Consider the following 57671-nt stretch of genomic DNA (forward strand, 5'->3'; position numbering starts at 1 on the left):
GTCGACGTCCGCGCGGTTGCGGACCGCGTGGACGCCGCGCAACGCATGCCCGGTACAGGACAGCCGCCGGGGCGATCCGCCCGTCGCCCAGACCAGTGATTCATAGCCGATCGCCGAACCGTCGCCGAGCGTCACGGTCTTTGCGATTGGATTGACGTGGGTTGCGCGACGGCCGGGCAGCAGCGTTATCGCGCGCTCGTCCCAGAACGCCGGTGGACGGATCAATAGGCGCTCGAACGGCTTGTCACCCGACAGATACTCCTTCGACAGCGGCGGCCGTTCGTAGGGATGGTCGGGTTCGTCGCCGAGCAGCGCGATGGTGCCCTCATACTTGCGTTGGCGCAGCGAGACCGCGGCCTGGGCCCCGGCATGGCCCGCGCCGACGATCAGAACGTCGTAGGAAGTCGTGTGCGTCATCCGTACCTCGTCGCCACGCCGCATGGCGTTGATATCTGCCGGGGCCGTCGATCCATGAGGACAGCCTGCTCCGCCGGCGATGATATCCGCGGCAGCGTCGCGCGTCACGTTCCCGTTCTCGGTGGGGCTAGGCAGACTGCCGGCGGGAACGGGAGGGTGAGGTTAATCGCCACCGACGCTAGCAAAACGCGAGGACACGAACCCCGTTTCCTCGACGGTTTCGAGCGTCCTCGAAGCGACCGCCTCGCCGATCAGCAACAGCGAGGGATCATGGTCGCTGATCGTCTCGACCAGAAACGCCAGTGCCGACAGCCGTCCGCGCAGAATGCGTTCGGTCGGAAGCGAGACGTTGACCGCGACCATCACCGGCGTGTCGGCCGCGCGGCCCGCCGCGATCAGGTTGCGCGCAACTTCGGCAGCGGCGGCGCGGCCCATGTAGACCGCGAGCGTTGCGTCGGGCGCGGCGAGCGCGGTCCAGTCGAGATCGAGCGCTTCGCCGGCGCGCGCGTGCGCGGTGACGAAGGTGAGCTTGCGCGCGAGGCCGCGCAGCGTCAGCGAGGCGCCGCCCGAGGCTGCGGCGGCGCTGGCGGCGGTAATGCCGGGGCATATCTTCACCGCGATGCCATTGGCGGCGAGATGATCCATCTCTTCGGTCGAGCGGCCGAAGATCGAGGGATCGCCGCCCTTCAGGCGGACGACGCGCTTGCCGGCGAGCGCTGCGCTGGCGATGATGACGTTGATCGAAACCTGATCCTTCGAATGACGACCCGATCGCTTGCCGACGCTTACCATCTCGGTTCCCGCCGGAACGAGCGCGAGGACGCCCGCGCCGACCAGCGCGTCGTAGAACACGATGTCGGCGGCGACGATCAGCCGTTCGGCCTTCCGCGTGAGGAGGTCGGGATCGCCGGGGCCGGCACCGACCAGCCAGACCGAACCGGGCGGGAAATCATGCGACATGGGCTGATCCTTGCGTGACGAGGAGTTTGGCGAGGGCAGGGCGGCACGATCCGCAATTGGTGCCGGCCTTCAGCGCCGCACCGATTGCGGGAACGTTGGCGAGCTGCTGGTCGGCGATCGCGGCGAGAATGGTCTTCAGCCCGACGTCGAAGCACGCGCAGACGATCGGGCCACGATCGACCTGAGCACCCGGCGCGCGGCCGGCGAGCAAGGTGGGCGCAGCGATGGCCTCGCTCAGTTGCGCGACGAGCCAGTCGCGGGGCGGGAGCATGCCGTCCCGGGTAACGAACAGGACGGCGGCGAGCCTGCCGCTCTCCAATATCGCGATCCGGCGCGAGCCCCGAGCCGCATCGACCGCTTCGATCCGCTGGCCCTTGGGCAGCAGCGCGTCGAGTGCGGCGGCGTCGCCGTTGCCCGCCATGTCCCACGCCGTTCCACCCGGTACCGCGACGCGCGTCGCCCACAGGCAATCGGGGCGCGTCGCCAGTTCGCCGCGGACCACGACGAAGCCGCGCCACTCGGTCGCGACGTGCTCGATCCGAACGGGCGTGGATTTGAAACCCGGCTGACCCGAGACAGGGTCGGCGAGCGGGCGAGGGAGAAGCCCGGCGCGGCCGCCGCTCGCGGTACGGTCGGTCCAGTGGATCGGCACGAACAGCTCGCCGATCCGCTGCGTCGCGACGACGGTCGCGCGGAAGACGCTGTCGCCCTGCGGCGTGATGACGCGCGCCAAGCCGCCATCAACGATCCCCAGCCGTACCGCGTCGTCGGGGTGAATCTCGACCAGCGGTTCCTCGCGGTGGCGCGCGAGCTTGGGCGACAGGCCGGTACGGGTCATCGTATGCCACTGGTCGCGGTAGCGCCCGGTGTTGAGCGTCATCGGCCATTGCGTAAGCGGGGCGGCAACCGGTTTTTGCACGACCCGGACGAGGCGCGCGCGTCCGTCCGGCGTCGAAAATCGGCCGTCCGCGAAGGGCGCGCCGCCCCAACGGAACGGCGTCATCGCATCATATTCCGCATTGCCCTTAGCGGCATGACCGGGAAGCGTGAACAGCCGCTTGCCATCGTTCTCATACGACGACAGCCGGCAATGCTCGCGCCAGATCTCGGCCGGACGGTCATAGGAGAACGCGGTCTTCCAGCCCATTCGCCGGCCGACTTCGGAGATGATCCACCAGTCGGGTTTCGCCTCGCCCGGCGCGGCCATAAACGCACGCTGGCGGCTGATCGTGCGATCGGAATTGGTGACGGTGCCGTCCTTCTCGCCCCATGCCGCGGCGGGCAGGCGGACGTGCGCGTGGACCGAGGTGTCGGTCGTCTCGATCACGTCGGAGACGACGACGAACGGGCAGGCGGCCAGCGCCTCGCGCACGCGCCCGGCGTCGGGCATCGACACCGCGGGGTTGGTCGCCATCACCCACAGCGCCTTGATCCGGCCGTTGCCGAGTTCGCGGAACAGGTCGACGGCCTTCAGCCCCGGCTTGGTCGCCATGTTGGGCGCGGCCCAGAACCGGCCGACGCGGGCGACGTTCTCGGGTGCGAAATCCATGTGCGCGGCGAGGCTGGACGCGAGTCCGCCGACCTCGCGACCACCCATCGCATTAGGCTGGCCGGTGATCGAGAAGGGGGCTGCACCCGGCTTGCCGATCCGCCCGGTGGCAAGGTGGAGATTGGTGATCGCGTTGACCTGATCGGTGCCCGACAGCGACTGGTTCACGCCCTGACTGAACATTGTCACGGTCTTCGGCGTCGCGGCGAACAGTTCGAAGAAGCGCCGGAGGTCCTGCGGCGGAACGTCGCAGATGCGCGCCACCGACCACAGGTCGCTGCCCTCGTCGAACTGGTCCCAGAACGCATCGGGCGTCGCGACGTGTGCGGCGAGATAGTCGTAATCGACCACGCCCGCGTCGCGACACCACGCGAGCAAGCCGTTCATCAGCGCGACGTCGGTGCCGGGCCGGATCGCGAGGTGGAGGTCGGCCTCGTCCGCGGTCTCGGTCCGGCGCGGGTCGATCACCACCAGCTTCGCGCCCGCGTCGCAGCGCGCGCGGATGCGTTGATAGACGATCGGGTGGCACCAGGCGGTGTTCGATCCGACCAGCACGATCAGGTCTGCAGCGTCGAGATCGTCGTAACTCGCGGGGACGATATCCTCGCCGAATGCGCGCATATGCCCCGCGACCGCGCTCGCCATGCATAGCCGCGAATTGGTGTCGATGTTCGCCGAGCCGATGAAGCCCTTCATCAGCTTGTTCGCGACGTAGTAATCCTCGGTGAGCAGTTGCCCTGAGACATAGAAGGCGACGCTGTTGGGGCCGTGCTGTGCGATCGTGTCGCGGAATCGTTTCGCGACGAGGTCGAGCGCCTTGTTCCAGGAGGCGCGACGCTGGCCGATCATCGGGGTGAGGAGGCGCCCTTCGAGTCCGGTCGTCTCGCCGAGATGCGTGCCCTTCGAGCAGAGCTTGCCGGTGTTGGCGGGGTGGTGCGGGTCGCCCTTGATCGTGACGGACCGCTCGCCGGTAGGAGTCGCGAGAATGCCGCAACCGACACCGCAATACGCGCACGTCGTGCGAACGGCCGCCATTAGCCCTCTCCCCCTTGGGGAGAGGGTTGGGTGAGGGGGAGTTGGGACGGGCAGCACGCGCCCCAACCCCTCACCCCGACCCTCTCCCCAAAGGGGAGAGGGAGCAGTGGCACGATCACGCCGCCGCTTTCATGGTCGAGGTGCGGCAGAGCAAAACCCGCCCACCGCTCACCTTCACCGGAATAACCGGCGTACACCCCTTGTCGTCGCCCAGCGCCTCGCCCGTATCCAGCGCGATCCGCCAGTTGTGCAGCGGGCACGCGACCGCGCCGCCATGCACGATCCCCTGCGACAGTCGCCCACCCTTGTGCGGGCACCGATCGGCGAGCGCGAAGACCTTGCCGTCGCCGGTGCGGAACACCGCGATGTCGTCGCCGCCGGTGACCTGCACGGTGCGGCTGCCGCGGACCGGGATCTCGTCGATCCAGCCGATATCGAGCCATTCGCCGATCATGCCATTTCCCTCGTTGCGTCCAGGGGAGTAAACCGCGCCATCGGCGCATGCTGCTCACGATGCTCGCCCGCCGCGCGCGCCGCCCACGGATCGTCCTGCGTGAACTGCTGCGAGAACAGGAACCGTGCCGCCAGCGCATCGCGGCCCTCCGGATCGTCGGCGATCCGTTCGCGAATGTATTCCACGCCGATCCGCTCGATCCACGGCGCGGTTCGTTCCAGATAGCGCGCTTCCTCGCGGTACAACTGGATGAACGCGGCGCAGTACTGCATCGCCTCCTCCTCGGTCGCGACCTTGCACAGGAAGTCGGTGGCGCGGACCTTGATCCCGCCATTGCCACCGACCGACAGCTCGTAGCCGCTGTCGACGCAGACCATGCCGAAATCCTTGATCGTCGCCTCGGCGCAGTTGCGCGGGCAGCCGCTGACCGCGATCTTGAACTTGTGCGGCATCCAACTGCCCCAGGTCATCCGCTCGACCTTGACGCCGAGCCCGGTCGAATCCTGCGTTCCGAACCGGCACCAGTCCGAGCCGACGCAGGTCTTCACGGTCCGCAGCGACTTGCCGTACGCATGCCCGCTGACCATCCCCGCGGCGTTCAGATCCGCCCAGACCGCTGGCAGATCCTCCTTCTTGATCCCGAAGATGTCGAGCCGCTGGCCGCCCGTCACCTTGACCATCGGCGCATCGTATTTCTCGACGACATCGGCGATCGCGCGCAGCTCGCGCGGGTTGGTGAGCCCGCCCCACATCCGCGGCACGACCGAATAGGTGCCGTCCTTCTGGATGTTGGCGTGCACGCGCTCGTTGACGTAGCGGCTCTGCTGGTCGTCCTTGTAGTCGCCCGGCAGCGCGCAGAGCAGATAGTAATTGAGCGCAGGCCGGCACGACGAACACCCGTCCGGCGTCGACCAGCTCATCTTCTGCATGACTTCGGGGATCGAGCGCATACCTTGCGCGACGATCTCGCGGCGGACGTCGTCGTGGCCGAAGCTGGTGCATTTGCACATCGTCTTGACCGAACGTTCGCCCGAATACTCGTCGCCCAGCGTGACCGCGAGCAGCGTCTCGACCAGCCCGGTGCACGATCCGCACGACGCCGACGCCTTGCAGGTCGCGCGGACCGCATCGAGCGTCGCGTTCCCGGCGCCGATGCACGCCACGACCTTGCCCTTGGTGACGCCGTTGCAGCCGCAGATCTCTGCATCGTCGGAGAGCGCCGCAACGGCCGCCTTAGGGTCCGCTTGCGCCCCTCCAGAGGCGAAGGACTGGCCGAAGATCAGCATGTCGCGGATCGGAGCGATGTCTTCCGCCCGCTTGAGCAGGTCGAAATACCAGCCGCCATCGGTCGTGTCGCCGTACAGCACCGCGCCGACGATCCGGTCGTCCTTGACCACGACGCGCTTGTAGATGCCGCGCGAGGCATCGCGCAGGACGATGTCCTCCGCGCCTGCACCGCCCGAGAAATCGCCTGCCGAGAACACGTCGAGCCCGGCGACCTTCAATTTGGTCGAGGTCACCGATCCGCGGTAGCCGCTGTGACTGTCGGTCAGCCCGTCGGCGAGCGCGCGACACATGTCCCACAGCGGCGCGACGAGGCCGTAGACGTTGCCGTCATGCTCGACGCATTCGCCTACCGCGAGGATCGATGGGTCGCTGGTGACCATGTGGTCGTCGACCTTGATCCCGCGGCCGATTTCGAGCCCGGCGTCGCGCGCGAGGGCGACGGAGGGGCGGATGCCGACTGCCATGACGACGAGGCTGGCGGGGATCAGCGTGCCGTCTTTCAGCAGCACGCCCTCGACGCGGGTATCGCCGACGATCTCGGCGGTGTTGGCTTCGGTGAGGATGACCTGACCGCGCGATTCCAGCGCCGACTTGAGCAACCACCCCGCCGCCTCGTCGAGCTGCCGCTCCATCAGCGTCGGCATCAGGTGGATCACCGTGACCTTCATGCCGCGTAACGTGAGGCCGTGTGCGGCCTCCAGCCCGAGCAGCCCGCCGCCGATGACGACCGCGGCGCCACCCTTTCCAGCAGCGGCGAGCATATGGTCGACGTCTGCCATGTCGCGGAACGAGATGACGCCGGGCAGATCCTTGCCGGGGACGGGGATGATGAACGGATCGGAGCCGGTCGCGATCAGCAGCCGGTCGTACGACACCGTCAGCCCAGAGCGCGCGGTGACGGTCTTCGCCGTCCGGTCGATCGCCTGGACCGGATCGCTGGTCACCAGTTCGATCGTGTTGGTGGCATACCAGGCGTGGTCGTTGATGACGATCTGCTCGAACGTCTTCTCGCCCGCCAGCACCGGCGACAGCATGATGCGGTTGTAGTTCACGTGCGGCTCGGCACCGAAGATCGTCACGCGGTACCGGGTCGGATCGCGCGCGATCAGTTCCTCGACCGCGCGGCAGCCGGCCATGCCGTTGCCGATCACGACCAAGTGTTCGCGGGTGTCGGGGGAGGGGGTTTGGTGGTCCATCAGATCGTCCAGTCGGGTTGGAGCCGGGGAAGGGAGGTCATGCGGGGAGCGCGCGGTTGACCGAGCGGTCGCTGGTGCGGCGTGCGTCGAGCGCCGCGTCGAGCAGCGCGCGCTCGTCCGATTTGTGCGTGGCCGAGAAGCGGACGGCGAGCGCGCAGACCGCGGTGCCTGCGACGACGTAGCCGAGCACGATGAGGCATTGCTGCGGGGTGGCCGACGCCTTGTTGAGGAACCCCGCCGCGACCGCGCCGATGTTGCCGCCCGCGCCGATCAGCCCGGCGACACCGCCCAGCGCCTTGCGGTCGATGAACGGCACCAGCGCATAGGTCGCGCCGCACGCCATGTGCGTGAACAGCCCGAACATCGTCATCGCCAGGATCGCGAGCGTGACGCTGCCGGCATGACCGAACAGCACCAGCCCGACGCCTTCGCCGAGCATCAGCGCGAACAACAGCAGCGCGCGGCCATCGAGGCCCTTCACGAGCGCGATCCGGTCGCTCGCGATCCCGCCGAGCGCACGGGCGAACAGCGCGAGACCGCCGAATATCCCGGCGGCGAGGCCCGCATTGGTCAGCGAAAGGCCGAATCGGTCGACGTAATAGCTGGCGGCGATGTTATGGATGAAAATCTCGACGCCGAAGCACGCGCCATAGGTCGCAGCGAGCATCCAGGTGCGGTAATTGGCGGCGGCGCGGCGGAAGATCGCCATGCCGGTCGCCTTGCCGCCGTCGAGGTCGATGCCCGCCGCGCGGAGGTCGACGATGTCGCCCTGCGGCGTATCCTGCGTGTAGCGCGCATAGACGAACGCCATCGCGACCATAGCCACGCCGGGTACGAACATCGCCGCGCGCCAGCCGAAGGCGTGCTCGACGCCTAGGCCGACCAGCGCCGCGACTACCAGCGGCATCAGGCTCTGCGCCGCGCCGCCGCCGGCATTGCCCCAGCCGCCGACGGTCGCGTTCGCGGTGCCGACGACGTTGGGCGCGAACATCACGCTCGTATGATATTGCGTGATGACGAACGATGCGCCGATCGCGCCGATCGCGAGGCGGAAGAACAGGAACGTCTCGTAGGTCTGCGCGAACGCCAGCCCGAACACCGGGATCGCACCGATCAGCAGCAGCCACGTATAGGTGCGCCGCGGACCGAACCGGTCGCAGAGCGGCCCGACCACCAGCCGCACCAGGATCGTCACCGCGACCGCGGCGATGTTGATATTGGCGATCTGATCCTTGCTGAGGCCGAACTCGGCCTTGATCAGCGGCATCAACGGCGCGGCGGCGAACCACGCGAAGAAGCACACGAAGAACGCGAGCCACGTGACATGGAACGCGCGCATCTGCGGCGTGGCGGCGCTGAACAGGTCGATCCTGGTGGCTTTCGGCGCGGCGGTGTCGATACCCGGTGATGCGAACAACATGGTCGGTCCCCCATCTGCGATGGACAAAGAAAAAGCCGCCCCGACGGCGACCTTGCGGACGCATCGGAGCGGCTTCGTTGCCTATGGACGATCGGTCGATCGTCCTACGCGGTCGGGTCCCGTCGTTGGAACCGGTCTCGCGATGATTTCGTGTCCGACTCCCTTGCCGGACGCTGCGAAGATGACCGAAGTGGCCGTATCGCGCAAGCGTCATTTCGCGGGTGCAGCAGATTTGGGAGGGGCGGCATCGCCACTACCCAAACGCAGATTGTTTCCCCGCGAAGGCGGGGACCCAGACTGGGCTCCCGCCTTCGCGGGAGAACAAGGAGGAGCGGACTGCGGTCGCCTTTATGGCAATCCAGCCAGATACCCCTCGATATCATCCGGATCGAACGCCCGCCGATCGAAGAACGCATCGCGCCCGAGGATCAGCCGCCCCTGCGTCGATCCCGCGCCGATGCTGTCCGCGCCGATCGCCCCCTCCAGCTTCGAACTCGCATTGGGCAGCGGCGCGCCCGAGCCCGCCAGCGCCGCACGATACACGTCAGGACGAAAAACCCCTTGCGCGACGTCCGCCTCCTCGGCCGAGAACGGCGTACCGTCCCAGCGCACCATCTGCGAATACAACCACGCCGCCTGACTGCGCCACGGGAAGTTTGCCGCCTCGCGGTACTGGAACATGAAGTCGGGCACGTGGATCGGCACCGCGTCCTTTACCAGCCGCACCCGGTCGCCGATCGCCCTGGACACCGCATCGACCGGGGCATCGAGATACTCTCGGCGAGACAGGATCGCCGCATTCTCCTCGAGCGTGTCCGGATCGACGAACTGCGCGGCGGCAGCGTGCAGTGCACGGATCAGCCGGTGGACGACGTCGCCACGCTCGGCCAGCGTCGCGGCGCGCATTGCCAGTACCTTCTCGACGCCACGCCGCCAGACCTGTGCGGTGACCAAAGCGATCCGCCCGACCCCGCGATCGACCGCGACTCCGTTCCAGGGTTCGCCGACGCAGATGCCGTCGACCTCGCCCGCGGCCAGCGCATCGGCCGCAAAGGTCGGGCTGGTCGTGACGATCTCGACATCGGTGTCGGGACGAATACCGACTGCCGCCAGCCAGTAGCGCAGCATGTAGTTATGGCTCGAATAGCGATGCACCACGCCGAACCGCAGCCGCCGGCCCGCTGCGACGCGCGCGATCGCCACCGTCTTCAATCGCGCGCCGAGCAAGACGGGATCGCCTAGCGCATCCCCGTCGAGCACCTCCGCGGCGAGCGGCAGCGACAGCGTGATCGCATTGCCGTTCAGCCCCAGCACGAACGGTACCGCCATCGGCACCGCCGGTCGTCCGCGCCCCAGCGCGGTCGCGATCGCCAGCGGCGCGACCATGTGCGCGGCATCGGTATGCCCGTACAGCAGCCGATCGCGCACCGTCGCCCACGTCATGTCGCGGACCAGTTCGATCTCCAGTCCCTCGGCCTCGGCGAACCCGCGTTCGCGCGCGAGGATCGGCAGCGCCGCATCGACGAGCGGGAGGAAACCGATGCGGACCCGGTCGAGCGCCATCACAAATCTCCCATGAGCGCATCGCTGGTGATGATCGCGTCGGCGATCTCGGCGATCCTGCGGTTGGATCGCATCGCCTGCGCGCGGAGCAGGCCGTACGCGGTCGGCTCGTCGATCCCGCGGCGTTTCATCAGGATCGCCTTGGCACGGTCGACGGTGGTGCGATCGGCGAGTGCGCTGCGAGCCTCGTGCAACTCCGCCTGTAATCGTGCGAACGCCTGGAACCGGCGGATCGCGAGGTCTATGACCGGCTTGATCCGCTGCTTGGCCAGCCCGTCGACGATATACGCCGACACGCCTGCATCGACCGCCGCGGCGGTGGACTCCGCATCGCTCTGATCGACGAACATCGCGATCGGCCGCGCCAGCGCGCGCGATACCGCGAAGAATTCCTCGAGCATGTCGCGGCTCGGGTTTTCGAGGTTGATCAGCACCACGTCCGGCGCGGCCTTCTCCAGCGCGGCGACCATCCCCAGCGTGCCGTCGATCACCACGATATCGTCGAGCCCCGCCTCGCGCAGGCCGTCCGAGATGATCGCCGCCCGCGTCGTGCTCGTGTCGATGATCGCGATCCGCATGCCGTCATCCTATGCGGCGCCGCACCAAATGGCGAGCGGCGGATGGGCGGGTCCAAATGCCACCATCACACGGTGGCCGGCACCGAGCTCGCGACGAATCTGACGGCGATGGCGCCTGTCCGATCGGCCACGATGTCGAGCGCTGCAAAAAGTCGAGTAGTTCTGGCGCATGTCGCGGCTACCGACTATACCGCTCGGTACTGAAGTGTTTTCCTAGCGGTCGAAACGTTACCGCAGGGTCCGCAGGAGAGTGGCGATGTCGATACTCATCAACGGGTTAGCAGTAGCGCCGCCTGACGACCCTCGTGTCTCGCTGCTCGATCTGCTGCGCGAGGGTCTGCATCTCTCCGGCACCAAGAAGGGCTGCAATCAGGGTGCGTGCGGCGCGTGCACCGTCCTCGTCGATGGCGAGCGGATCGTGTCCTGTCTCGCGCTCGCTGTTCAGTATGACGGGCGCGAGGTCACGACGATCGAGGGGCTGGCCGACGGCGATGCCCTGCATCCGTTGCAGCAGGCATTCATCGATCATGATGGGTTCCAGTGCGGCTACTGCACGCCGGGGCAGATCTGTTCGGCGATCGGCATGGCGGCGGAGGCCAAGCGCGGTGTGCCGAGCCATGTCAGCGCGGATCTCGCCGCCCACGTGACGCTGACCCGCGAGGAACTGCAGGAGCGGATGAGCGGCAATCTGTGCCGCTGCGGCGCGCATAACGGGATTATCGACGCGATCCGCGAAACCCTGACGTCCGAGCGCGGCCCGATGGAGATGGTGGTATGACCCCGTTTACGTATGCGCGGGCGGAAGACGCCGCCGATGCCTTGCGGCTAGGGCAGGCAAACGCGACGGCCTATCTCGGCGGCGGCACCAATCTGGTCGACCTGATCCGCGAGACGGTCGCGCGTCCGACCGGGCTGGTCGACGTGACCGGACTGTCCGGCGGTATCGAGGAAACCGATGGCGGCGGCCTGATGATCGGCGCAGCAGTCCGCAACACGGCGCTTGCCGAGCATATCAAGGTTCGGAGGCGCTACCCGGTGCTGTCGCGCGCGATCCTGGCGGGCGCGTCGGCGCAGATCCGCAACATGGCGACCGTCGGCGGCAATCTGCTCCAGCGGACGCGGTGCACCTATTTCTACGACACCGACGGTTCGCGGTGCAACAAGCGCATGCCGGGGTCTGGTTGCGACGCGATCGAAGGGTTCACGCGGGGGCACGCCATTCTCGGTGCATCCACGGACTGCGTGGCGACGCACCCGTCGGACATGTGCGTGGCGCTCGCCGCACTCGACGCGATCGTTCACCTGCACGGGCGGGGCGGCGCGCGAACATTACCGTTCGTAGAACTGCACCGGTTGCCGGGCGATCGGCCGGAGTTCGATACCGTACTGGAACCGGGTGAACTGATCACTGCGATCGAACTGCCGCCGATGAGTTTGGCGGCCAACTCGACCTATCGCAAGGTGCGCGACCGGGCGAGCTATGCCTTCGCGCTGGTGTCGATCGCGGCGGCGCTGGAGATCGAGGGCGGACGCATCACGGACGTGCGGATCGCGCTGGGTGGGGTCGCGCACAAGCCGTGGCGGGCGTCGAAGGCGGAGGCCGCGTTACGGGGCGGACCCGCGACCGAAGAGGCGTTCCATGCCGCCGCTGTCGCCGAGATGGCGGACGCGGTGCCGCTCCGCGACAACGGCTTCAAGATCGAACTGACCAAGCGCGCTCTCGTCGCCGTCCTTGGCGACCTTGCCGGAGCAGCAGCATGAGCATTGTCGATACGGTCAAGGAAACCGCGCAGGGTCTGGTGCAGGGCGCGATGAGCAAGCTGGTTCCAATGGCACCCGACAGCTGGATTCCGGGCGGCTTGCCCGATCCGCTGATCCGTCAGCAGCACGGACTGATCGGCACGTCGGTGTCGCGGCTCGATGGTCCGCTAAAGGTGCGCGGTGCGGCGCCGTTCGCGGCGGAGTTTTCGCTGGAAGGCATGGTCTATACCGCGCTCGCTTATGCGACGATCCCGCGCGGGCGGATCGCGGCGATCGACGTCGCGGCGGCCGAGGCGGCGCCGGGCGTCGTGCTGGTGATGACGCATCGCAACGCGCCGCGGATGAACAAGCCGGCGGTGTTCGGATCGTCGCCGACCGCCGCGGGCCCGGCGGACTTGCCGGTGATGCAGGACGACCGTGTTCACTGGAACGGCCAGCCGATCGCGCTGGTGCTCGCCGAGACGCAGGAGCAGGCCGATCACGCGGCATCGCTGATCGTCCCGACCTATACTACCGAACCGTCGACCACGTCGTTCGAGGCAGCAAAGGCGGCGGGCCCGCAGCCGGGGCTGTTCATGGGGCAGCCGTTGCTGAACGAGATCGGCGACGCGGACGCCATGCTGGCGGCGGCACCGCACAAGGTCGATCACGTCTATCGCACGCCGCCTCACAACCACAACGCGATCGAGCCGCATGCCGCGACGATCGCGTGGGTCGGCGACGACCTGATCGTCCACGACGCGAGCCAGCTCGTCACCGCTGCCGCACAGACGATTGCCGACGTGTTCGACCTGAAGGCGGGGCAGGTACGTCTTACCTCCCCGTTCGTGGGTGGAGGGTTCGGTGGCAAATGCCTGTGGGATCATCAGATTCTCGGCGCCGCCGCGGCCAAGCTGGCCGGGCGACCGGTTCGGATCACGCTGTCGCGTGAAGGCGTCTACCGCATCGTCGGTGGCCGGACGCTGACCGAACAGCGCGTCGCGATCGGGGCGGACGCCGATGGCCGCTTCAAGGCATTGATCCACACCGGGGTCGCCGCGATGACCCCGCACAACAACATGCCCGAGCCGTTCATCCTCGGCACGCGTGGCGGCTATGCAGCGGACAGCTTCAAGCTGTCGGTCGAGACCGTGACGATGAACATGCTCGCCAACACGTTCATGCGCGCGCCGGGCGAGTCCGTCGGCACCTTCGCGCTGGAATCCGCGATCGACGAACTGGCGATCGAACTCGACATCGACCCGATCGCGCTCCGCATCCGCAACGAGCCCGACAAGGATCCCACCTCGGGCCTTCCGTTCTCGTCGCGGCATATCGTCGAGGCGTGGCGCACCGGAGCGGAGCGGTTCGGCTGGAGCGAGCGGAGTGCTCAGCCGGGTACGCGTCGGGAAGGCGAGTGGCTGATCGGCATGGGCTGCGCGACGGGGACCTATCCCTATTACCGGATGCCGGGGGCAGCCGCGCGGATCACGCTGCGCCGGGACGGACATGCGTTGGTCGAGGTTGCCGCGCAGGAAATGGGGATGGGCACCGCGACGACCACCGCGATGGTGGCAGCCGATCGGTTGGGGCTGCCGCTAGACTATGTCTCGGTCGGCTATGGCGATTCGATCATTCCCGGCGCGATCCTGGCCGGTGGATCGCAACAGACCGCAGCGATCGGCGCAGCCGTGATCGCCGCGCATCATGCGCTGGTCGCCGAACTGCTGAAGCTGGCGGGCAATGACTCGCCGCTCGCAGGTCTGTCGCCAGATGAGGTCGGAAGCGAGGACGGCGGGCTGACCAAGCTCGACGATCCCTCGCGGCGCGAGAGCTATGTCTCGATCCTGGAGCGGGCGCAGCGCGACAGCGTCGTCGTGACCGAGGAGGCATCGCAACCGCTCGAATTGATGCACTGGTCGATGCATTCGCATAGTGCGCTGTTCTGCGAAGTGCGCGTCAACGCGGTTACCGGCGAAACGCGCGTCAGCCGTTTTCTGGGTGCGTTCGATTGCGGGCGGATCCTCAACCCGAAGACCGCGCGCAGCCAGTTCCGCGGCGGGATCATCATGGGGCTCGGCATGGCGTTGATGGAGGAGACGCAGTTCGACGAGCGCAACGGCCGTATCATGAACCCGAGTTTGGCGGAGTATCATATGCCCGTGCATCTCGACGTGCCCGAGATCGACGTGATCTGGACCGATATCGCCGACCCCCATACCCCGATGGGCGCGCACGGCGTGGGCGAGATCGGCATCACCGGAGTCGCGGCGGCGGTGGCGAATGCGATCTACAACGCCACGGGAAAACGCGTACGGGACTTGCCGATCACTTTGGACAAGGTGCTGATCTGACAGAACAGCGTCGCCGGTCGGTCCTTCCTGCGTCTGTCTACGGTTTGCTGGCTTGGCGGGGGAAAGTTGCGCGATGGCATTGCGGTACGTTTGGACGGTGTGCCTTGTCGGCCTGATGATCCTCGGAACGCCGGGAGCGACTGCCGCAAAGAATGCGCCAGCCAAACGCCTCGTCATAATTGATGACGACGTCGTTGGACTGAACGGTGCGCCCGTGCTGCTGCTCCAGGCGCCCGATGTCGAGGTGCTCGGGATCACGACGACTAGCGGCTCGGTATGGCGCGACACCGCCACGGCGTACGCATTGCGGACGGTCGAAATCCTCGGGCGTACCGACGTGCCGGTTGTGCCGGGCGCGACCTATCCGCTGCACAACACCCAGGAGTTGACCAAGCGGTGGGAGGGGCTGTACGGACGGCTCGAGTTCAAGGGGCCGTGGACCGAGCCCGTGTCCGGCGGTTCGCTCGGTACGCCGTCGCCTTCGGTCGTGCCCAGCCTGCCGATCGGCGATCCCGTCACCGGGCCTTCCCGCGAGATCGCCGCCGCGTTCCTCGTCCGAATGGTCCGCGCATACCCGCACCAGATCACGCTGTTCGCTACGGGTCCGATGACCAACATCGCGATCGCGCAGAGCCTCGATCCGAGTTTTGCCGCGAATGTGAAGGAACTGGTCTACATGGGCGGTAGTCTCAATCCGCAACAGACGCTCGACACGCCGGCGGCCGCGGCGTTCGCGCGTGAGTTCGTCAATACGCCGCGGCGTGAATTCAATATCCGTTGGGACCCCGAAGCGGCGCGGATCATGGCGCACGGGGCGTGGCCGAAGGTGACGATGGTGCCGGTCGATCCGTCGACCGGGACCCAGTGGACGCGCAGCTTTCTCGACAGCTTGAAGCCCGCTCGTACCACGCTCACAGAAACGCTCCAGACCGGGCTCGAACCGGGTTTTCCGATGTGGGACGAGATTGCGGCGATGGTCTGGCTGGAGCCGTCCATCGTCACGCGAGCGGAAACGCTCTACGTCGATTTCGACACGAACCAGACCGCTGGCTACGGCGATACGCTGTCATGGCATGACGCGTACCGCCCGCATCTGGGAGAACGCGCGCAGAGTGTCGTGCTTCGTGTCGACCGCGCGAAGCTGGAGGCAGGCATGCGTGCGCTCTACATGCGGCCTTTACCGCGCTGAACCTCGCCGCGCCGATGTTGCCGACTGGTACTGAGCCGACTGGGGCAAAGATGTCGCGGTGGTCGGCAAAAGTGCATCGGGCCTGATCCGCCCTATTGCCGCACGTTACAGTGGTGTTACCGATCGGTGACGGGTCCGGGGCACACGGATCGACGCAGGAGGATGCTCGAAACCCAAGGGGGACCATCCATGATTCGCTTGCCCGTTCGTACGTCTGCCATCGCCCGCCTGCTGGCCGCCAGCGCGCCGTTACTCGCTTTCGCCGTACCTGCCGCCGCACAGGACCAGGCCCCGACAGGCCAGGCCGTCGGTGCTCCGGACAGCGATCAGGGTCTTGGCGAGATCGTCGTGACAGCGACCCGCCGGCAGGAATCTTCGAAGGACGTCCCGCTCGCGGTCACCGCGATCAGCGGCGAGAAGCTCGACGTGCTCAACTCGAGCGGCCTGGATATCCGGTTCCTCGCCGGTCGCACGCCGAGCCTACAGGTGGAGTCGTCGTTCGGCCGTACCTTCCCGCGCTTCTACATCCGCGGGCTCGGCAACACCGATTTCGATCCCAACGCAGCGCAGCCCGTCTCGGTCGTCTATGACGACGTCGCGCTCGAAAATCCGATGCTGAAGTCTTTCCCGGTATTCGATCTGCAGAGCGTCGAGGTTCTTCGTGGTCCGCAGGGCACGCTGTTCGGGCGCAACACGCCGGCGGGGGTCGTGAAGATCAATTCCGCCAAGCCCAATCCCGACAAGGTGTCAGGCTACGCGACCGGATCCTGGGCGACCTACAACACCATCAACGGCGAGGCGGCGATCAATCTGCCGATCGGCAACGGCTTCGCGTTCCGCGCGTCTGGCTTGATCCAGTCGCGCGACGATTGGGTCACCAACGACTCCGCCACGGGTAACGCCGACCGCAAGCTCGAAGGCTATCGCGACGTCGCCGGCCGCTTCCAGCTCGGCTATACCAGCAGCGATTTCAACGCGTTGCTGAACGTCCACGTCCGCGACCTAACCGGGTCACCGCGCATCTTCCGCGCCGGGTTGTTCAAGCCGGGCACCAACGACTTCAACACCGGCTTCGACCCGAAGCATGCTGCGCTCGACGGCTATACCAGCCAGAGCCTGACGCAGTGGGGCACGAACCTGCGCCTCGACTATCATCTCGACGGCATCGGCACCTTCTACTCGGTCACAGGCTATGAACAGGCCAAGGTCGAGAGCACCGGCGATGTCGACGGCGGCAACAACTACACGTTCCTTGGCGGCACGATCGGCGCGATCGGCGTCGGACTGTTCCCGTCGAACACCGGCGGCCTCACCAAGCCGAAGGAGTTCAGCCAGGAACTGCGCTACGCGAGCGAGGACATGAACGGCATCCGCCTTCAGGGCGGGCTGTATTATTTCCATCAGACGTTGCGGTACAATCAGTACGACTATGCGTTCGGCGGCACCGGTTCGCGCGCGACCGACCTGACGCAAGATATCTTCCACGACAATCGCAACGAGAATTACGGCGCGTTCGCGTCGATCGAGGCGAAGCTGACCGAGTTGCTGACGTTGCGCGCCGGCGTCCGCTATTCGCACGACTACCGCAACGACCTCGTCACCGCGCCGATCCCCGGCACCGGGATCAGCGACACGCTGCCGGCCCGCGCGGTGGTTCGCGGTTCGAACGTCACCTGGGACGCCAGCGCAACCTACGAACTGACGCCGGCAATCAACGTCTATTCGCGGCTCGCGACCGGCTATCAGGGCCCGGCGATCCAGGATCGCGTGACTTTCGGCAGCGTCCAGAGCACAGCGCCCAAGCAGACCACCTTCTCGGGCGAAAGCGGGTTCAAGGGCACGCTGCTCGATCGGAAAGTGAACTTCTCGCTCGACGCTTATTGGTACAGCACCAAGGACCTGCAGATCACCGCGGTCGGCGGCAGCAGCAATTCGGCACGGCTGATCAGCGCGAACAAGGCGATCGGCTACGGCGTCGAGGGCGAATTCGAGGCGCGGCCATTGCCAGATCTCACGCTGACCGCGAGCGGCAGCTACAACTTCACCGAAATCCGCGATCGGAACATCGGCGTCGGGGTATGCGCGACCTGCACGGTACTCGATCCGATCGTCAACGGGTTCGCGGTGATCGACGGCAACGATCTTCCCCAGGCGCCGCGCTGGATCGCCAACTGGACGGCGCGCTACGGGATCCCGCTCGGTAACGGCGGGGAAGTCTATGCCTATACCGACTGGGTCTATCGCAGCCGCATCAACTTCTTCCTGTACGAGGCCGTCGAATTCACCGGCAAGTCGTCCCTCGAAGGCGGCCTGAAGGTCGGCTACAAGTCGCCGCAGGGGTATGAAGTCGGCGCCTTCGTCCGCAACATCACCAACCAGTATCGCAGCATCAGCGCGATCGACTTCAACAACCTGACCGGCATGATCAACGAACCGCGGATCATCGGCGGTCAGTTCAAGGTCGCATTCTGACCGGTCGCGGCGCCGTTCGTCGAGGCGGGCGGCGCCTCGAGGCGGTTACTTGCGGCAGGCGCCTGCGACGTGCGACGCGGACTGATCGATCGTGATCGCTAGCGGGCCCTTGGGGGCTTGTCCGGCCATTTTCAGTCGTCCGGTGAATCCGTTGGCGGTGTAGGTGCCGGCGCGCGTGATCTGCATCGGACCGCCCTTTTTCTGCGGGCAGGTCAGCGTCTGCGCGTAACGACCGCCGGCGATCTGCACGTGGTCGACCCGGCATTGCGCCTTCGGGTCGGGGACCAGCAGCGCCGCGACGCCGGTCTCGGCCGATACCGGCGTCACGCACTTGTGCTCGGTCTTGGAGCGACCCTTCATCATCTTCAACAGGAAGCCCGGTGCGCCGGGTATGACCAGATCGACCGCGGTGGAGACGATATCCCAACGGCCTGGAGCGATGCTCTGGGCCGGGGCTGCGGCCGGTGTGACGAGAAGAATAAGACCGAGATATTTGCGCATGTCGCCACAGTGACGCAGGTGCGGGCGGGGCGCAACCGGGTTCGCTGGTGCTTGCAGCCACGGAGGAAAGGGCCGGATCGTCGACACTTACGAGGTCCGCGCTGCGCACGTCATCGTCCGGTCCATCCCCCGGGGGCGGCGACGGATGGCGAGGCATCGGCAAGATCTTCGCGCTGAGACCCGCAATGATTTGCGTGAAACGTCCGCCGGCGCTTAGGATGGGCTATGGAAAACACCGCACCCTCGCTCGACCTGTTCACCCTTCTCGAAATCGCGCTGGAGGAGCGCAACGAGGCCGCCGAGGCGTTCGATATCTTCAAGCAGGATGCCGTGATGGCGCATGCGCCGGAAGCCGGACACGAACCGGCCGTCACGAGCGAGGACGCGGCAAAGGCGGCGGCCGAGGAAGTCGACGGCTTCAGCGCGGAAGTCAGTGGCTTGCTCCAGGCCGCTTCGGACGAGGACCTGTCCTCTGCCTACCGGCAATCGGGCGGCGAGGTCGGTAATCCGGTTGCCGAGGCGCTGCTCGGCGAACTCAAGCGTCGCAACCTGGGTATCTGACCTGGCCTGTCCCTGCGGTCACCGTCCGGGACGGTAACGGCGTTCGACATGGCCCTTCAATTCGTCGGGATAAAAATAGACCGGGCGCAGATCGCCGCGTGCGTACCGCGTCACCTGGTCGGCGAAATGGGGTGAGGCGATATCGCCGCTCTGGCCGCCGGCCATGACCGCGGATGCCCTTACGCGCGGGCCGAACTCGACGACCGCGACGAAGCTGTTGCCGCTGGTGCCATAATAACGCTTCGTTCCCGGCCAGGGCTTGGCGCCGAACGATGCCAGGCTGCCCCATTGAGCCGAGGTGAACGGCACCGGGATCGAGGGTCGCGCATCGTCGAAATGTGGTTTGATTGCATCATCGAGCCGCTGGAATCGGTTGATGTCCTGCCAAGGCGTCCGCCAATCGCCGAAATCGCGACCAAGCCGATCGACGGCGGCCGTCAACGCCGCGAGCTTTGCATCGGGACCGACCCGCGTGGCGATATAGTCCGGGACGTTCAGCCGCTCGGCTTGCGCAAAACTACCGACCTCGCGCCACAATTGATCGCCCCAGAATACCGCGAGGCTGGTCGCGGTAGAGTCGTAGCTCCAGCGGCAGTCCCATGACCTGAGCAGTGCGATCGGTGCCTCCAGCGCCTTGCGACGCGGATCATGGGCGGGCAGGGCGCTCCAGGCCATGACCAGACCGGGCAGCAGCCGGGCGAACGCCGGCAGATACGGATCGAATGCCGCCCCCCACAGCGTATCGCGCGTCCAGCCGGACTTGCCCGTCAGCAACAGATCGGCATGCACGCCGCGCGCATTGCCGCCGACCTGATCCATGTAGCGGGGATAGTCCGCCGGTTTGGGACTGTCGGGACCAGCGGCGCTCCACGGCCAGTCGTTGGTGTTGTGTGCCCAGCCCGTGCGCGGGTTGAGCACGCTCGGCAAGCTGGGCAGCGTATGCAGTCCGCGCCAGTCGGTCGCGGGGTCGCTGCCGTCGACCGGTCGGGTGTAATCGATGTGGTCGTCGCGCACCGGCATGAACTGCGGCATCAGGAAGGCGATCTCGCCTTTGCTGTCGGCAAACAGCGTGTCGTTCGAGGAATTGGCCTTGCGCTCGGCGACCGTCAGATAGCTTGCGAGATCGGTCGCCTTGGTCCGCAGGTAACTCTGTTCGAGCGCGGGGACGGGCTTCCACATCAACGCCGTGGCGATCCAGCGTCCCGCCTTGATGGCGACGATCGGACCGTGGTGCGTGCGATAGGTCGTGAAGCGGCGCTCGCCGGTGGTGCCGTCCGGCTTGCGGTATCGCACCGTCACGATCTTCGTCGTGACCGCGCGGCTGACCTTGCCGTAGCGATAGGTATAGCCGTCGCCGCGCCGCGCGATCCGTTCGGCGAACTCATCGACATTGTCGACCGTTGACGAGGTATGCATCCAGCCGGCCTTCGTGTTGAAGCCCTGATAGATGAAGAACTGCCCCCAGGTGCTCGCGCCATACGCGTTCAGCCCCTCGGCGCTGGTCATCTGCGCCTCGGACCGGAAATAGAAGCTGGTGTGCGGATTGATGAGCAGCAGCGCATGGCCGTTCGTGGTCAGCCGCGGCGCGATCGCGATACCGTTCGAGCCCGACGGTTCGCGCGGCATCGTCCCGAGTTCCTCGGGGGTCGGCGGGGTCGGGCGGCCGTAGAAGGTCTTCAGATCGCTCAGCGAGATACGCTCGATATCGCCACCGATGCTGCCTTCGGTGAAGCTCAGCGCCATCCAGGGCTCGAACCGGGTCAGCACCTTCGGCTTGGTTTGCGGATGCGTTGCGAGATAATAGTTCAGCCCGTCCGCCCAGGCCTGCATCAGCGTGCGCAACCACGCGGGGCTTGCCGCATAGTCCGCCTTGAGTTCGACCGGATCGGCGAACAGCCGTTGCCGGAGATCCGCCCAGATCGCGTCCTCGCCAGCCGCCTCGGCGGTACGGCCCAGCGCCGTCAGGTAATTCGCCTCGATCCGCGGAAAATCGTCCTCCGCCTGCGCATAGATCAGCCCGAACACCGCATCGGCATCCGATCGCCCCTCTATATGCGGGATCCCCCAATCGTCGCGCGTGATCGTGACGCGAGCGGCTTGCTTCTGCCACCGCGTCCGCTCGGTTGGCGGCGTACCACGCTGAGCCGCAAGCGGCGTACCCAACAGGGCCAACAGGATCAGCGGAGTGCGCGCGCGTCGAAGAACCGTGGTCATGGACGCAGCGTAAGGCGGCAAACGGCGAAAGACCATCTGTCGGTACGACACGGCAGATTCCGGCAACGACGCCCGCATCTCAGGCGTGCGACGTAGCCCGTGACCGTGCGCGCCTCTGCCAGATGAGGAGGAAAGGCTGGTCGGCCACCGAGACGCCGTTGGGAGTCCGGATATCGATCTTCCGCCGGTGGAACTGCCAATAGAGCATCACGCTGAGGATCGCGGCGTAGAAGCACCAGACCGACGCGAACGCATAGCCCTTGACCAGATGGACGATGGTCAGCCCGATCACGTTGACGACGCCGTAGGTCCGCACGACGCGGTGGCTCGACAGCAGCAGCGCGCCGCAGGTCGCCAGGATGTAGAAGATCGACACGACGAGGTTGCTGGTCATCGCGTTCCGATACGCGATCGAATGCTGTTCGATGAAAGCCTGTGTCGGAAACAACACGAGCCCGGCGATGTCCCACAGGCAGACCAGCGCGCCGGTGATCGTCAGGGCGACGATTGCAGTGCGACGCCAGCCGGGCGGCTCCATCAAGACCACAGCGGCCGGCATCAGCACCGGCAGGATGCCGAGCGCGTAGACCGTGAACAGCAGCACGGCATGATCGAGCGCGACCTTGCCCAGTTCGCCGTGCAACGCCAGCCACACCAATCCTTCGCTGAATTGATGGACGGCGAACAACAGGGGCACGGATGCGAAGAGCAGCGCGCGTGGTTCGCGGACGTGCCGCAACGTGGCTACGCCGATCGTGGCGAGCACCCCGGAGGCAGCGAAGCTTGCAGTCGCCGAAAAGCACATGCGCGGTCGTCCAGGCTGTTGGCGGTCCGCAGGGGGCGTGACGTGTTTCCCGCCACATAGCCAGCACCGCCTGTGCGTATCGCCGCCGCACACGCTGGCGCGACGGTGGCGATGACGCTTTCCAACGGCCGATCGAGCGCCTAAGCGACGGGAATCCCCGGGGGGCCGCTGATGCGCGGCTGAGAGGTGGGCTGCAGCCCATGACCCGCTGAACCTGATCCGGCTTATACCGGCGTAGGGAGGGTCTGCGGCTGGCCCGTCGTCCCTCCGATTGGAGTGGACGTGACGTTTTTCAGTGCTGGTTTCGTTGTGACTTCCGCCGGGCGCGAGCGCAGGCTTTTAGGCTTGGTCGCAGCGACCCTCGCCGCATCGTCGGCAGGCGCGCAGGTGGCTGACCCGGTCGAACCCGCCGAAATCCGCGTGGTCGGCAAGCAGGATCCGGCCGGCTTGCTCCCCGACCAAAAGGTGCCACGCGCGCAAAGTGCGATTTCTGCCGACTTCATCGTCAAGCAAGCGCCGACGCTCAACGCGTTCCAGCTGGTGACGTTACTGCCGGGCGCGAACGTCGCGTCGAGCGATCCCTATGGCCTGTCGACTAGCTCCAGCCTGACGCTGCGTGGTCTAGGCCAGGACGAGATCGGCGTGCTGATGGAGGGCGCACCGCAGAACGACATCGGCTATTATTACGCCTACCCGTCACAGTTCGCCGACCCCGAGAACCTCAAGCGCATCTCGCTCGCACAAGGCTCGGTCGATATCGACTCCCCCACGCTCGGCGGGGCAGGCGGGCTGTTGTCGCTCGCGCTCGACGATCCGAAGACACGTCCCGGCGTGCTGGTCGACCTGTCGCTCGGCAGCTACGCGGCGCGGCGTGCGTTCGTCCGGATCGATAGCGGGACGATCGGCAATACCGGGTTGAAGGCCTTCCTGTCCTATTCGAACACGCGCGCGGACAATTGGCGGGGGGCGGGCTACGACACGCGCCAGCACATCGACGCCAAGATCCTCAACGAATGGGGCGCCGGCAACCGCGCCAGCCTCGCACTGTCGTACAATGACGCGAACTCGTCGAGCTACCCGAGCCCGACGCTCGCCGAGTGGAACGCGCAGGGCCGCGATTTCAATTTCGACGATCGCTACACGGCGGGGAACACCAACTACTGGCGGCTGTACCGCGCGCCGTTCCGCAACCTCTACGCCTCCGCGCCGGTACACCTCGTGCTGAACGACCGGCTTGCGCTCGACACCACCACCTATCTCCAGTTCGGCTACGGCAACTCGCCCTACGGGACGCAGCTGACGACCGAGGGCAATTTCCTCGGCACCGAGAAACTGGCACAGCCGATCGCGCTGCCCGGCGCAGTCGACGGCGTCGCGACCGTGCTCGGCAATTATACCGGCGACCAGATGCGCGTCGGCAACGTCAGCAAGCTGACCCTCAAGACGGGCATGCACACGCTCACCGCCGGGCTGTGGTTCGACTACGGCACCGATCGCGTCACGCAATCCTACACGTCGATCGACGCCGATGGGCAGCCGTTCGACCGCTGGGGCTATCGCGCGAAAGCGATCCGCACCGCCGACGGCCGCCTGCTCGCCTACGAGAACCAGCGCACCGTCACCGTGACAAAGGGCTTCTTCCTCGCCGACAGCATCGCGCTGACGCCGCGGCTGACGATCGATGCCGGGTTCAAGGGCGTGAACGTCCTGCGCAACGGCCGCACCTATCTGCCAGGACCGCAGGACAAGGTGCGCAACGACAGCTTCGCCGCATTGCCCCGCGCCGCGATCCACTACCGGCTCGACGATCGCCAGCAGCTGTTCGCCAACATCACCACCAACTTCCGCACCCCCAACGAGTTCACGCTCTACAACAGCTATTTCGGTGGCGAAGTCGTCGTGCGTGGGACGAACGCACTCAAGAACGAATATTCGGTCTCGCAGGAGATCGGCTATCGCTTCATCGGCGAACAGCTTTCCGCCTCGGTGACCGGCTTCCACTACAAATTCCGCAACCGCCAGCTGGCGACCGTGATCGACCAGGGCGGCGCGCAGGTGAACGCCACGATCAACGCCGGCGGACAGACATCGTACGGCGTCGATGCGGAGATCGATTACCGCCCCGTCGCGGGCGTCAGCCTGTACCTCTCGGGCGAATATCTGCGCGCGCGGATCGACGACGACCTGCCGGTCGGCGCGGACTTCCTGCCGACCAGAAGCAAGCACGCGGTGTCCAGCCCGACCGTCCAGTTCGGCGCCGGCGGGATCTACGACGACGGCCGGTTCTTCGGCAGCGTCGCGTCGAAATATATCGGCCGCCAATATGCGAGCTTCATGAACGACGAGCGCATCAAGGGCTATGCTACGCTCGACCTGTCGGTCGGCATGCACCTCGCGGACTGGCTCGACGGCAAGCGCACCGACCTGCGCGTCAACGCGATCAACGTCACCGATCCGAATGTCCTCGCCGGCGTCCAGTCGGTCAGCACCAACGCACAGGACACGATCGGCCGCAACGGCACGGTCATCGCAGGCTCCCCCCCGGCCTATTATATCGGCAGCGGTGCGGCGGTCATGGCGACGATCTCGCGGGCGTTCTGAGGTGGCGTCGCAGCCTGCGCATCTCGTCCACGGCATGGGCACCGCGATGGAGGCGCCGACTTGGCCCGCGATCACCGCCGACGAGGCAAATGCAGTGGTCGCCCGCTTTCCGGCGGCGGGCCGGCTGACCGGGCTTCACTGGCACTCCCCGCGCCCCTTCTCCGCCGCGACCTTGGCGCACACGACGCAGGGCGCGTTCCTGTTGAAGCGTCACCATCGCAGCGTCCGCACGGTCGAGGGGCTGACGGAGGAACACGTGTTCATCGCGCACCTTGCTGGCGCAGGCGTGTCGGTACCCGAGGTGATGGCGACTGCGGAGGGCGTGACGGCGGTGGCGAGCGGCGCTTGGTCGTACGAACTGCACCGCGCGGCGCCCGGCGCGGACCTGTACCGCGACCGCCTGTCGTGGACGCCGTTCGCCTCGCTCGCGCATGCCCATGCCGCAGGGGTGACGCTCGCCACGCTGCACGAGGCGGCGCGCAGTTTCACCGCGCCGGCACGCCGATCGCAGCCGCTGGTTGCCAGCTTCACCATCCTCCCGGCCGCCGATCCGATCGCCGCGGCCGAGGCCTATGTCGCGTCCCGTCCCGCGCTGGTCGCGTTCCTCGAGTCCAAGCCTTGGCGACGCCAACTCGCGAGCCTGTTCGAAACCTTGGGGCAGGGGTTGACCCCTTTGCTTGCCGACCAAACGCCCCTGTGGACACACAACGACTGGCACCCTTCCAACCTGCTCTGGGCGAGCGACGGCAGTGTCCGAACCGTGTTCGACTTCGGGCTCGCCGACCGCACCAGTGCCGTCCACGACATCGCCACTGCGATCGAGCGCACGGCCGTCCGCTGGCTCGACCTGGGGCAGGGGACGGCCGACATCGCCGATCCGGCGGCGGCACTGGCGCTGCTCGCAGGCTATGCCACGGTCGCGCCGCTCGGCCCCGCGGATGTTGCGGCGGTCGTGCGCCTGCTGCAGCTGGTCCACCTCGAGTTCGCGCTGTCGGAGATCGACTATTTCACCGCGGTGGTCGAAGATCCGGCATCGGCCGAGCTGGCCTGGGGCGGCTATCTGATCGGCCACGCAGAGTGGTTCCAGTCCGCTCCAGGTCAGAATTTTCTTCGCGCACTTCAGGCGGGGGCATCTCCACAATGACCGCGTTCGAGATCGTCGCGGTCGCGGTGAGCGTCACTGGCATCTGGCTGACCGCAACCCGGCGCATGCTGTGCTGGCCAGTCAACCTCATTGCCTGCGCGCTGTATTTCAGGCTGTTCCTCGACGTCCGACTCTACGCCGACATGGTCCTGCAAGCGCTGTTCGGGCTCGCGATCCTCTATGGATGGGTCGCCTGGACCCGCGGCAAGGACGCCACCGGCGACGTCGTCGTGGTACCGCTTCGCCCCGCGCATGCTATCGCGAGTCTGGCCGCGGGCGCGGTGGGCGCGGTCGCGATCGGCTGGTTCATGAGCCGCTTCACCGACGCCGCGCTGCCCTGGATGGACGCCGCGCTCAGCAGCTTCAGCCTGGTCGCGCAATATTGGACCGCACGCCGTCACACCGCCAACTGGCTGCTCTGGATCGTCGTCGACGTCCTCTATGTCGGCATGTTCCTCGTCAAAGGCCTGACGCTGACCGCCGGTCTCTACGCGGCGATGATCGCGCTCGCGGTGATCGGCTACTGGCAGTGGCGCATGGCCGAGGCGACAGTCTGACGAGCGTACCCGTGGACGCGGGCGCTCCGCCTAACCTGTGCTAGGGAGCATCATCAGACTGCGGAAAATGGAGCACCACCATCGTCGGGCCAAGTGTGATCCTCGCCATCCTCGGCTATGGCATCCTGCTGTTCGGGATCGCGTGGGTGGTCGATCGGCGGGGCATGTCGCAGCGGCTGGGGCGGATCGCGTATCCGCTGTCGCTGGCGGTATATTGTAGCAGCTGGACGTTTTTCGGCGGGGTCGGCACCGCGGCGACGCGCGGCTGGGATTATCTCGCAATCTACCTCGGCCCAGCACTGGTGTTCTTGCTCGCGCCGAAGTTTCTCGCGCGGCTGGTGCGGCTGGCGCGCGAGGAGGGGTCTAGTTCGATCTCCGATTTCATCTCCGCGCGCTATGGGCGCAGTCGGGGGACTGCGGCGATCGTCGCGGGGACGGCGCTGCTCGCGTCGGTGCCGTACATCGCGCTCCAGCTGCGATCGGTGACGCTGAGCTTCGGGGCGATCGCGGGGGTCGGGAGTTCGGCGGAGGTCGGCACGTTCGTCGCGCTGCTGCTGGCGGTGTTCGCGATCCTGTTCGGCGCGCGGCGGTACGAGGTGGCGGGGCGCAATCCTGGGGTGGTCGCCGCGATCGCGGCGGAGTCGCTGATCAAGCTGCTGTGTTTCATCGTGCTCGGCGTGGTGACGGTGGCGTTGCTGGTCGATGTTCCGGCCGAGACGCTGGCGGCACCGCTCTCACGGCTCGAGTCGGGCTTCACCTGGGGAGCGCTGACCTCCGACTTCTGGGTGCGGACTGTGTTGTCGGCGCTGGCGATCCTGTGCCTACCGCGGCAATTCTATGTCGGGGTGATTGAGGCGCGGGGCCCCGATGCGGTGGCGCGGGCGCGCTGGCCGTTCATCGCGTACATGGTGGTGATCTCGCTGCTCGTCCTGCCGCTGGCGTTGGCAGGGATGACGCTGCTGCCGAGCGATGCCGAGCCCGATCTGTACGTGCTCGCGGTGCCGTTGCAGCAGGGGGAGAACCTCGTCGCGCTGATCGCGTTCATCGGCGGGTTCTCGGCAGCGACGGCGATGGTGGTGGTCGAGACGATCGCGCTGTCGACGATGGCGACCAACGATCTGCTCGCGCCGCTGCTGCTCCGGCGGCACGGCGAGGCGGGGGAGGGCGAGCTCGGTCGGCGGATGCTGCGCGTCCGGCGGGTCATCATCGCCGCGATCGTCGCGGTCGCGCTACTATATGGCCGGAGCCTCGGCGCAGACCTGCCGCTAGCCTCGATCGGATTGATCGCGTTCGCAGGCGTCGCGCAGTTCGCGCCTGCGCTGATCGCGACGGTCGGCTGGAACTTCGCCAATCATACCGCGGCGCGTGCCGGGCTGATCGGTGGGGTGATCGTCTGGATCTACTGCCTGTTGCTGCCGTCGATCGGCGAGAGCATCGGGCCGATGCTGGCGCAGTTCACGCGCGGCTGGCTCGATCCGGACGCGTTGCTCGGCTGGCGGATCGGCTCGCCGCTGGTGAATGGCACGGTGTGGAGCCTGGGCGTCAACGTCGCGCTGATGACGGGCTTGCACCTGCGCGAGCGGCATCGGGGAAACGCCGCGCTGGACCACGTCACGACGCTCGGCGAATTGCGGATGCTGGTCGCGCGGTTCGTCGGCGACGGCGAGGCGGAGGCGATTGGCGTGGCGTCGCCCGACCTGCGTGCGCCGATCGATGGTCCCGCCGCACGCACGGCCGAGCGGCTGATCGCGGGCGTCATCGGTGCTCCGTCGGCGCGGAAGATCGTCGCGTCGAGCATTGCCGGGTCGGCGATCGACGTCAGCGACGTGGTTCGCCTGCTCGACCAGCGCGGGCGCTCGCTGCGGTTTTCTCGCACGCTTCTGTCGGCGACGCTGGAGACGATCGATCCGGGTGTCAGCGTGATCGATGCAGACTTGCGGCTGGTCGCGTGGAATCCGCGCTACGTCGAGATGTTCGACTATCCCGAGGGGTATGTCGTGGTCGGGCGCTCGATCGCCGACCTGATCCGCTACAATGCCGAGCGCGAGGGGGTCGGCGATATCGCGGCGCATGTCGGCCGGCGGATGGGGCATCTCGCGCGGGGCACGCCGCACAGTTTCGAGCGGCAACGGCCATCGGGACGTTGGATCAAGATGGTCGGGCGGCCGATGCCGGGCGGCGGGTACGTGCAGAGCTTCACCGACATCACTGCGGAGAAGGAGGCGCAGGCCGATCTGGAGGCGCGAGTTGCGGCGCGGACGGAGGATCTGGCGCGGTCGAACCAAATGCTGGACGAGGCGCGCGCGGTGGCGGAGACCGCGACGCGCGACAAGACGCGGTTCCTCGCGGCGGCTAGCCATGACCTGTTGCAGCCGTTGCACGCGGCGCGGCTGTTCTGCGCTGCATTGGACGAAGGCAAGGCACCGCATCAGGGCGAACTGGTGCGCGCGATCGATGGTGCGATCGGGTCTGCGGACACGTTGCTGCGCGCGCTGCTCGACGTGTCGCGGCTCGATGCGGGAGGCGTCGTGCCGAAGGTCGAGCGGTTCGCGCTGGGCGCGCTGATCGAGGAGCTGGCGGTGCAGTTCCGGCCGTTGGCGGGCGAGCGCGGGCTGGTGCTGGCGGCGCATCCCGGCGTGTTCAGCGTGGCGACCGACCGATCCTTGCTGCGCTCGATCCTGCAGAATTTCCTGTCGAACGCGGTGCGCTATTCGGCGGATGGACGGATCTGGATCGGCGCGCGGCGGCGGGGTGGCGACGTGCTGATCGAGGTTCGCGACAATGGGCCGGGGATCGCCGCGGCGGACCGCGAGCGGATCTTCGAGGAGTTCGAGCGGCTGGAGAGCAAGGGGAGCGCGGGCGGCGGCGTCGGGCTGGGGTTGGCGATCGTCCGCCGGATCGCTCGTCTGCTCGGGGTGGTGGTCGAGTTGCGGTCGAAATTGGGACGGGGGACGACGTTTGCGGTGCGGGTGCCGCTCGCGCCGGCCGGGCTGGATGTGGCGTTGCCAACTCCGTTGGCGACGCGTGCGCTGGTGCCGGGGTTGCGGGTGCTGTGTCTCGACAATGATGCGACGATCCTCGTGGCGCTCGATGCGGCGTTGCGGGCGCGGCGGTGTGTGCCGTTGCTGGCGGCGACGATTGCCGAGGCGATGGAACTGGCGGCGGACGAGGAGCCGGACGTGGCGCTCGTCGACTTCCATCTGGACGAGGCGGAGGACGGGCTCGACGTGGTCGCGCGGTTGCGGGCGATGGTACCGGCGCCGGCGATTGCGCTGGTGACGGCGGATCGTGCGGTTGCCGACGATCCGCGGTGTGGTGGGCTGGTGGTGCTGACGAAGCCGGTGGTGCCGGCGGACTTGTGGCGGTTTATCGAGGATGCGTCTGCGGCCGCGGCGCAGGGGAGTTGATCCTCCCCCTGGCGGGGGAGAATCACGCCGCGGACATACCCCGTCATCCTGACGAACGTCAGGATCCAGAGCCACGAACGGTGCGGGTGGTATCCTGGGTCCTGACTTTCGTCAGGATGACGTTCGAGGAGGGGCAGGCGGTGTAGGGCTAATCGGCGAAGTGGATGTCCATTGCCCGTGCCGCAAGGACGGCCTGCGTGCGGTTTTGGACGCCGAGTTTGCGGAGGATGGCGGTCATGTGACCCTTCACCGTGCCTTCGGAGATGCCGAGGTCGAACGCGACCTGCTTGTTGAGGCGGCCGGCCAGCACGCCGAGCAGGACTTTGAGTTCGGTTGGGGTGAGGCTCGCAACACGCGTCGCCATGTCATCGACGGAGGCCCCTTCGATCGGCGCGTCACGTTCGCCGGCCAACGCTCGGGCTACGGCGTTTTCCAACGTGGTTAGGTCGGCGGTCTTGGAGACGAAGCCGATTGCGCCATACGCTCTCGCACGCGGTGCCGCCTCGGCTTCATCGGCCGACGAGATCACCATGATCGGCGTGTCGGGGCGTTCAGCGTGGAGCAGCGCCACGCCTGCAAAACCTTCCGAGCCTGGCATCCGCAAGTCGAGAAGGATCAGGTCGAGCTGTTCCGCCCCCCGCACCGCGTCGACCGCCTCGCAGAGTTGCCCCGCCTCGATCACCACCGCATCGGGCGCGGCGCGGCTGACCGCCAGTTTGAGAGCCTGGCGGAACAGCGGGTGGTCGTCCGCGATAAGGATCGTGCGCGTCATGCCGGGACTGAAGTGGCCTCCTCGCGTCCGGCGATCAAGGCGTCGACCACCGCAGGATCGGCCAGCGTCGAGGTGTCGCCGAGCTGGTCGAGCTGGTTCTCCGCGATTTTCCGCAGAATCCGCCGCATGATCTTGCCCGAGCGCGTCTTCGGGAGTGCCGGGGCGAACTGGAGGATGTCCGGGGTCGCGATCGGCCCGATCTCGCGGCGGACCCACTGGACCAGCTCCTTGCGCAAGTCCTCGCTCGGCTCGGCGTTCGCGTTGAGCGTGACGTAGGCGTAGATGCCCTGGCCCTTCACGTCGTGCGGCATGCCGACCACCGCGGCCTCGGCGACCTTCGAATGCGCGACGAGTGCACTCTCGACTTCGGCGGTGCCCATGCGGTGGCCGCTGACGTTGATGACGTCGTCGACACGGCCGGTGATCCAGTAATAACCGTCCTCGTCGCGGCGGCAGCCGTCGCCCGTGAAATACTTGCCGGGATAGGTCGAGAAATACGTCTGGAAAAAGCGATCGTGATCGTTCCAAACGGTCCGCATCTGGCCGGGCCAGCTGTCGGCGATGACGAGATTGCCCTCGACTGCGCCCTCCAGCACCTTGCCGTCCGCGTCGACCAGTTCGGGGAGCACGCCGAACAATGGCTTGGTAGCACTGCCGGGTTTCAGCGCAGTGGCACCCGGCAAAGGCGAGATCATGTGACCGCCGGTCTCGGTCTGCCACCAGGTGTCGACGATCGGGCAGCGGCCGTCGCCGACGACGTTATGATACCAGTTCCACGCCTCCGGGTTGATCGGTTCGCCGACCGAGCCGAGCAGGCGGAGGGACTTGCGGCTGGTGCGCGTCACCCAGTCGTCGCCCTCGCGCATCAGCGACCTGAGCGCGGTCGGCGCGGTGTAGAGGATGTTGACCTCATACTTATCGACGATCTGCCAGAAGCGGCTGTGATCGGGGTAGTTGGGCACGCCCTCGAACATCACGGTGGTCGCGCCGTTCGCGAGCGCGCCGTAGAGCGAATAGGTATGGCCGGTCACCCAGCCGACATCGGCTGCGCACCAGAAGATCTCACCCGGGCGGTAGTTGAAGACGTATTCGTGCGTCATCGACGCCCAGACCAGATAGCCGCCGCTGGTGTGGAGCACGCCCTTGGGCTGGCCGGTCGATCCGCTGGTGTAGAGGATGAACAGCGGGTCCTCGGCGTTCATCGGCTCGGGCGCGCAGTCGGTCGACTGGCCCTCGACGCAGTCCGCATACCAGCAGTCGCGGCCTTCGGTCATGGTGACCTTGCCGCCGGTGCGGCGGACGACGATGACGGTCTCGACCGCGAGATCGCCGTGGTCGAGCGCGGCGTCGACATTGGCCTTCAACGGCACGGTCTTGCCGCCACGCAGGCCCTCGTCGGCGGTGATGACGATGCGGCTGTCGCAATCGTGGATGCGGTTGCACAGGCTCTCGGGCGAGAAGCCGCCGAACACCACCGAATGGATCGCGCCGATCCGCGCGCAGGCGAGCATCGCGAACGCCGCCTCGGGGATCATCGGCAGGTAGATCGTGACTCGGTCGCCCTTCGTGACGCCGCGCGACTTCAGGCAGTTGGCGAGCTTCGAGACTTCGTCGCGCAGTTCGGCATAGCTGATCTTGCGGGATTCGTCGGGGTTGTCGCCTTCCCAGAGGATCGCGATCGCGTCGGGGCGGGCGTCGGCGTGGCGGTCGACGCAATTGGCGGCGACGTTGAGCTGACCGTCCTCGAACCAGCGGATGTGGAAGTCGCTCTCGTCGAACGACGTATCCTTGATCTTGGTCGGCGCGACGATCCAGTCGAGGCGCTTGGCCTCCTTCGCCCAGAATGCATCGGGATCGGTCGCGGCCTCGGCATACATCCGGTCATAGGCGGCGGCGTCGATCAGGGCGTCCTTCGCCCATTCAGCGGGGACGGGATAGCTGGCCTCGGTCATCTGGCTCTCCTTTTGTCGCGCTGTACGCGGTCGCGTTCGGGCGATCATCCCGCACCAAAGTAAGGGATGGCCCAGCGTTCGCAATGCGCCATGATCACGACGCTCATTCCACGCGTAAGACCAGTGGAAGAGCGCGGAGACGGGGATGACACCGATGGCATTCAAGACGAGGCTGGCCTTGACCGCGTTGCTTAGCGGTACTGCGCTGGTACCGGGTATGGCGCAGGCGCAGACGGCACGCGAGCTCGAGCTCGAGACACGGTTGAAGGCGCTCGAAGCGGCGGTGCAGGATCTGCGCGGCGAGTTGACCGCGGCACGCGCGACGTCTGCGGCACCGATCGCGTCGACCTCAACGAACGCAGCTCCGATGAGCGCGCCTCCCATGACCGCCAATCCCATGACCGCGTCTTCGATGAGCGCGGCATCCGCGTCGCCAGGCCGCTCGCCCGGCGCGACCAATGTGGCCGAGGCCAGGCCTGTCGCGACAAAGTCGGCACCGACCGACGGTTTTCGCGTGGGTAACACCACGGTCAAGCTGGGCGGCTTCGTTCGCCTCAACGTCATTGCCAGCCGCTACAGCGATGGCGAGGCCGCGGTCGGCGGGCTGGGCAAGGAGTTCTTCCTGCCGCAGCAGATTCCGGTCGGCGGCGGGTTCTCCAGTCAGGACCTGCTGCTTTCCGCGCGCCAGACCCGCCTGCAGTTCAGCACGGCGACCCCGATGAACGGTACCGAAATCAAGACGCTGGTGGAGTTCGATTTCGCGCTCGCGACGGCACCGGTCGGCGCGCAGCGCGCGACCAATCCCTACACGCCCACCTTCCGCCGTGGCTTCATCGAATATGGCAACCTGCTGGTCGGGCAGGAATGGTCGACCTTCCAGAACATCGCGGTGCTGCCGGAGACGACGGATTTCGTCGGACCGCTGGACGGCACGGTGTTCAACCGCCAGGCGCTGGTCCGTTATTCCATCCCCTTGCGACCCGGGCTGACGTTGCAGATCGCGGCCGAGAACCCCGAAACGGAAACCGCGCTGCCGGCCAACGCGGCGCTGGTCGACACGGACGACGATCGCCTGCCCGACGTGGTGGCACGCGTGAACTGGAAGCCGACATTCGGCGATTTCGCGCTGGCCGGCATCGCGCGCGAGCTCCGCACCGATACGCTGGGCAGCGGCGATACCGCCTTCGGCTGGGGCGTTTCCGGATCGGGCAAGATTCCGATCGGCAAGCGTCACGACCTGCGCTTCATGGCGACCTACGGGCAAGGCATCGGCCGGTACCTGGGGCTGGGATACGTCCCCGACGCGATCTATGGCGGCACCGCGACCCGGCTCGAGCGGATCGACAATTTCGCGGGCTTCGCTGCGCTGCGGATCGGCTGGACCGATGCGATCCACTCGACGCTCATGGGCAGCTACCAGTCGGCCGATTATCCGGCGGGCGTGATCGTCACGGGGCTGGCCAACGCCAAGTCCTATGGCGGCGCGGGCAACCTGTTCTGGTCGCCGGGCAAGGGCTTCGACATCGGCGTGGAATATCGCCACGCCGTCCGCGAGCTGGTCTCGGGTGACACCGGCGCGCTCGACCGCTTGGAATTCGCCTTCAAATACGGGTTCTGATTGCCCAACGCTCCAGAATCCCCACCGCTCCACCTGAGAGGATACCGCCATGGCAACGACAACCGGGGACGCATCGCCCCTTGGTCACGTGAAGCAGAGCCAGCCGTTGATCATCATCGCATCTTCCTTGGGTGCGGTGTTCGAATGGTATGATTTCTATCTCTACGGCCTGCTCGCGACGATCATCACCGCGCAGTTCTTCTCGGGCGTCAACGAGACGACCGGGTTCATCTTCGCGCTCGCGGCGTTCGCGGCCGGGTTCGCGGTACGCCCGTTCGGCGCGCTGGTGTTCGGGCGGATCGGCGATGTCGTCGGGCGGAAAAACACCTTCCTCGTGACGATGGCGATCATGGGCCTGTCGACCTTCCTGGTCGGCCTGCTGCCGAGCTACGCGTCGGTCGGCGTCGCCGCGCCGATCGCCCTCGTTGTGCTGCGCCTGTTGCAGGGCCTCGCGCTCGGCGGCGAATATGGTGGTGCCGCGACCTATGTCGCAGAGCACGCGCCCGACAAGAAGCGGGGGCTGTTCACCAGCTTCATCCAGACCACCGCGTCGCTCGGCCTGTTCGCGGCGCTCCTGATCGTGATCGGTGTCCGCACGCTCGTCGGCGAAGAGGCGTTCGCGGCATGGGGCTGGCGTATCCCGTTCATCGTCTCGATCGCACTGCTGGCGGTATCGCTCTGGATCCGCATGCAGCTCGAAGAGAGCCCGGTGTTCCAGAAGATGAAGGACGAGGGCAAGACCTCGAAGGCACCGCTTACCGAGGCGTTCGGGCAGTGGAGCAACCTCAAGGTCGTGCTGATCGCGCTGTTCGGTGCGGTCGTCGGCCAAGGCGTCGTGTTCTACACCAGCCAGTTCTACGCGTTGTTCTTCCTCGAGAAGAACCTCCGCGTCGACGGGCCGACCACCAACATCCTGATCGCGATCGCGCTGCTGATCGCCACGCCTGCGTTCATCTTCTTCGGCTGGTTGTCGGACAAGATCGGCCGCAAGTGGATCATCCTGACCGGCTGCGCGCTCGCCGCGCTGACCTACATGCCATTGTTCCATGCGCTGTCGAAGGCCGCCAACCCGGCGCTCTATGCGGCACAGGCCAATTCGCCGGTGACTGTGGTGGCTAACCCCGATGAATGCTCGGTGCAGTTCGACCCGGTCGGCAAGAACAAGTTCGACAGCAGTTCGTGCGACATCGCCAAGTCGTACCTCGCAAAGGCGGGCATCTCGTACACCAACGTGATCGCACCCGCCGGCACCGTCGCGCAGATCAACATCGGCGGCGCGACCATCCCGGTCGTCAATCCGGCGGTGGTTTCGGGGCCCGAAAAGGCAGCGGCGATCAAGACGTTCGGTACCGAAGTGAAGACCGCTCTTACCGCGGTCGGCTACCCCGAAAAGGCGGACCCGGCGCAGATCAACAAGCCGATGGTCATCGCCATCCTCGTCCTGCTCGTGCTCTACGTGACGATGGTCTACGGCCCGATTGCGGCGTTGCTGGTCGAGCTGTTCCCGACGCGGATCCGCTACACCTCGATGTCGCTGCCCTACCATATCGGCAATGGCTGGTTCGGCGGGTTCCTGCCCACGGCGGCGTTCGCGATGGTCGCGGCGACCGGGGATATCTATTACGGCCTCTGGTACCCGATCCTCGCCTGCGCGGTGACGGCGCTGGTCGGCCTGGTGTTCCTGCCGGAAACGTTCCGCCGGTCGCTGCATGGCTGACCGTAGCTAAAGACTTGCGCCGAGGGCGGCGTCGATCCGGCAGAACCGGATCGGCGCCGTCCTGCGTTCCAGCCCGCCTTCTTGTCGGGATGTTACGGGGCGGGTGAGGCCGCTTCCTCCACGCCCGCCGCCCCGCACGAGGCGTCGCGCCGGTCTAGACGAGCCCCTCGTGGCGCATCGCTTCTTGCACGGCCGGGCGCGCCATCATGCGTTCGCGGAAAGCGACGAGCGCCGCCGGTGCATCCAGCTTGTTCTTCGCTGCCCACAACAGCATCACGAACAGGTAGCAGTCCGCCGCGCTGACCGCTGTGCCGAACAAATAGTCGCCCTCCATCGTGTCGGCGAGATAGGTCATCCGCTTGACGATGACCGCGCCGGCCTTGGCCTTTTCCTCGTCGCTGCCACCGGCGAAGAATGGCTCGAAGCTCTTGTGGATCTCGGTGGAAATGAACGCCAGGGCTTCGATCAGATGCGTGTGGCCCATCGGCCCGGTCGGCTTCAGCGCGGTATCCTGATGTGCGATCCAGTCGAGAATCGCGATGTTCTCGCTGAGCGTCTCGCCCGTGTCGAGCATAAGCGCAGGGACATAGCCCTTCGGATTGATCGCCACGTAATCGGCGCCGCTTTCGGTCCGCTTGGTCTTCAGATCGACCTTCTCGTGGTCGAACGACAGCCCTGCCTCGTGCAACGCGATGTGATCGGCCAGACTGCAGGCACCGGGCGAGTAATAGAGTTTCATCGCTGGTCTCTCCGTATTGGTCCGCCTGAACGCGCAACTCGAGCGTTTGGCTGCCCGCAAGTTCCGCGTGACCATGCACATGGCCGCGTTCGAGGTCGCCGGCACGATGCTGGCGATCGCACGCGCGACCATGCGCACATCTAGCGGAACGCGGACGCCTCCACCTGACGGGAGGCGACGGCGTCCGTCAGTCGCGATAGCCCGGATTGACGCGGTCGAGCTTGCGCAGCAGCGCCGGCCAGGCCAGGCCATCGGCAAGCATCCGCATACCGGGACCGCTCGACTGGCCCTCGACCTTTTCGGCGACGCCTTGGTTCGGCCTGTTCAGGTTATCCCGGCCGGCGCTCAGCATCAGGACCTGCGCCTCGCACGCTCGCTCCAGGAAATACATGCGGAGAAAGGCCTGCGGAACGGATTCGCCCACGGTCAGCGTGCCGTGATTGCGCAGGATCATCGAGTTCTTCGTGCCGAGGTCCTCGACCAGCCGTTCGCGCTCCTCCAGTTCGGTCGCGATTCCCTCGAAATCGTGATACGCGACGTCGTGCCCGGCAATCATCGCGGTCTGGGTATGCGGAAGAAGACCTTCCGCCATCGCCGATACTGCCTGGCCATGGGGGGTGTGGAGATGCAGCACCGCGACCGCATCGTCGCGCCCGGCATGGATCGCGGAGTGGATCACGAAGCCGGCGCGGTTGACCGGCGCTGGCGTGTCCATGACCTTGTTACCGTCGACGTCGATCTTCACCAGCGACGACGCGGTGATCTCCTCGAACATGTGCGTGTACGGATTGATCAGGAAATGGTGATCGGGCCCTGGCACGCGCGCGGACAGGTGCGTGAAGATCAAATCGTCCCAACCGTAGAGCGCGACCAGCCGATAGGCCGCCGCCAGATCGACGCGCAGCGCCCATTCCTCGGGGGATACCTGATCCTGTATCGTTTCCATCGCCTTGAGTGCCGTAGCCATCATCCGTCTCCTTATCGTTGAGCGAAGGATACGGCAGTCGGCGCGATAAGAATGTCGCGATGGTGACAATCTCGCCGAACCAGGTAAAAATGATCCGATGGGCGATTTGGACATCGAAGCGCTGGCAGCCGATCCGTGGTTCGAAACCATGGCTGAGGAGCGTCGCGAGGCGTTGCTGCGTGAGACCCGGGTCGAACTGCTCGCGGCTGGTGCGCGAATCTATGGGCTAGGCGATCCGCCAAACGGCCTGTGGGCGGTGCTGGAGGGCCAGGTGCGGTTGAAGGGCCTGTCCGTGAACGGCGCCGAATTGCTGGCGCTGATCGTGCGGCCGGGAACCTGGTTTGGCGAGCTGTCGACGCTCGATGGGCTGCCGCGTCCTCATGAGGCGACGGCGTTCGGGTCCGCCCGCCTGCTCCACGTGCCGATGCCCGCGTTCGCCCGGGCGGCCGCGTTGAAACCGGAGTTGTATCGCGATCTCGGGCTGCTGGTTTGCGCGCATCAGCGCACCGCGCTGCGCTTTATCGCCAACAGCATCGGCCAGAGCATCCGCGTGCGACTGGCCCTTGCGCTTCTGCGCGCCTCGGTCGCCGGCAATGGCAGCGTCATCATCCGGCAGGACGAACTTGCGGCAATTGTCGGTATCGCCCGCCAAACCCTGAACCGCCACCTGAAGACCTTCGAGCGCGAGGGCATCGTGGCGGTCGCTTATGCCCGAATACGGATACTCGATCTGGCAGGGTTGCGCGGTATCGCCACGGAATAGTCGATCGCAGCATTCCGCCATGTGCTCCCCGGCGTCATTCGGCATGACATCGGGGAGCCTATGATCAGGCCATCTTGCCGATGACCTTGTCGAGCGTCAGCGGGTATTCACGGATGCGGACGCCGCACGCGTTGTAGACCGCGTTGGCGATCGCCGCGCCGACACCGCACAGGCCGAGTTCGCCGATGCCCTTGGCCTTCATCGGCGAGGATTTCTCGTCGAGTTCGTCCATGAAGAACACGTCCTGCATCGGAATGTCGGCATGGGCGGGGACGTGATATTCGGCGAGGTCGTGGTTGACGAAATAGCCGAAGCGCTTGTCGACGATCGCGTCCTCCATCAACGCCGCGCCGACGCCCATCGTCATTGCCCCGATCACCTGGCTGCGCGCCGATTTCGGGTTGAGGATACGACCCGCGGCGAACGCGCCGCTCATCCGGCGGACGCGGATCTCGCCGGTCGCCGAGTCGACACCGACCTCGACAAAATGCGCGCCGAACGTTGCTTGCGCGTAGGTCTTGGTCAGGTCGCCGAACTCGATCGAGTCCTCGGCGGACAGGCCGGCATCGCCGGCGGCCTCCGACAGCGAGACGCTGCGGTTGCCCGACTTCACCTTGCCGTCCTCGAACACGACGTCGGTCGAGTTGAACCCGAGTTTCCGCGCAACCGAGTCCCGTAGCGCCATGCACGCTGCGTAGACGCCAGCGGTCGAGCTGTTGCCGCCCCACTGGCCGCCGGAACCCGACGAGGCCGGGAAGCTGCTGTCACCGAGCAGGACGATGACCTTGTCCACGGGGACGCCCATCATCTCAGCTGCGGTCTGCGCGATGATCGTGTAGCTGCCGGTACCGATGTCGGTCATGTCGGTGGCGACGGTCACAACGCCCTTCTTGTCGATCCCGACGCGTGCACCCGACTTCATCGTGACGTTGTCGCGGAACGCGGACGCCATCCCCATGCCGACCAACCAGCGACCGTCGCGGACCTGGCCGGGGACGGGGTTGCGCTTGTTCCAGCCGAAGCGCTCGGCGCCGGTCTTCAGGCAGCCGACGAGGTCCCGCTGCGAGAACTGGCGCGACGGCTTTTCCGGATCGACCTGCGTATCGTTGATGATGCGGAGCTGGACTGGGTCCATCTTCAGCTTCTCGGCAAGCTCGTCCATCGCCGCTTCGAGCGCGAGCAGGCCGACGGCCTCGCCCGGCGCGCGCATCGCGTTGCCCTCGGGAAGGTCGAGCACGGCAAGGCGCGTCGCGGTCATGCGGTTGGCACCGGCGTAGAGCAGACGGGTCGCGTTCGGTGCGGTCTCAGGACCGCCGCCGGGCAGATCGCCCGACCAGCTCTCATGAGCGATCGCGGTGATCTTGCCATCCTTTTGCGCGCCGATGCGGAGACGCTGGATGGTCGCCGGCCGATGCGTGGTGTTGTTCATCACCTGCGTACGCGCGAGCGCCAGCTTCACCGGACGCCCGCCGATCGCGCGCGAGCCGAGCGCCGCCATCACCGCATCGCTGCGGATCCAGAGCTTCGACCCGAAACCACCGCCAACATAGGGCGACATCACATGGATGTTTTCCTTCGGCATGCCCAAGGTCTCGCTCATGTCCCGGACCGCCCAGTTGATCATCTGGTTCGACGTCCACAGGGTCAGTTTGTCGCCCTTCCAAGCGGCCGTGGTCGAATGCGGCTCCATCATCTGATGGCTCTGGTCGGGCGTGGTATAGCGCTCGTCGACCTTGACGGCCGCCTTGGCGAAGGCCCCTGCGAAATTACCGACAGCGGTGTCGGGCGTACCGTCCTTGGGCTTGGTGGCCGATGTCTTGACCGCTTCCAGATCGAAGCTGCCGGCGGTCCGCGCGTAGGTCACGCGCAACAGCTTGGCGGCGGCGCGGGCCTGTTCGAACGTCTCGGCGACGACGACGGCTACCGCCTGGTCGTAATGCTGGACGTCGGGGCCGGCAAGCATCCGCGCGGTATGCGCCTTCGCCTTGGCGACCGTGCCGGCGTTCTTGTAGGTCACGATCGCGAGCACGCCAGGCGCGGCCTTAGCGTCGGCGTCGTCGATGCTCTCGATCCGGCCCTTGGCGATCGCCGAACCCAGGATATAGCCATAGGCCGCATCTGGCGCGACGTCACTACGCTCATAGGCATAGTGGGCGTAGCCGGTGGTCTTCAGTTTGCCGTCGACGCGGTCGATCGGCTGGCCGAGCACCTTCATGCGGTCGGTCGGATTCGCCGTGGCGGGGGTATCGAACTTCATGGGCGTCAGGCCTTCGCTTCTTCGAACACGGCGCCGATGGTGCGTTCGACCAACGGCAGCTTGAACGCGTTCTGTGATGTGGTGCGGGCGCCGGCGAGGACCGCCGATGCGGTCGCCTTGGCGCCCTTCGGCATCTGCGCCTCGGCCGCCTCGACGCGCCACGGCTTGTGCGAGAGCCCACCGAAGGCAAGACGACCGCGACCCCCCGGCTGGATCACAGCGGCAACCGAAATCAGCGCGAACGCGTACGACGCACGATCACGTACCTTCTGGTAGATGTGCGTGCCGCCGATCGGCTTCGGCAGTGTGACGGCAGTGATTAACTCACCCGGCGCCAACGACGTCTCGATGTTCGGCGTGGCGCCGGGGAGGCGGTGGAAGTCGGCGATCGGGATTGCGCGCGTTTCGCCCGCCGCGTTCACCGTCTCGACGGTCGCGTCGAGCACGCGCATCGCCACGGCCATGTCGCTCGGATGCGTGGCAATGCATGCCTCGCTCGTGCCCATGATAGCCAAGTTGCGATTAAACCCGCCGATCGCCGCGCAACCGCTGCCGGGCTGACGCTTGTTGCAGGGCTTGGTGGTGTCGTAGAAATACGGGCACCGTGTCCGCTGGAGCAAATTGCCCGCGGTCGTCGCCTTGTTGCGAAGCTGGCCCGATGCGCCGGAGACCAGCGCGCGGCTGAGCACGCCGTAATCCTTCCGGACGCGCGCATCGGCGGCGAGGTCGGTATTGCGGACCAGCGCGCCGATTCTTAGACCGCCCTCGGCGGTGGGCGTGATCTTGTCGAGGCCAAGGCCGTTGACGTCGATCAGATGCTGCGGCGTTTCGATCTGTAGCTTCATCAGGTCGAGCAGGTTGGTCCCGCCCGCGATGAACTTCGCGCCCGGCGTGCGGACCGCGGCGCTGGCGGCTTCCTTCGCCGACGTCGCGCGCTCGTAGGTAAAGGCCTTCATGCCGTGCGCTCCGTACCGGCGACGTCGTGGATCGCGTCGATGATGTTCGAATATGCGCCGCAGCGGCAGATATTGCCGCTCATCCGCTCGCGAAGCTCGTCGGTGGTGACGCTCGGCTGCGCGGCGATATCGCCGGTGACGTGGCTGGGGATGCCCGCCTTGATCTCGCCGAGCGTGGCGACGGCCGAACAGATCTGGCCGGGGGTGCAGTATCCGCACTGATAGCCGTCATGCTTGACAAACGCCGCTTGCATCGCGTGCAGCTTCTCGGGCGTGCCGAGGCCTTCGATCGTGGTGATCTCCTCGCCTTCATGCATGACCGCGAGCGTCAGGCAGCTGTTGATCCGGCGACCCTCGACGATCACCGTGCACGCACCGCATTGGCCGTGATCGCAGCCCTTCTTCGTGCCGGTGAGCTTCAAATTCTCGCGCAGCGCGTCGAGCAGCGTGGTGCGGGTGTCGACGTTCAGCTTGGTCGTACGGCCGTTGACCTTGAGCGTGACCGGCATGGTCGGCGGGGCCGGTTGCGTCGTCCCCTGGACCTGATCCTGCGTCTGGGCCTGCGCGACGGGTGCGGCCGCCAAGGTGGCCGACGCGACGCCGCCGGCGATCACGCCACGGCGCGACACCGGAAAAGTTTCATCGTGATGCATATAAACCCCTGTATCTGTTACCCGAACGGACGAAGCGCGGCAAAGTTGCGCCGGGCCGTGTCGGTTTTGTTCCGCCAAATTTTTGAGCAAGGTATTGGAATGCGTACGATCTCTTCCAGCGTGTCGGTTCGGCTCTACCACCTCGACGACAGCGACGAGGGCGGGGCGGCAACGACGCTGTTCTACGGGCCGCTGGAGGAGGCGCTGGTAATCGCCGCGCAGCAGAAGGAGGATGTCCAGCCGGGGCTGTATCTGGCCACCGAGAACGACGTCGTAGCGTATCTCGATCTGGAGGAATAGCGCCACCCCCTCGATTTTCCCCCGCAAGGGGGAGGTGGCACCGAAGGTGACGGAGGGGGAGGATATGGAATCGCCGTTGCCCTTTCCTCCCCTCCGACTGGCAAGCGCCAGCCACCCCCCCCTTGCGGGGAAGGATCGGATTACGTCCCGGGAATAAACCCGTCGTCGCGATCCGGCGGCGTCGGGGCATGCACCTCGCTACAGATCGATCGCAGTGCGCCCTTCATCCCCTCCTCGAACGTCGGGTGATAGAAGGGCAGGTCGAGCACCTCGGTCGCGGTCCAGCCGCTCTGGATCGCCCACGCGATCAGATGCGCGCTGTGCTCGACCGCGGGCCCTGCCATCGTCGCGCCCGTCAGCCGGCCATCGCGACGATCGGCATAAAATCGCACCAACCCTGCGTTGCACGCCTCGACCTTCGCTCGGCCTTGATCATCGTACGAGGCCGTACCGATCACGCTGTCCGCGTCGTCGTCCTTGGCGATCTTGCCGATCACCGCAACGTTGGGATGCGTGAAGGTGATCGCGAACGGCACCGTCCGCTTGCCCGGCGTGACCTCGGGGTAGCTTGCCGCGTTGCGCCCCGCGATCATGCCCTCCGCCGACGCCTCGTGCAGCACCGCACGATCATGGTCCGCGTCGCCTGCGATGAAGATCGGCGCGCTGCCGCATTGCATCGTCTCGGGGTCGTAATCCGGCATGCCGTGGTCATCGAGCGCAAGGCCGGTAGTTTCCAGTCCAATGCCCTTGATCCGTGGTGGGCGCCCGGTAGCGACGAGCAGATAGTCGAAGCGCTGCTCGCCCGATGCAGAGCCACTCCAGGCCAGCTTGACGCCATCACCGTCAGGCTCGACCCTCAGTTCGACACCGAGGAGGATCGGCATCTCGCGTGAGAGGATCGCGTGATACGCTTCGGCGACATGCGGGTCCTTCAGTCCGCCAATCGTCTCGCCGGTGTCGAACACCACCGTCTCGACGCCGAGCCGCGCCATCGCCTGCGCGAGTTCGAGGCCCAGCGCGCCCGCGCCGATGACGCCGATCGATCCGGGCAGGTCGGCAAGTTCGAAGATGCTCTCGTTGGTCAGCACGCGGTCGCGCACCGCGTCGAACATCTCGGGGATCGCAGGGCTCGATCCGGTCGCGATCACCACCGACTTCGCATGGATCTTGCGGCCATCGCTCAGTGACAAAATCGTCGTACCTGCAAATTTTGCGCGTGCTTCGATCTTCACCTCTTCGGGCAGCTTGTCGATTGAGGTCTCGACACCCGCTACGAACGCATCGCGTTCCTGACGGACCCGCGCCATCACCGCGACGCCGTCGACCTTGCCCGACGCCTCGACGCCGAACACCGAAGCGTGCTTCACCGCGTGCATCGCATTCCCCGCCGCAATCAACAGCTTGGAGGGCATACATCCCACACTCGCGCAGGTCGTGCCGCCAAAGCCTTCGTCGATCAGCAACGTGTTGGCGCCGTTGCGACGCGCGCTGCGCTCGGCGGCGAGGCCGGCAGTTCCGGCGCCGATGATCGCCACGTCGCAGGTCAGCTTGGTCATAAGTCTCTCCGTTGCCGGAGAATTCCGGAGCCACGGTCGACGAAACCTTCGATGCCGCCCGGCCGTTCCGCGATGCAGCACATTCCTAGTCGAAGGACGCTTATGTTAACGCTCCACCACCTGAACTACTCGCGCTCGATCCGCGTCCTGTGGCTGCTCGAAGAGCTCGGCATCGAATACGACCTCGTCAAATACGAGCGCGACGAGAATTTCCGCGCACCGCCCGAACTCAAGGCGATCCATCCGCTCGGCAAGGCCCCCGTCCTCGTCGACGACACATTGACGCTTGCCGAGAGCGCACCGATCCTGTCGTATATCGACGCTCGTTATGGCGACCGTCGCTTCTCGCCGCCGGTCGATAGCGACGCGGCCGCGATCCACGACGAGTGGCTGCAATATGTCGAGAGCTCGGCATCACTGCCGATCATGATGACGTCGCTCGGCAAGCGGATGGGCGGATTGCCCGACGGCCTCGCCAAGTTCACCGGGCCCGAGGTGACCAAGACGCTCGACTATATCGGCGCGGGTGTTGGCGATGGTTCGTATTTAATGGGCGAGCAGTTGATGCTGGCCGACATCCAGATGTGCTACATCCTTGCGATCGCCGAGAGCGCCGGATTGCTCAAGGATCATCCCGACGTCGCGGCGTATCTCGATCGCCTGCGCGCCCGTCCGGCGTTCATCGCAGCGACTGAAATCGGCGGCCCGCTGATGCCCGCCCGCCGCTAACCGCAAAAGCGAGGGGGGTAACGGCCGCGTTATCCCCCGAAGCTGCGGCCACCAAAGCCGCCGCCGAAGCCGCCGCGCGAGATCACCGAACTGCGCGACTGGACGCGGGCAGGGGCGCGTGCGGTGGTCGGCGTGAACGCGTCCGACCCTACGCGCGTACGACCGGTGACATAGTCGCGGTTGATCCGGCCGCCCGCACCGCCGTAGTAATTGCCGTTCCGGTCGCGGTACATCGGCGCGCCGCGATTGCCGAAGCCGCCGTTGAGCGCCTGCCCGACCAGGAAGCCGGTGAGCAGCGGCGTGAAGAAGCTGCCGCCATTGCCGTTGTTGCGCGGCTCGCACTGCGCAGCACCGAACTGCTCCTCGCAGGTTTGTTTGTCCTCGAACCGGGGCGCAGTCTTGGCAGCATCGGCCTTCGCCTGTTCGAATGCGGTATCGCACTGGACTGCCGACAACGCACCCGCCGCACGGCATTCCGCGACCGACGCATAGCTCTGCGCCTCGACGGGTTTGCCGCCGACATCGCCGTCGCACGCGGTCAGCGAGACACCCGAGCCCGCGATCAGGCTGGTCAGGACGATCGTTCTGGAACGCTTCATCGATGCTTCCTCAATTCGTCATGCAGGCGGCGTTGAGGATGCCGACGCACAGCGAGATGCTCCCCATATAGGTCGCGGCGGCAATGTCGCCACGGACGATCCGGTCGTGGATGTCACGCATCACCAACCGCCGCACGACGAGCGCGGCGACGATCTGGATCACGCCCGCCAGCAGGGCCCAGACCGCGAATTCGAGCAGCGTCACGGTATGCGTGAGCGCCGACGCCAATGGCAGGACATAGCCGAGCAGCGCCGCACCCAGCGTAATCGCGGCGGCGGTATTGCCTTCGCGGATCAGCGATTTTTCGTGATACGGCGTCGTCGCCTGGAAGATGATCTTGAAGAGAATCGTGAACGCCCCCGCCGCGACGAACGCGATCAGGAAGGCGAGCGCGCTGGCGCCGAAGCTGTATTGATCGATCATGGCATTTCCCCCGGAGCCGTTCGCTGCGGACGCTAGGCCCTGAACTCGCCGAGTTCCAGTGCCACGCCAAGCATGATCTCGAACGAGACTTCGCCCGCCTCGGTCTCCATGTCGATCGCGAGCAACAATTCGCGGCCGTCGTCGCCCGGCAGGTCGCGGCTGAACAACATGCAAGTCTGGAAGATGCGGCGATCGACGATCCCGTCGCGGTCGTCGTGCAATTCCTCCCAGAACGTCACCGGCTCTTGCTCGCTCGCCTCGGGACCGAACCATGCGCGGCTATAGTCGGGCAGCCCTTCGGCGGTGAAGGTGCGCGCCTTGAGGCGGCTCTTCCAGGCCGGGCGCTCGGCGGCGGACGACGGATAGCTGCTGTCCCACGGTGCGAACAGCGTGACATCGGTGACGTCCTGCCCGTCGCGGTCGTTCGACACCGCCTGGAACATGATGTCGTCGTCGGTGTAGAAACGGTGGACGAAGCCGCCTTCGTTGAGGTCGATCAGCCCCTGCGCGACGATCACCAGCGTATCGCGGTCGAACGGGAACAGCAGTTCCGAACCGAACCGGCGCCAGGCAAGCGGATCGACCGTTACCGTGCGCCCGAGCGTGACGTTGCGGACGACGGGGAGGGCGTTGCCGTCAAGCGCTGGCTTGCGGCCGAACAGGCGATCGAACATGCAATCCTCGCGTCTCTGTGGTTGGCGTGCCTCTTAGGCCAAAGCGCGCAGGCTCGCAAAGCGCAACCCCCGTCATCCTGACGAAAGTCAGGACCCAGAGCCATAAACGCTGCGGTTGGTTACCCTGGGTCCTGACTTTCGTCAGGATGACGGAAGGAAGAGGACGTGGGGAGGGTGGCAGGCGCTCGCGAAACGCCTATGTGTCTCCGCGAGCGACAAGCACGGGAGTTCTTGCATTGACCGACATCTGGACCGTCCGCAGCCTGAAGGCAGCGCTCGATACGTCCGAGCCTGCGAAAGCCGGCGAATTCACCGCGCGGATCCTGGAAGGCGCGGACCCGGTATTGCTGGTGACGATGCACCACCACGGCGACCTCGAGCTGTTCGTCAACGTCAGCGAGGCGCAGATCGCGTGCTCGACGCTGCTGTGGCCATGCGACGAGCAGGAAGATCAATTGGCGTTCAACACGTTCCTGCTGAAATCGCAGAAGCTGGTGCCGCTGTCGAACTTCGGGATCGGCACCGTCGACGGCCGTGACTATTACGAGCTGTTCGGCGAACTCGCGACGTCGAGCCGGCTCGATACCGTGATCATCGAACTGCGCACGCTTGCCGAGAACGCGATCGATGCGGCCACCGACCTGCGCCACGCGCAGGTTCCTGCCGCCTGAACTGATACAAACGGAGAGACTGGCATGGCCATCTGGAGCAAGCTTTTCACCCTCGGTCGTGCCGGCGCGCACGAAGCGGGTTCGGCGGTCGTCGATGCGAACGCGCTGCGCATCCTCGACCAGGAAATCCGCGATGCCGACAAGGCGCAGGGCAAGGCGCGCGACGACCTCGCGGGGCTGGTAGCCCGTCGCCGCATCCTCGAAACCGAAGTCGAGAGCTTCCGCGCGCAGGCTGCGAAGTATGAGGCCTCGGCACGCATCGCGGTCGAGAAGGGCAACATGGACCTCGCGCGACAGGTCGCGCAGCGGATCGCCGATCTCGAACAGGACATTGCGCTGAAGACCCCGCAGGTCGAGGACATGCGCGCCGCCGAGGAGCAGATTCACACCGCCGTCGCACAGACCGACCGCAAGATCGAACAGCTCCGCCGCGAGGTCGAGGTCGTGAAGGTCAACGAGTCGGTACAGAAGGCGCAGGCCTCAGTCGCGTCGGGCAGCATGGGTGCGGGCAACAAGCTCGGCTCGGCCGCTGACAGCCTCGCGCGCATTCGTGAACGCCAGGCGATCCGTGGCGAGCGGATCAAGGCGGCGGGCGAGTTGGAAGATCGTCGCACCGGTGCCGATCTCGACGAGAAACTGCGGCTGGCAGGCATCGGCCCCGGCCAGTCGTCCGCCGACGATGTGCTCGCGCGCCTGACCGCACCCAAGACCCCGCAAGTCGGCCAGACGCTGCAGATCGAGCAGCGCGACGACAAGACGTCGGACTCCTGATGCGCCGGATCGCGGTCGACCCGCGCGGCGACTGGCGCGAACGGGCCGACGCGATCGGGTTCGTCTATCACGACACCGACGGTGAACCGTACTGGGACGAAGGCGCGGCCTACGCTTTCACGCTGGCGGAGATCGAGGACGACCTCGAGCCCGCCGCGGAACAGCTTCACGCGATGTGCCTCGATCTGGTCGACGAGGTGGTCCGCGACCAGCAACTGATGGAACGCCTTGCCATCCCGCGCGAGCAGTGGAACTACGTCGCCGAGACGTGGCGGACTCGCCAGCCGTCGCTCTACGGCCGGTTCGACTTCGCCTATGACGGGACAGGCCCGGCCAAACTCTACGAGTATAATGCCGACACGCCGACGTCGGTATTCGAGTGCGCGACGTTCCAGTGGATGTGGCTGGAGGATCTGCTCGCGAGCGGTGCGTTGCCGGCAGGGACGGACCAGTTCAACAGCCTGTTCGACAAGCTGCGCGAGCGGTTCCGCGCGCTGTTCCCGAGCGGTGGCTTCGTCCATTTCGCCGCGGATGCGTCGGCGATCGAGGACCGCCAGACCGTGCGGTTCTTCGAGGATCTGGCGTCGCAGGTCGGGATCGAACCGAAGTTCGTCGAGATGAAGGACATCGGCCTCGCTGCTGACGGGCGCTTCGTCGATACCGACGGCTTCGAGGTGCAGGCCGCGTTCAAGCTGTACCCGTGGGAGTTCATGCTACGCGAGCCCTATGCGCCAAACCTGTCGCGTGCCGACGTGCGCTGGATCGAGCCGGCGTGGAAGTCGATCCTATCGAACAAGGGCATCCTCCCGCTGCTGTGGGAGCGTCATCCCGAGCATCCGAACCTGCTCCCCGCGTTCTTCGACGACGACCCCGCCGCGAAGATCCTCGGGCCGAAATATGTGCGTAAGCCGCTATTCTCGCGAGAGGGCGCCAACGTCGAGGTGATCGGCGAGGACGGCCATGCGCTGCTCGACCAGGGCTATGGTGCCGAGGGTGCGATCCGGCAGGCCTATGCGCCGCCGCCGGTATTTGACGGGCGTCATCCGGTGATCGGTGCGTGGATGGTCGGCAACGAAGCGGCGGGGATCGGCGTTCGAGAAGATGAAACGGTCGTAACGCGCAATCTCGCGCGGTTCGTGCCGCATATCATCGAGGCGAATGATGACTGACGCGCGTGAGTTGCCGCCATTGCCGCCGATGGAGCGCCTAGTCGAGCTGATGTTCGATGCGGCCCGGACGGGACGCGACGAGATGATCCCGGCGCTATTGCAGGCGGGGGTCGATATCGAGGTGACCGATGCGAAGGGTTACACGCCGTTGGTGATCGCCAGCTACAACGGCCAAGCCGAGGCGACCGCGGCGCTCCTCGCGGCCGGTGCGCAGGTCGATGGCGCGGCGGATGCTCGCGGCAACACCGCGCTGATGGGCGTCTGCTTCAAGGGCTATACCGAGATCGCACAGATCCTGCTCGATGCTGGGGCCGACGTGAATTGGCGGAATGGCGTCGGCCAGACTGCGTTGATGATGGCGGCGCTGGTGAACAAGACGGTGATCGTCGATATGTTGCTGGAGCACGGCGCTGACCCGGCGATCGTGGATTCGGCGGGGAACAGCGTGCATTCGCTGGCGGTGTCGCAGGGCAATGCGGCTTTGGCCGAGCGCTTCGCAACGACCGATTAGCCCCTACGCTACCACCCCGGCGGAGGCCGGGGTCCAATTGGAAAGTCACAGTAATGGCAAACTGCGCTTCGTTAGCGCCGTTGCCCAATTGGACCCCGGCCTTCGCAGGGGTGGTAAAACCGGTCAAGGCAGTGCGGATCAATCCGCCCCATGCGTCTTCGGCAGCACCGCCCCAACATGCGCCTCGCCCCGAGCCTCCGCCAACCGCATTTGCCGCTCGCGCTCCGCATAACTCGCCCGCTGCGTCTCGTTCCGCGCATCATGACACGCCGGGCAACTCACCCCCTCGACATACAGCGGCGAGCCACGGTCTTCGACACTCACCGGCATCCGGCAAGCATGGCACAGCACATGACTTCCCAGCGCTAAACCATGTCCAACCGCAACCCGTTGATCGAACACGAAACACTCCCCCTCCCAAAGGCTCTCCGCTGCGGGCACGGTCTCCAGATATTTCAGGATGCCGCCCTTGAGGTGATACACCTCGTCCAGCCCCTCGGCCTTCAGGAACGCGGTTGACTTCTCGCAGCGTATGCCGCCGGTACAAAACATCGCAATCTTCGGCGGCGGCCCGTCCCCGATCAACTCCTCACGGTGCTCGCGAAACCACGCCGGAAAGTCCCGGAACGTCCGCGTCTGCGGATCGACCGCGCCAGCAAACGTGCCGACCGCGACCTCGTAATCGTTGCGCGTATCGATCACGATCGTCCCCGGCTCGGCGATCAACGCGTTCCAGTCCTGCGGCTCGACATAATGCCCGACGCCCTCCAGCGGATCGATCGCAGGCTCGCCCATCGTCACGATCTCGCGCTTCAGCCGCACCTTCATCCGGTGAAACGGCATCGTCTCGGCGCGCGATTCCTTGACGTCGAGATCGGCGCAACCCGGCAGCGCGCGGATATGCGCAAGCACCGCGTCGACGCCCTCTTCGGACCCGGCGATCGTCCCATTGATCCCTTCGGCGGCGAGAAGCAGCGTCCCTTTCACCCCGTTCGAACAGCACACGAGCGCAAGCGGCGGCTGGATCGCGGCGATGTCGGCGAACGGCGTGAAGCGGTACAGCGCCACGACGCGGATGGGCAGGGTTTCGGTCATCGGTTCATCGTACAGGGGAGGAGGTGCGTCCCCTTAGCGTAAGTCGCCCCCCACGTCAGCCTGTGGTGACGATCATCCCGTCGACCACTGCTACCGGCCAGGGTGTCAGCCGCGCGCCGCCGCATGGCCCGCCGACACACGCGCCACTGTCGATTTCGAACAAAGCGGAGTGCCAACTGCATGCGATCAGGTCCCCACGCGGCGTGAGATAGTCGTCGAGCACCTGCGCAAGCGGCAGACCCATGTGCGGGCACCGATCGACATAACCGACCACCGCATCGTCCTTGCGCACGACGAAACCGTGGAAGCGTCCAGCACGCATCTGGAGCACGAAGTTGCGCGCCTTCCCCTCGACAACCGCATCGAGCGGCGCGAGTTTGATCCCGCCGGGCGTGGCGGTCAGCCGTTCCCCGTCGCTCATGCGCGGTCGGCGTCCGGCTGCAGATCCGGATGCGCGGCGGCAAAAGCGGGGAGGGCACGGGCCTTGTCGGCGGCGCTCTTGAGGCGCGGATAGGGCAAGAGATCGACCGCGAACCGCTCGGCCGAATAGATCTGCGGCACCAGATGACAGTCGGCGATCGTCGGCGTCGCACCGAACGCGAAGCCGTCGCCGTGCCGCGCGATCAGCGTTTCCAGCGCCGCGAACCCGTCGCCGATCCAGCGTGCGATCCAGCGGTTCACCACCGCCTCGTCCGCCCCGAACTCCGTCCGCAAGGCGTTCAGGATGCGGAGGTTGTTCACGGGGTGGATATCGCACGCGATCGTCGCCGCCATCGCGCGGACGATCGCCCGGCCATCCGGGTCGACGGGAAGCAACGGTGGGTCGGGATACACCTCGTCGATCCATTCTAGGATCGCGGGGCTCTGCGTCAGGACTGCATCGTCGGTTTCCAGCGTCGGAACGAGCCCTTGCGCATTGAGCGTCTGATACTCTGGCTCGCGTTGCGCGCCGGTGCGGAGATCGTGCGCAACCTGCTCGTAAGCTACGCCCTTCAAGGCCAGCGCGATGCGGACGCGGTAGGCGGTGGTCGAGCGCCAATAGCCGTGCAGCGTCAGGCTCACTTCGGCAGGACCGCCTTGGGGAAATCCGACCACACCGCGTCGTAATCGAGCTGCGAATGCTCCAGCGCATAGGCGGTCGGCTTGTACGGCCAGCAGCTCTCCAGCATGAACGCCATCGTCCCGTCGATCTTGTGCGGCTTCAGGTCGGCCGCACTCGCACCCTGCCAGCTCGCCAGATCCGGCCCGTGACCCGACATCAGATTGTGCAACGAGATCCCGCCCGGCGCGAACCCCTCGGCCTTTGCGTCGTATGCGCCGGTAATCAACCCCATCGCCTCCGACATGACGTTGCGGTGGAACCACGGTGGCCGAAACGTACCCTCTGCGACCATCCAGCGCGGCGGGAAGATTACGAAATCGGCATTCGCCCGGCCGGGCACGTCGCTCGGCGAGGTCAGCAGCGTGAAGATCGACGGATCGGGATGATCGAAGCTGACCGTGTTGATCGTGTTGAACCGCGACAGGTCGTAGCGCCACGGTGCGAGGTTGCCGTGCCATGCGACGACGTCGAGCGGCGAGTGATCGAGCGTCGTGGTCCAAAGCGAGCCCATGAACTTCTGGACGACCTCGACCGGTTCGTCGCGGTCCTCGAACCAGGCGACCGGGGTCTCGAAATCGCGCGGGTTGGCGAGGCCGTTGGCGCCGATGGGCCCGAGATCGGGCAGGCGGAACAGCGCGCCGTGGTTCTCCGCGACATAGCCGCGCGCTTCGCCGTCGGGGAGTTCGGCGCGAAACCGGACACCGCGCGGGACGAGCGCGATCTGGCCGGGGGCAATGTCGATCCGGCCGAGCTCGGTCAGCAACCGCAGAGGTCCAGACTGCGGCACGAACAGCAGTTCGCCGTCCGCATCCATGAACACGCGCGAAATCATGTCGGCGTTCGCGGCGTAGACGTGCAGCGCCACGCCCTCGAGATCGGCGGGGTCCCGGTTGGCTAGCATCGTCGTCATGCCGTCGATCAGGTCAGTGCCAGGGGCGGGCGCCTCGATCGGATCCCAGCGCAGGCGATTGGGTGCAAGCGGGGCGTCGGTCGTGCCGGGCGCGAAGCGCTTGGCGCCGGTATAGCGCTCGAACGGGGGATGCTCGGCAGTCGGGCGCATCCGATAGAGCCAGCTGCGGCGGTTCTCGTGACGCGGTGCGGTGAAGGCGGTACCGGAAAGCTGCTCGGTGTAGAGACCGAACGCGGGGCGTTGCGGCGAATTGCGGCCGATCGGGAGCGCGCCGGGGAACGCCTCGGTCGATACGTGGTTGCCGAAGCCGGGCTGGTACGCCGCGTGGTCTTCGGTCTGGCCGGCGGTCTCGCCTGCGGCATTGGTCGGCTGGTGAATTGTCATGGCTTCCTCTCCGTCACCTGTTCCGATCAACGCCCGAACCGCCGGCCGTTCAAACTCTTTCTATTCCTCTCCCTCAGGGGAGAGGGAGGGAGACGCGCGCTTGCGCGGCGGAAGGGTGAGGGCACGTACTGGCGTAGCGCGTGCCCTCACCCTCGGCGCTGGCGCGCCTTTCCCTCTCCCCGAGGGGAGAGGGTATTAAGTGTTCATGCGTCGACCGTAATGACGCCGCGGCGGATTTGGTCGAGCTCGATGCTCTCGTACAGCGCCTGGAAATTGCCGTTGCCGAAGCCTTCGTTCCCCTTGCGCTGGATGATCTCGAAGAAGATCGGCCCGAACATGTTCTCGGTGAAGATCTGCAACAGCAACCCCTCTTCGCCGACATTGCCGTCGATCAGGATACGGTTGCGACGCAGGCGCTCCAGGTCGTGGCCGTGGTTCGGCACGCGCTTGTCGACCAGTTCGTAATAGGTCTCGATCGTGTCCTGCAGCTTGACGCCGCGCGCACGCAGCTTCTCGACCGTCTCGAAGATATCATTGGTCGTCAGTGCCAGATGCTGAATGCCCTCGCCGTTGTAATCCTTGATGAATTCCTCGATCTGGCTCTTGTCGTCCTGGCTCTCGTTGAGCGGGATGCGGATCGCGCGGTCGGGCGCGATCATCGCCTGGCTGAACAGACCGGTCGCCTTGCCCTTGATGTCGAAATACTTCTGCTCCTCGAAGCCGAAGATCTGACCGTAGAACTCAGCCCAGGTCCGCATCTGGCCACGCTTCACATTGTGCGTAAGGTGGTCGAGCAGATCGAGGCCGACGTTGTTAGCGGCCTCCGCTTCGGCCGCGCCCGGAACCGCGTTCCAGTCGTCGTACAGGCTGCCGGCCGCGCCATGCTTGTCGACCAGATACAGCAGCGAACCGCCGATCCCTTCGAGCACATAACTACCCTCGCCGAGCGCGCCCATGCTGGCATCGGCCGCATTGGCGCCCCGTGCGAGCGCCGCGTCGAACGCTTCCTTGGCGTCATGGACGCGGAACGCCATGCCGCTCGCCGAGGGGCCATGATCCGCCCGGAATGCCGCCGCATGGCCACCGTCTTCGCGGTTGAGGAGCAGATTGATGCGGCCCTGCTTGTAGCGCGTGACGGCCTTAGTGGGGTGGGTCGAGGCGGCGACGAAGCCGAACTGCTCGAACTGCGCGGCCATCCGATCGGGATCGGGCGAGGTGAATTCGGCGAACTCGAACCCGTCGAGACCCATCGGGTTTACGTCCATATGGTCCATGATCACATCCTGACAGTTGGTATCCGTTGTTACCAATCTGGCGGGTTGAACAACTGGTGTCAATCGTTACGATTTCGCTATGGCTGACCGCGCACTCGTCCTGGACGATTTCATCCCGTATCGCCTGTCGATCACGTCGAACCTCGTCAGCGAGGCGGTGGCAGACACATATGAGGCGCTATTCGGCCTGACGATTCCGGAGTGGCGGCTAGTGACCGTGGTAGCCGAGGCAGGCGGGATTACGCAGCAGCAGATCGGCCAGCAGACCCGGATGGACAAGGTGACCGTCAGCCGCGCGGCGATCGCCCTTGTCGAACGTGGGCTGATGCAGCGGCATGCGAACTCGGAAGATCGCCGCTCGCACCTGCTGAGGCTGACCGACGACGGCCACACGCTCTACGCCTCGGTCGCGCCCAAAGCGCTCGATCTGGAACGCCGGATCTTCGCCGGATTCTCAGGCGCAGAGGTCGAGCAGTTCGTCGCGATGTTGCGAAGGATCGACGCAGTGACGATCGACTTGGTTCAGGAGTCCCACGGCGGTATCGGGGACCAGAGACCGTGCAGGTAATCGAGCAGCGCGGTGGTCCCCGATGACACCGCCCCGCGTGCATGTACCGCGTAGATCCCAACGTCCGCAGACCCCGCCAACTTCGGTAATACGCGGACGAGGCGGCCGCTCGCGAGATCCGCGCTGACGTCCCAAAGCGAGCGCAGTGCGATGCCGACACCCGCCAGCGTCAGTTCGCGCACGACCTCACTGGAATTGGTCGCGACGTAGCTCGGGCGGTCGATCGTGACGTCGCCGTCTGGTCCAGTCAGCCGCCACGGCATCTGGCCCTTTGCTGCAAGTAGGCGGTGTTTCGTAAGGTCGGCTGCGTCGTTTGGCGCGATGTAGCTTGGGGCGGCGCAGAGAACGCGGCGGCTGTCGGCCAGACGATAACCCGTGAGGCTCGGCGGCACCGCAGGCGCGATCCGGATAGCAAGGTCGAGACGGTCGCCGATGACGTCGGAGAAGCCGTCGGACAGATCGAGGTCGAGTTCGATCGCAGGGTGCGCATCGAGGAACGGCTTCAGGTGCGGCGCGATGTGGAGACGCCCGAACGAGGTCGGTGCGCTGACCCGGAGTGGTCCGGCGGGCGTCTCGGCGCGGTCCGACACGCGCGCCTCGGCATCGCGGATAGCGGCGAGGATCTCCACCATGTCGCGGTAATACGCCGCGCCGCGAGCGGTGAGGTCTAGCCGCCGCGTCGTCCGATTGAGCAACCGCACGCCGAGCCGCGCTTCCAGCCGAGCGATCCGTTTCGAAACCATGGCCGGCGAGATGCCCAGCGATCGCCCGGCCGCGCTGAGGCTGGCGGTGCGGACGACCTCGGCGAAGAGGACGATGTCAGGATCCATTCGTTCTCCAGGCGATCAACAGCTTTCGGTTTATAGTGTCTAGTGGCGAAGGTGGCGGGCGTCTATCGTGCCATCAAAGTATAGGAGAGCAGCATGGCCGAGATGATCGACACCTATCAGAATCGGGCGGGTCTGAAGATCGCCGCATCGCTGATGGACTTCATCGAGACGCAGGCGCTGCCGGGTACGGGGCTCGATGCTGCGGCGTTCTGGCAAGGCGTGTCCGATATCTACGCCAGGTTCGCGCCTGAGAATTCCGCACTGCTGGCGGTTCGCGACGACCTACAGGCGAAGATCGATGCGTGGCACGAAGCCCGCGCCGGCAAGCCGATCGACCAGCCCGAGTACCAAGCGTTCCTGCGCGAGATCGGCTATCTGGTCGACGAGCCTGCGCCGTTCGCAGTCGCGCCGACTAATGTCGACCCGGAGGTCGCCTCGCTCGCGGGCGCGCAGCTGGTGGTGCCGATCCTCAACGGGCGCTTCCTGCTGAACGCCGCGAACGCGCGCTGGGGGAGCCTGTACGACGCGCTCTACGGGACCGATGCGATTCCCGGCGAGGCGTCGGGCAAGGGGTATGACGCCTCCCGAGGTGCGCAGGTGATTGCCTGGGCGAAGGCCTTCCTTGACGATGCGGTGCCGTTAGCTAACGGATCATGGAGCGTCTGGACCGGTGGTACGCCCGAGCTTGCCGATCCCAGCCAGCTTGCCGGGCACGCAGGCGACAATATCCTGTTGCGTCACAACGGCCTGCACATCGAACTCGTGATAGATCCTCAGCATCCGATCGGCCGCGACGACCCTGCAACCCTCGCCGACGTCGTGCTCGAATCCGCGCTCAGCACGATCGCCGATCTCGAGGACTCGATCGCCGCAGTCGACGCGGAGGACAAGGTCGCCGCTTACGCCAATTGGCTCGGGCTGATGAAGGGCGACCTGACCGCCAGTTTCGACAAGGGCGGCCGCACGGTCACGCGGTCGCTCGAACCCGACAGGCAGTATACCGCCCCCAATGGCAGCGCGTTCACGCTCCCCGGCCGCAGCCTCATGTTCGTCCGCAACGTCGGTCACCTTATGACGACTCCCGCAATCCTGCTCGCCGACGGCAAAGAGGCGCCCGAAGGTATCCTCGACGGCATCGTCACGTCGCTGATCGGCTTGCACGACCTCAAGAGCACCGGCCCGATCCGCAACAGTCGCGCGGGCTCGATCTACATCGTCAAGCCGAAGATGCACGGTCCCGATGAGGCCGCGTTCACCAATCGTTTGTTCGACGCGATCGAGGACCTGCTCGGCCTCACGCGCCACACGATAAAGGTCGGCGTGATGGACGAGGAGCGGCGGACCTCCGCCAATCTCGCCGCGTGCATCGCCGCGGTGAAGGACCGGGTCGTGTTCATCAACACCGGTTTCCTCGATCGCACCGGCGACGAGATGCACACCTCGATGCGCGCCGGGCCGATGATCCGAAAGGGCGACATGAAGTCCTCGTCGTGGATCAAGGCGTATGAGGATCGCAACGTCCAGATCGGGCTCGCCTGCGGGCTCAGCGGCAAGGCGCAGATCGGCAAGGGCATGTGGGCCGCACCCGACCGGATGGCGGACATGCTCGGGCAGAAGATCGCGCATCCGATGACCGGTGCGAATACCGCCTGGGTGCCGTCGCCGACCGCGGCCACGCTGCACGCGACGCACTACCACCGCGTCGA

At 66.1% G+C, this 57671-nt stretch carries 49 protein-coding genes and 1 riboswitch (2 of these 50 running past the window's edge); of the genes, 21 read left to right on the forward strand and 28 right to left on the reverse strand.

Annotated elements, in window-relative coordinates; all coding sequences use genetic code 11:
• The 8 genes from H8S47_RS00965 to H8S47_RS01000 all read right to left on the reverse strand — a co-directional run.
• Positions 1–417: the start of an NAD(P)/FAD-dependent oxidoreductase gene (locus H8S47_RS00965; RefSeq protein WP_187502051.1), read on the reverse strand. The gene continues 828 nt to the left of window position 1, outside the view; only the first 417 of its 1245 coding nucleotides appear in the window; it begins with the start codon at positions 415–417; the stop codon falls past the left edge of the window.
• A gap of 162 nt (positions 418–579) precedes the next feature.
• Positions 580–1377: a uroporphyrinogen-III C-methyltransferase gene (cobA, locus tag H8S47_RS00970; protein ID WP_187502052.1), complete on the reverse strand. Its 798-nt coding sequence runs from the start codon at positions 1375–1377 to the stop codon at positions 580–582.
• Positions 1367–3961 carry a nitrate reductase gene (locus H8S47_RS00975; RefSeq protein ID WP_187502053.1) on the reverse strand — a complete coding sequence of 865 codons (2595 nt, stop codon included), beginning with the start codon at positions 3959–3961 and terminating at the stop codon, positions 1367–1369. The genes cobA and H8S47_RS00975 overlap by 11 nt, the downstream gene beginning before the upstream one ends.
• A 115-nt stretch (positions 3962–4076) precedes the next feature.
• Positions 4077–4415, reverse strand: coding sequence for a nitrite reductase small subunit NirD (gene nirD / locus H8S47_RS00980; RefSeq protein ID WP_187502054.1), 339 nt, complete (start codon positions 4413–4415; stop codon positions 4077–4079).
• Entirely contained in the window at positions 4412–6898 is a 2487-nt protein-coding gene (gene nirB / locus H8S47_RS00985) for a nitrite reductase large subunit NirB (protein ID WP_187502055.1), read from the reverse strand. The genes nirD and nirB overlap by 4 nt, the downstream gene beginning before the upstream one ends.
• 37 nt (positions 6899–6935) lie before the next feature.
• Entirely contained in the window at positions 6936–8318 is a 1383-nt protein-coding gene (locus H8S47_RS00990) for an MFS transporter (RefSeq protein WP_187502056.1), read from the reverse strand.
• 348 nt (positions 8319–8666) lie between these two features.
• On the reverse strand, positions 8667–9881 hold the full coding sequence (locus H8S47_RS00995; protein WP_187502057.1) for a CmpA/NrtA family ABC transporter substrate-binding protein: 1215 nt from the start codon (positions 9879–9881) through the stop codon (positions 8667–8669).
• Positions 9881–10459: an ANTAR domain-containing response regulator gene (locus H8S47_RS01000; RefSeq protein ID WP_187502058.1), complete on the reverse strand. Its 579-nt coding sequence runs from the start codon at positions 10457–10459 to the stop codon at positions 9881–9883. Before H8S47_RS01000 ends, H8S47_RS00995 begins: the two co-directional genes overlap by 1 nt.
• A gap of 256 nt (positions 10460–10715) precedes the next feature.
• Here H8S47_RS01000 and H8S47_RS01005 point away from each other — a divergent pair, with 256 nt between their 5' ends.
• The 5 genes from H8S47_RS01005 to H8S47_RS01025 all read left to right on the forward strand — a co-directional run bounded on the left by H8S47_RS01005 (position 10716) and on the right by H8S47_RS01025 (position 18214).
• A complete protein-coding gene (locus tag H8S47_RS01005) occupies positions 10716–11237 on the forward strand; it encodes a 2Fe-2S iron-sulfur cluster-binding protein (protein ID WP_187502059.1) in 522 nt (173 codons plus the stop codon).
• Entirely contained in the window at positions 11234–12220 is a 987-nt protein-coding gene (locus H8S47_RS01010; protein ID WP_187502060.1) for an FAD binding domain-containing protein, read from the forward strand. Before H8S47_RS01005 ends, H8S47_RS01010 begins: the two co-directional genes overlap by 4 nt.
• Positions 12217–14553: a xanthine dehydrogenase family protein molybdopterin-binding subunit gene (locus H8S47_RS01015; protein WP_187502061.1), complete on the forward strand. Its 2337-nt coding sequence runs from the start codon at positions 12217–12219 to the stop codon at positions 14551–14553. The genes H8S47_RS01010 and H8S47_RS01015 overlap by 4 nt, the downstream gene beginning before the upstream one ends.
• Positions 14554–14668: 115 nt before the next feature.
• The gene (locus tag H8S47_RS01020) at positions 14669–15742 is read left to right on the forward strand and encodes a nucleoside hydrolase (protein WP_187502062.1); all 1074 of its coding nucleotides are present in this window, start codon (positions 14669–14671) and stop codon (positions 15740–15742) included.
• Between the two features lie 189 nt (positions 15743–15931).
• Complete coding sequence (locus H8S47_RS01025) at positions 15932–18214, forward strand: TonB-dependent receptor (protein ID WP_187502063.1); 2283 nt, start codon at positions 15932–15934, stop codon at positions 18212–18214.
• Positions 18215–18259: 45 nt separating this feature from the next.
• Here the strand turns inward: H8S47_RS01025 and H8S47_RS01030 are convergent, their stop codons facing one another.
• Positions 18260–18715 carry a DUF3617 domain-containing protein gene (locus H8S47_RS01030; protein ID WP_187502064.1) on the reverse strand — a complete coding sequence of 152 codons (456 nt, stop codon included), beginning with the start codon at positions 18713–18715 and terminating at the stop codon, positions 18260–18262.
• A gap of 225 nt (positions 18716–18940) precedes the next feature.
• Here H8S47_RS01030 and H8S47_RS01035 point away from each other — a divergent pair, with 225 nt between their 5' ends.
• The gene (locus H8S47_RS01035; RefSeq protein WP_187502065.1) at positions 18941–19276 is read left to right on the forward strand and encodes a hypothetical protein; all 336 of its coding nucleotides are present in this window, start codon (positions 18941–18943) and stop codon (positions 19274–19276) included.
• An 18-nt stretch (positions 19277–19294) separates the two neighbouring features.
• Here H8S47_RS01035 and H8S47_RS01040 read toward each other — a convergent pair whose 3' ends face one another.
• Positions 19295–21490 carry a penicillin acylase family protein gene (locus H8S47_RS01040; RefSeq protein WP_187502066.1) on the reverse strand — a complete coding sequence of 732 codons (2196 nt, stop codon included), beginning with the start codon at positions 21488–21490 and terminating at the stop codon, positions 19295–19297.
• A gap of 79 nt (positions 21491–21569) precedes the next feature.
• Positions 21570–22295, reverse strand: a complete 726-nt coding sequence (locus H8S47_RS01045; RefSeq protein ID WP_187502067.1) for a DUF6629 family protein — start codon at positions 22293–22295, stop codon at positions 21570–21572.
• A 148-nt stretch (positions 22296–22443) separates the two neighbouring features.
• Positions 22444–22553: riboswitch (TPP riboswitch) on the forward strand.
• Between the two features lie 129 nt (positions 22554–22682).
• On the opposite strand from H8S47_RS01045, the gene H8S47_RS01050 reads away from it, so the two are divergent.
• The 4 genes from H8S47_RS01050 (at position 22683) to H8S47_RS01065 (ending at position 30004) form a co-directional block, all read left to right on the forward strand.
• Positions 22683–24896 carry a TonB-dependent receptor gene (locus H8S47_RS01050; RefSeq protein WP_398457704.1) on the forward strand — a complete coding sequence of 738 codons (2214 nt, stop codon included), beginning with the start codon at positions 22683–22685 and terminating at the stop codon, positions 24894–24896.
• Between the two features lies 1 nt (position 24897).
• Positions 24898–26040 (forward strand): phosphotransferase enzyme family protein, encoded by a 1143-nt coding sequence (locus H8S47_RS01055; RefSeq protein WP_187502068.1) that lies wholly within the window; start codon positions 24898–24900, stop codon positions 26038–26040.
• A complete protein-coding gene (gene pnuC / locus H8S47_RS01060) occupies positions 26037–26597 on the forward strand; it encodes a nicotinamide riboside transporter PnuC (RefSeq protein WP_187502069.1) in 561 nt (186 codons plus the stop codon). The genes H8S47_RS01055 and pnuC overlap by 4 nt, the downstream gene beginning before the upstream one ends.
• 95 nt (positions 26598–26692) lie before the next feature.
• Positions 26693–30004 carry a PAS domain-containing hybrid sensor histidine kinase/response regulator gene (locus H8S47_RS01065; protein ID WP_328805379.1) on the forward strand — a complete coding sequence of 1104 codons (3312 nt, stop codon included), beginning with the start codon at positions 26693–26695 and terminating at the stop codon, positions 30002–30004.
• Positions 30005–30152: 148 nt separating this feature from the next.
• Here the strand turns inward: H8S47_RS01065 and H8S47_RS01070 are convergent, their stop codons facing one another.
• On the reverse strand, positions 30153–30776 hold the full coding sequence (locus tag H8S47_RS01070; RefSeq protein WP_187502070.1) for a response regulator: 624 nt from the start codon (positions 30774–30776) through the stop codon (positions 30153–30155).
• Positions 30773–32728 carry an acetate--CoA ligase gene (gene acs / locus H8S47_RS01075; protein WP_187502071.1) on the reverse strand — a complete coding sequence of 652 codons (1956 nt, stop codon included), beginning with the start codon at positions 32726–32728 and terminating at the stop codon, positions 30773–30775. Before acs ends, H8S47_RS01070 begins: the two co-directional genes overlap by 4 nt.
• A 154-nt stretch (positions 32729–32882) precedes the next feature.
• Between acs and H8S47_RS01080 the strand changes: the two genes are divergently transcribed.
• Together H8S47_RS01080 and H8S47_RS01085 are read left to right on the forward strand one after the other, a co-directional pair.
• Entirely contained in the window at positions 32883–34346 is a 1464-nt protein-coding gene (locus H8S47_RS01080) for a DcaP family trimeric outer membrane transporter (RefSeq protein ID WP_328805380.1), read from the forward strand.
• Positions 34347–34395: 49 nt separating this feature from the next.
• Entirely contained in the window at positions 34396–36063 is a 1668-nt protein-coding gene (locus H8S47_RS01085; RefSeq protein WP_187502073.1) for an MFS transporter, read from the forward strand.
• A gap of 154 nt (positions 36064–36217) precedes the next feature.
• Here H8S47_RS01085 and H8S47_RS01090 read toward each other — a convergent pair whose 3' ends face one another.
• Together H8S47_RS01090 and H8S47_RS01095 are read right to left on the reverse strand one after the other, a co-directional pair.
• Positions 36218–36802, reverse strand: coding sequence for a glutathione S-transferase N-terminal domain-containing protein (locus H8S47_RS01090; RefSeq protein ID WP_187502074.1), 585 nt, complete (start codon positions 36800–36802; stop codon positions 36218–36220).
• Positions 36803–36989: 187 nt separating this feature from the next.
• Complete coding sequence (locus H8S47_RS01095) at positions 36990–37769, reverse strand: class II aldolase/adducin family protein (RefSeq protein WP_187502075.1); 780 nt, start codon at positions 37767–37769, stop codon at positions 36990–36992.
• 106 nt (positions 37770–37875) lie between these two features.
• Here H8S47_RS01095 and H8S47_RS01100 point away from each other — a divergent pair, with 106 nt between their 5' ends.
• Positions 37876–38532: a Crp/Fnr family transcriptional regulator gene (locus tag H8S47_RS01100; protein ID WP_187502076.1), complete on the forward strand. Its 657-nt coding sequence runs from the start codon at positions 37876–37878 to the stop codon at positions 38530–38532.
• Between the two features lie 64 nt (positions 38533–38596).
• Here H8S47_RS01100 and paoC read toward each other — a convergent pair whose 3' ends face one another.
• From paoC to paoA, 3 genes are read right to left on the reverse strand one after another with little or no spacing between them, the layout of a single operon-like run.
• Positions 38597–40789 (reverse strand): aldehyde oxidoreductase molybdenum-binding subunit PaoC, encoded by a 2193-nt coding sequence (gene paoC / locus H8S47_RS01105; RefSeq protein ID WP_187502077.1) that lies wholly within the window; start codon positions 40787–40789, stop codon positions 38597–38599.
• Between the two features lie 5 nt (positions 40790–40794).
• The gene (locus tag H8S47_RS01110; RefSeq protein WP_187502078.1) at positions 40795–41745 is read right to left on the reverse strand and encodes an FAD binding domain-containing protein; all 951 of its coding nucleotides are present in this window, start codon (positions 41743–41745) and stop codon (positions 40795–40797) included.
• Positions 41742–42398, reverse strand: coding sequence for an aldehyde dehydrogenase iron-sulfur subunit PaoA (gene paoA, locus H8S47_RS01115; RefSeq protein ID WP_187502079.1), 657 nt, complete (start codon positions 42396–42398; stop codon positions 41742–41744). Before paoA ends, H8S47_RS01110 begins: the two co-directional genes overlap by 4 nt.
• 99 nt (positions 42399–42497) lie before the next feature.
• Between paoA and H8S47_RS01120 the strand changes: the two genes are divergently transcribed.
• Complete coding sequence (locus H8S47_RS01120; protein WP_187502080.1) at positions 42498–42698, forward strand: hypothetical protein; 201 nt, start codon at positions 42498–42500, stop codon at positions 42696–42698.
• Between the two features lie 140 nt (positions 42699–42838).
• Here H8S47_RS01120 and H8S47_RS01125 read toward each other — a convergent pair whose 3' ends face one another.
• Positions 42839–44254: a dihydrolipoyl dehydrogenase gene (locus tag H8S47_RS01125; RefSeq protein ID WP_187502081.1), complete on the reverse strand. Its 1416-nt coding sequence runs from the start codon at positions 44252–44254 to the stop codon at positions 42839–42841.
• A 102-nt stretch (positions 44255–44356) separates the two neighbouring features.
• On the opposite strand from H8S47_RS01125, the gene H8S47_RS01130 reads away from it, so the two are divergent.
• Complete coding sequence (locus tag H8S47_RS01130; RefSeq protein ID WP_187502082.1) at positions 44357–44983, forward strand: glutathione S-transferase family protein; 627 nt, start codon at positions 44357–44359, stop codon at positions 44981–44983.
• A gap of 29 nt (positions 44984–45012) precedes the next feature.
• Here H8S47_RS01130 and H8S47_RS01135 read toward each other — a convergent pair whose 3' ends face one another.
• Genes H8S47_RS01135 through H8S47_RS01145 form a run of 3 tightly spaced genes read right to left on the reverse strand, consistent with a single transcriptional unit; the run spans position 45013 to position 46680 of the window.
• The gene (locus tag H8S47_RS01135; protein ID WP_187502083.1) at positions 45013–45582 is read right to left on the reverse strand and encodes a DUF1190 domain-containing protein; all 570 of its coding nucleotides are present in this window, start codon (positions 45580–45582) and stop codon (positions 45013–45015) included.
• A gap of 10 nt (positions 45583–45592) precedes the next feature.
• The gene (locus H8S47_RS01140; protein WP_187502084.1) at positions 45593–46006 is read right to left on the reverse strand and encodes a DUF350 domain-containing protein; all 414 of its coding nucleotides are present in this window, start codon (positions 46004–46006) and stop codon (positions 45593–45595) included.
• A gap of 32 nt (positions 46007–46038) precedes the next feature.
• Positions 46039–46680: a DUF2491 family protein gene (locus tag H8S47_RS01145; RefSeq protein ID WP_187502085.1), complete on the reverse strand. Its 642-nt coding sequence runs from the start codon at positions 46678–46680 to the stop codon at positions 46039–46041.
• A gap of 236 nt (positions 46681–46916) precedes the next feature.
• Here H8S47_RS01145 and H8S47_RS01150 point away from each other — a divergent pair, with 236 nt between their 5' ends.
• Genes H8S47_RS01150 through H8S47_RS01165 form a run of 4 tightly spaced genes read left to right on the forward strand, consistent with a single transcriptional unit; the run spans position 46917 to position 49802 of the window.
• Complete coding sequence (locus H8S47_RS01150; RefSeq protein WP_214654863.1) at positions 46917–47351, forward strand: YjfI family protein; 435 nt, start codon at positions 46917–46919, stop codon at positions 47349–47351.
• Between the two features lie 24 nt (positions 47352–47375).
• Entirely contained in the window at positions 47376–48122 is a 747-nt protein-coding gene (locus tag H8S47_RS01155; RefSeq protein ID WP_187502087.1) for a PspA/IM30 family protein, read from the forward strand.
• The gene (locus H8S47_RS01160) at positions 48122–49291 is read left to right on the forward strand and encodes a glutathionylspermidine synthase family protein (RefSeq protein ID WP_187502088.1); all 1170 of its coding nucleotides are present in this window, start codon (positions 48122–48124) and stop codon (positions 49289–49291) included. Before H8S47_RS01155 ends, H8S47_RS01160 begins: the two co-directional genes overlap by 1 nt.
• On the forward strand, positions 49284–49802 hold the full coding sequence (locus tag H8S47_RS01165; RefSeq protein WP_187502089.1) for an ankyrin repeat domain-containing protein: 519 nt from the start codon (positions 49284–49286) through the stop codon (positions 49800–49802). The genes H8S47_RS01160 and H8S47_RS01165 overlap by 8 nt, the downstream gene beginning before the upstream one ends.
• A 138-nt stretch (positions 49803–49940) precedes the next feature.
• On the opposite strand, the gene trhO is transcribed toward H8S47_RS01165, so the two are convergent.
• The 5 genes from trhO to hppD form a co-directional block, all read right to left on the reverse strand.
• Positions 49941–50897, reverse strand: a complete 957-nt coding sequence (trhO, locus tag H8S47_RS01170; RefSeq protein ID WP_187502090.1) for an oxygen-dependent tRNA uridine(34) hydroxylase TrhO — start codon at positions 50895–50897, stop codon at positions 49941–49943.
• 55 nt (positions 50898–50952) lie between these two features.
• Positions 50953–51318, reverse strand: a complete 366-nt coding sequence (locus H8S47_RS01175) for a Rieske (2Fe-2S) protein (protein ID WP_187502091.1) — start codon at positions 51316–51318, stop codon at positions 50953–50955.
• Entirely contained in the window at positions 51315–51959 is a 645-nt protein-coding gene (maiA, locus tag H8S47_RS01180) for a maleylacetoacetate isomerase (RefSeq protein WP_187502092.1), read from the reverse strand. Before maiA ends, H8S47_RS01175 begins: the two co-directional genes overlap by 4 nt.
• Entirely contained in the window at positions 51956–53293 is a 1338-nt protein-coding gene (gene hmgA / locus H8S47_RS01185) for a homogentisate 1,2-dioxygenase (protein ID WP_187502093.1), read from the reverse strand. The genes maiA and hmgA overlap by 4 nt, the downstream gene beginning before the upstream one ends.
• A 203-nt stretch (positions 53294–53496) precedes the next feature.
• Entirely contained in the window at positions 53497–54567 is a 1071-nt protein-coding gene (gene hppD / locus H8S47_RS01190) for a 4-hydroxyphenylpyruvate dioxygenase (protein ID WP_187502094.1), read from the reverse strand.
• A 79-nt stretch (positions 54568–54646) separates the two neighbouring features.
• On the opposite strand from hppD, the gene H8S47_RS01195 reads away from it, so the two are divergent.
• On the forward strand, positions 54647–55135 hold the full coding sequence (locus H8S47_RS01195) for a MarR family winged helix-turn-helix transcriptional regulator (RefSeq protein ID WP_187502095.1): 489 nt from the start codon (positions 54647–54649) through the stop codon (positions 55133–55135).
• Here the strand turns inward: H8S47_RS01195 and H8S47_RS01200 are convergent.
• Positions 55090–55965, reverse strand: coding sequence for a LysR family transcriptional regulator (locus H8S47_RS01200; protein ID WP_187502096.1), 876 nt, complete (start codon positions 55963–55965; stop codon positions 55090–55092). The two genes, H8S47_RS01195 and H8S47_RS01200, sit on opposite strands and share 46 nt — an antisense overlap.
• 93 nt (positions 55966–56058) lie before the next feature.
• Between H8S47_RS01200 and H8S47_RS01205 the strand changes: the two genes are divergently transcribed.
• Positions 56059–57671, forward strand: the 5' portion of a protein-coding gene (locus H8S47_RS01205; protein WP_187502097.1) for a malate synthase G. It continues 508 nt past the right edge of the window; 1613 of the gene's 2121 nt are visible here — the first part of the coding sequence; it begins with the start codon at positions 56059–56061; the stop codon falls past the right edge of the window.

This window comes from Sphingomonas albertensis (genome assembly GCF_014358075.1).
Taxonomy (GTDB): Bacteria; Pseudomonadota; Alphaproteobacteria; order Sphingomonadales; family Sphingomonadaceae; genus Sphingomonas; species Sphingomonas albertensis.

Bases quoted from the DNA above. Each gene is read 5' to 3' on its own strand.
- cobA (WP_187502052.1), bottom strand. From the start codon at position 1,377: ATGTCGCATGATTTCCCGCCCGGTTCGGTCTGGCTGGTCGGTGCCGGC.
- H8S47_RS00975 (WP_187502053.1), bottom strand. From the start codon at position 3,961: ATGGCGGCCGTTCGCACGACGTGCGCGTATTGCGGTGTCGGTTGCGGC.
- nirD (WP_187502054.1), bottom strand. From the start codon at position 4,415: ATGATCGGCGAATGGCTCGATATCGGCTGGATCGACGAGATCCCGGTC.
- nirB (WP_187502055.1), bottom strand. From the start codon at position 6,898: ATGGACCACCAAACCCCCTCCCCCGACACCCGCGAACACTTGGTCGTG.
- H8S47_RS00990 (WP_187502056.1), bottom strand. From the start codon at position 8,318: ATGTTGTTCGCATCACCGGGTATCGACACCGCCGCGCCGAAAGCCACC.
- H8S47_RS00995 (WP_187502057.1), bottom strand. From the start codon at position 9,881: ATGGCGCTCGACCGGGTCCGCATCGGTTTCCTCCCGCTCGTCGATGCG.
- H8S47_RS01000 (WP_187502058.1), bottom strand. From the start codon at position 10,459: ATGCGGATCGCGATCATCGACACGAGCACGACGCGGGCGGCGATCATC.
- H8S47_RS01005 (WP_187502059.1), top strand. From the start codon at position 10,716: ATGTCGATACTCATCAACGGGTTAGCAGTAGCGCCGCCTGACGACCCT.
- H8S47_RS01010 (WP_187502060.1), top strand. From the start codon at position 11,234: ATGACCCCGTTTACGTATGCGCGGGCGGAAGACGCCGCCGATGCCTTG.
- H8S47_RS01015 (WP_187502061.1), top strand. From the start codon at position 12,217: ATGAGCATTGTCGATACGGTCAAGGAAACCGCGCAGGGTCTGGTGCAG.
- H8S47_RS01020 (WP_187502062.1), top strand. From the start codon at position 14,669: ATGATCCTCGGAACGCCGGGAGCGACTGCCGCAAAGAATGCGCCAGCC.
- H8S47_RS01025 (WP_187502063.1), top strand. From the start codon at position 15,932: ATGATTCGCTTGCCCGTTCGTACGTCTGCCATCGCCCGCCTGCTGGCC.
- H8S47_RS01030 (WP_187502064.1), bottom strand. From the start codon at position 18,715: ATGCGCAAATATCTCGGTCTTATTCTTCTCGTCACACCGGCCGCAGCC.
- H8S47_RS01035 (WP_187502065.1), top strand. From the start codon at position 18,941: ATGGAAAACACCGCACCCTCGCTCGACCTGTTCACCCTTCTCGAAATC.
- H8S47_RS01040 (WP_187502066.1), bottom strand. From the start codon at position 21,490: ATGACCACGGTTCTTCGACGCGCGCGCACTCCGCTGATCCTGTTGGCC.
- H8S47_RS01045 (WP_187502067.1), bottom strand. From the start codon at position 22,295: ATGTGCTTTTCGGCGACTGCAAGCTTCGCTGCCTCCGGGGTGCTCGCC.
- pnuC (WP_187502069.1), top strand. From the start codon at position 26,037: ATGACCGCGTTCGAGATCGTCGCGGTCGCGGTGAGCGTCACTGGCATC.
- H8S47_RS01070 (WP_187502070.1), bottom strand. From the start codon at position 30,776: ATGACGCGCACGATCCTTATCGCGGACGACCACCCGCTGTTCCGCCAG.
- acs (WP_187502071.1), bottom strand. From the start codon at position 32,728: ATGACCGAGGCCAGCTATCCCGTCCCCGCTGAATGGGCGAAGGACGCC.
- H8S47_RS01080 (WP_328805380.1), top strand. From the start codon at position 32,883: ATGGCATTCAAGACGAGGCTGGCCTTGACCGCGTTGCTTAGCGGTACT.
- H8S47_RS01085 (WP_187502073.1), top strand. From the start codon at position 34,396: ATGGCAACGACAACCGGGGACGCATCGCCCCTTGGTCACGTGAAGCAG.
- H8S47_RS01090 (WP_187502074.1), bottom strand. From the start codon at position 36,802: ATGAAACTCTATTACTCGCCCGGTGCCTGCAGTCTGGCCGATCACATC.
- H8S47_RS01095 (WP_187502075.1), bottom strand. From the start codon at position 37,769: ATGGCTACGGCACTCAAGGCGATGGAAACGATACAGGATCAGGTATCC.
- paoC (WP_187502077.1), bottom strand. From the start codon at position 40,789: ATGAAGTTCGATACCCCCGCCACGGCGAATCCGACCGACCGCATGAAG.
- H8S47_RS01110 (WP_187502078.1), bottom strand. From the start codon at position 41,745: ATGAAGGCCTTTACCTACGAGCGCGCGACGTCGGCGAAGGAAGCCGCC.
- paoA (WP_187502079.1), bottom strand. From the start codon at position 42,398: ATGCATCACGATGAAACTTTTCCGGTGTCGCGCCGTGGCGTGATCGCC.
- H8S47_RS01120 (WP_187502080.1), top strand. From the start codon at position 42,498: ATGCGTACGATCTCTTCCAGCGTGTCGGTTCGGCTCTACCACCTCGAC.
- H8S47_RS01125 (WP_187502081.1), bottom strand. From the start codon at position 44,254: ATGACCAAGCTGACCTGCGACGTGGCGATCATCGGCGCCGGAACTGCC.
- H8S47_RS01130 (WP_187502082.1), top strand. From the start codon at position 44,357: ATGTTAACGCTCCACCACCTGAACTACTCGCGCTCGATCCGCGTCCTG.
- H8S47_RS01135 (WP_187502083.1), bottom strand. From the start codon at position 45,582: ATGAAGCGTTCCAGAACGATCGTCCTGACCAGCCTGATCGCGGGCTCG.
- H8S47_RS01140 (WP_187502084.1), bottom strand. From the start codon at position 46,006: ATGATCGATCAATACAGCTTCGGCGCCAGCGCGCTCGCCTTCCTGATC.
- H8S47_RS01145 (WP_187502085.1), bottom strand. From the start codon at position 46,680: ATGTTCGATCGCCTGTTCGGCCGCAAGCCAGCGCTTGACGGCAACGCC.
- H8S47_RS01155 (WP_187502087.1), top strand. From the start codon at position 47,376: ATGGCCATCTGGAGCAAGCTTTTCACCCTCGGTCGTGCCGGCGCGCAC.
- H8S47_RS01160 (WP_187502088.1), top strand. From the start codon at position 48,122: ATGCGCCGGATCGCGGTCGACCCGCGCGGCGACTGGCGCGAACGGGCC.
- H8S47_RS01165 (WP_187502089.1), top strand. From the start codon at position 49,284: ATGACTGACGCGCGTGAGTTGCCGCCATTGCCGCCGATGGAGCGCCTA.
- trhO (WP_187502090.1), bottom strand. From the start codon at position 50,897: ATGACCGAAACCCTGCCCATCCGCGTCGTGGCGCTGTACCGCTTCACG.
- H8S47_RS01175 (WP_187502091.1), bottom strand. From the start codon at position 51,318: ATGAGCGACGGGGAACGGCTGACCGCCACGCCCGGCGGGATCAAACTC.
- hmgA (WP_187502093.1), bottom strand. From the start codon at position 53,293: ATGACAATTCACCAGCCGACCAATGCCGCAGGCGAGACCGCCGGCCAG.
- hppD (WP_187502094.1), bottom strand. From the start codon at position 54,567: ATGGACCATATGGACGTAAACCCGATGGGTCTCGACGGGTTCGAGTTC.
- H8S47_RS01195 (WP_187502095.1), top strand. From the start codon at position 54,647: ATGGCTGACCGCGCACTCGTCCTGGACGATTTCATCCCGTATCGCCTG.
- H8S47_RS01200 (WP_187502096.1), bottom strand. From the start codon at position 55,965: ATGGATCCTGACATCGTCCTCTTCGCCGAGGTCGTCCGCACCGCCAGC.